The organism is Microbulbifer halophilus (assembly GCF_026183675.1).
GTDB classification, from domain to species: Bacteria; Pseudomonadota; Gammaproteobacteria; order Pseudomonadales; family Cellvibrionaceae; genus Microbulbifer; species Microbulbifer halophilus.
Genome location: NZ_JAPIVK010000035.1, coordinates 1 through 43,483 on the forward strand (window position 1 = coordinate 1; position 43,483 = coordinate 43,483).

Annotated in this window: 43 protein-coding genes; 18 read left to right on the forward strand and 25 right to left on the reverse strand. The window is 61.1% G+C overall.

The genetic code is table 11. The features are described from left to right. Window positions 1–301 precede the first annotated feature (301 nt). Window positions 302–1,435: a succinyl-diaminopimelate desuccinylase gene (dapE, locus tag OQE62_RS15875; protein ID WP_265723022.1), complete on the forward strand. Its 1,134-nt coding sequence runs from the start codon at window positions 302–304 to the stop codon at window positions 1,433–1,435. Window positions 1,436–1,529: 94 nt separating this feature from the next. Then, window positions 1,530–3,599 (forward strand): S9 family peptidase, encoded by a 2,070-nt coding sequence (locus tag OQE62_RS15880; RefSeq protein WP_265723023.1) that lies wholly within the window; start codon window positions 1,530–1,532, stop codon window positions 3,597–3,599. Window positions 3,600–3,660: 61 nt separating this feature from the next. Here OQE62_RS15880 and OQE62_RS15885 read toward each other — a convergent pair whose 3' ends face one another. The 3 genes from OQE62_RS15885 to OQE62_RS15895 all read right to left on the reverse strand — a co-directional run bounded on the left by OQE62_RS15885 (window position 3,661) and on the right by OQE62_RS15895 (window position 5,285). After that, complete coding sequence (locus OQE62_RS15885; protein ID WP_265723024.1) at window positions 3,661–4,041, reverse strand: hypothetical protein; 381 nt, start codon at window positions 4,039–4,041, stop codon at window positions 3,661–3,663. Beyond that, entirely contained in the window at window positions 4,041–4,592 is a 552-nt protein-coding gene (locus OQE62_RS15890; RefSeq protein WP_265723025.1) for a flavodoxin, read from the reverse strand. The genes OQE62_RS15885 and OQE62_RS15890 overlap by 1 nt, the downstream gene beginning before the upstream one ends. A gap of 207 nt (window positions 4,593–4,799) precedes the next feature. Then, entirely contained in the window at window positions 4,800–5,285 is a 486-nt protein-coding gene (locus OQE62_RS15895) for a Spy/CpxP family protein refolding chaperone (RefSeq protein WP_265723026.1), read from the reverse strand. A 188-nt stretch (window positions 5,286–5,473) separates the two neighbouring features. Between OQE62_RS15895 and OQE62_RS15900 the strand changes: the two genes are divergently transcribed. From OQE62_RS15900 to OQE62_RS15910, 3 genes are read left to right on the forward strand one after another with little or no spacing between them, the layout of a single operon-like run. After that, entirely contained in the window at window positions 5,474–6,184 is a 711-nt protein-coding gene (locus tag OQE62_RS15900) for a response regulator transcription factor (protein ID WP_265723027.1), read from the forward strand. Then, window positions 6,184–7,560 carry an ATP-binding protein gene (locus OQE62_RS15905; protein WP_265723028.1) on the forward strand — a complete coding sequence of 459 codons (1,377 nt, stop codon included), beginning with the start codon at window positions 6,184–6,186 and terminating at the stop codon, window positions 7,558–7,560. The genes OQE62_RS15900 and OQE62_RS15905 overlap by 1 nt, the downstream gene beginning before the upstream one ends. A 48-nt stretch (window positions 7,561–7,608) precedes the next feature. Continuing rightward, a complete protein-coding gene (locus OQE62_RS15910; protein WP_377535925.1) occupies window positions 7,609–7,941 on the forward strand; it encodes an SRPBCC family protein in 333 nt (110 codons plus the stop codon). Window positions 7,942–7,990: 49 nt separating this feature from the next. On the opposite strand, the gene rluB is transcribed toward OQE62_RS15910, so the two are convergent. From rluB to OQE62_RS15935, 5 genes are all read right to left on the reverse strand, one after another. Continuing rightward, the gene (gene rluB, locus OQE62_RS15915) at window positions 7,991–8,860 is read right to left on the reverse strand and encodes a 23S rRNA pseudouridine(2605) synthase RluB (RefSeq protein ID WP_265723029.1); all 870 of its coding nucleotides are present in this window, start codon (window positions 8,858–8,860) and stop codon (window positions 7,991–7,993) included. After that, window positions 8,857–10,050, reverse strand: a complete 1,194-nt coding sequence (gene scpB, locus OQE62_RS15920; protein ID WP_265723030.1) for an SMC-Scp complex subunit ScpB — start codon at window positions 10,048–10,050, stop codon at window positions 8,857–8,859. The genes rluB and scpB overlap by 4 nt, the downstream gene beginning before the upstream one ends. Before the next feature lie 53 nt (window positions 10,051–10,103). Then, entirely contained in the window at window positions 10,104–11,132 is a 1,029-nt protein-coding gene (locus OQE62_RS15925) for a segregation and condensation protein A (RefSeq protein WP_265723031.1), read from the reverse strand. A gap of 288 nt (window positions 11,133–11,420) precedes the next feature. Then, window positions 11,421–12,044 (reverse strand): L-threonylcarbamoyladenylate synthase, encoded by a 624-nt coding sequence (locus OQE62_RS15930; protein ID WP_265723032.1) that lies wholly within the window; start codon window positions 12,042–12,044, stop codon window positions 11,421–11,423. A 55-nt stretch (window positions 12,045–12,099) separates the two neighbouring features. Then, entirely contained in the window at window positions 12,100–12,978 is an 879-nt protein-coding gene (locus OQE62_RS15935) for a PHP domain-containing protein (RefSeq protein WP_265723033.1), read from the reverse strand. A gap of 240 nt (window positions 12,979–13,218) precedes the next feature. Between OQE62_RS15935 and OQE62_RS15940 the strand changes: the two genes are divergently transcribed. The 8 genes from OQE62_RS15940 (at window position 13,219) to OQE62_RS15975 (ending at window position 19,837) form a co-directional block, all read left to right on the forward strand. Then, window positions 13,219–13,986 carry a VC0807 family protein gene (locus OQE62_RS15940; RefSeq protein WP_265723034.1) on the forward strand — a complete coding sequence of 256 codons (768 nt, stop codon included), beginning with the start codon at window positions 13,219–13,221 and terminating at the stop codon, window positions 13,984–13,986. A gap of 37 nt (window positions 13,987–14,023) precedes the next feature. Then, entirely contained in the window at window positions 14,024–14,323 is a 300-nt protein-coding gene (locus tag OQE62_RS15945) for a YciI family protein (RefSeq protein WP_265723035.1), read from the forward strand. 49 nt (window positions 14,324–14,372) lie between these two features. Next, window positions 14,373–15,053: a TIGR04211 family SH3 domain-containing protein gene (locus tag OQE62_RS15950; RefSeq protein WP_265723036.1), complete on the forward strand. Its 681-nt coding sequence runs from the start codon at window positions 14,373–14,375 to the stop codon at window positions 15,051–15,053. Between the two features lie 382 nt (window positions 15,054–15,435). Further along, complete coding sequence (locus OQE62_RS15955; RefSeq protein WP_265723037.1) at window positions 15,436–16,020, forward strand: peptidylprolyl isomerase; 585 nt, start codon at window positions 15,436–15,438, stop codon at window positions 16,018–16,020. A 3-nt stretch (window positions 16,021–16,023) separates the two neighbouring features. Next, window positions 16,024–16,782, forward strand: coding sequence for a pyridoxine 5'-phosphate synthase (locus OQE62_RS15960; protein ID WP_265723038.1), 759 nt, complete (start codon window positions 16,024–16,026; stop codon window positions 16,780–16,782). A 44-nt stretch (window positions 16,783–16,826) separates the two neighbouring features. Next, window positions 16,827–17,696, forward strand: coding sequence for a Rossmann-like and DUF2520 domain-containing protein (locus OQE62_RS15965; protein ID WP_265723039.1), 870 nt, complete (start codon window positions 16,827–16,829; stop codon window positions 17,694–17,696). Window positions 17,697–17,854: 158 nt separating this feature from the next. After that, on the forward strand, window positions 17,855–18,628 hold the full coding sequence (locus tag OQE62_RS15970; protein WP_265723040.1) for a TrmH family RNA methyltransferase: 774 nt from the start codon (window positions 17,855–17,857) through the stop codon (window positions 18,626–18,628). 192 nt (window positions 18,629–18,820) lie between these two features. Then, window positions 18,821–19,837: an OmpA family protein gene (locus tag OQE62_RS15975; protein WP_265723041.1), complete on the forward strand. Its 1,017-nt coding sequence runs from the start codon at window positions 18,821–18,823 to the stop codon at window positions 19,835–19,837. Between the two features lie 497 nt (window positions 19,838–20,334). Here OQE62_RS15975 and OQE62_RS15980 read toward each other — a convergent pair whose 3' ends face one another. The 7 genes from OQE62_RS15980 to OQE62_RS16010 form a co-directional block, all read right to left on the reverse strand. Beyond that, on the reverse strand, window positions 20,335–20,463 hold the full coding sequence (locus OQE62_RS15980) for a hypothetical protein (protein ID WP_265723042.1): 129 nt from the start codon (window positions 20,461–20,463) through the stop codon (window positions 20,335–20,337). Between the two features lie 118 nt (window positions 20,464–20,581). Continuing rightward, entirely contained in the window at window positions 20,582–23,074 is a 2,493-nt protein-coding gene (locus OQE62_RS15985) for a MalT transcriptional regulator family protein (protein ID WP_265723043.1), read from the reverse strand. A gap of 402 nt (window positions 23,075–23,476) precedes the next feature. Beyond that, window positions 23,477–23,911 (reverse strand): IS200/IS605 family transposase, encoded by a 435-nt coding sequence (gene tnpA / locus OQE62_RS15990; protein ID WP_265723044.1) that lies wholly within the window; start codon window positions 23,909–23,911, stop codon window positions 23,477–23,479. 141 nt (window positions 23,912–24,052) lie between these two features. After that, the gene (locus OQE62_RS15995) at window positions 24,053–25,066 is read right to left on the reverse strand and encodes an ABC transporter ATP-binding protein (RefSeq protein WP_265723045.1); all 1,014 of its coding nucleotides are present in this window, start codon (window positions 25,064–25,066) and stop codon (window positions 24,053–24,055) included. Next, the gene (locus OQE62_RS16000; RefSeq protein ID WP_265723046.1) at window positions 25,066–26,601 is read right to left on the reverse strand and encodes an ABC transporter permease; all 1,536 of its coding nucleotides are present in this window, start codon (window positions 26,599–26,601) and stop codon (window positions 25,066–25,068) included. The genes OQE62_RS15995 and OQE62_RS16000 overlap by 1 nt, the downstream gene beginning before the upstream one ends. Further along, on the reverse strand, window positions 26,598–27,641 hold the full coding sequence (locus tag OQE62_RS16005; RefSeq protein WP_265723047.1) for an extracellular solute-binding protein: 1,044 nt from the start codon (window positions 27,639–27,641) through the stop codon (window positions 26,598–26,600). The genes OQE62_RS16000 and OQE62_RS16005 overlap by 4 nt, the downstream gene beginning before the upstream one ends. Window positions 27,642–27,658: 17 nt before the next feature. Next, window positions 27,659–28,462: a hypothetical protein gene (locus OQE62_RS16010; RefSeq protein WP_265723048.1), complete on the reverse strand. Its 804-nt coding sequence runs from the start codon at window positions 28,460–28,462 to the stop codon at window positions 27,659–27,661. A 440-nt stretch (window positions 28,463–28,902) separates the two neighbouring features. Between OQE62_RS16010 and OQE62_RS16015 the strand changes: the two genes are divergently transcribed. Then, the gene (locus OQE62_RS16015) at window positions 28,903–29,292 is read left to right on the forward strand and encodes a hypothetical protein (RefSeq protein ID WP_265723049.1); all 390 of its coding nucleotides are present in this window, start codon (window positions 28,903–28,905) and stop codon (window positions 29,290–29,292) included. A 181-nt stretch (window positions 29,293–29,473) separates the two neighbouring features. On the opposite strand, the gene OQE62_RS16020 is transcribed toward OQE62_RS16015, so the two are convergent. The 4 genes from OQE62_RS16020 to OQE62_RS16035 all read right to left on the reverse strand — a co-directional run bounded on the left by OQE62_RS16020 (window position 29,474) and on the right by OQE62_RS16035 (window position 33,157). Continuing rightward, window positions 29,474–31,570 carry an FUSC family protein gene (locus OQE62_RS16020; RefSeq protein WP_265723050.1) on the reverse strand — a complete coding sequence of 699 codons (2,097 nt, stop codon included), beginning with the start codon at window positions 31,568–31,570 and terminating at the stop codon, window positions 29,474–29,476. 9 nt (window positions 31,571–31,579) lie between these two features. Next, complete coding sequence (locus OQE62_RS16025; RefSeq protein ID WP_265723051.1) at window positions 31,580–32,431, reverse strand: efflux RND transporter periplasmic adaptor subunit; 852 nt, start codon at window positions 32,429–32,431, stop codon at window positions 31,580–31,582. 3 nt (window positions 32,432–32,434) lie between these two features. After that, a complete protein-coding gene (locus tag OQE62_RS16030) occupies window positions 32,435–32,641 on the reverse strand; it encodes a DUF1656 domain-containing protein (RefSeq protein WP_265723052.1) in 207 nt (68 codons plus the stop codon). Between the two features lie 282 nt (window positions 32,642–32,923). Continuing rightward, window positions 32,924–33,157 carry a hypothetical protein gene (locus OQE62_RS16035; RefSeq protein WP_265723053.1) on the reverse strand — a complete coding sequence of 78 codons (234 nt, stop codon included), beginning with the start codon at window positions 33,155–33,157 and terminating at the stop codon, window positions 32,924–32,926. A gap of 126 nt (window positions 33,158–33,283) precedes the next feature. Between OQE62_RS16035 and OQE62_RS16040 the strand changes: the two genes are divergently transcribed. Further along, window positions 33,284–33,508, forward strand: coding sequence for a helix-turn-helix domain-containing protein (locus tag OQE62_RS16040; protein ID WP_265723054.1), 225 nt, complete (start codon window positions 33,284–33,286; stop codon window positions 33,506–33,508). Window positions 33,509–33,571: 63 nt separating this feature from the next. Here OQE62_RS16040 and OQE62_RS16045 read toward each other — a convergent pair whose 3' ends face one another. Then, entirely contained in the window at window positions 33,572–34,558 is a 987-nt protein-coding gene (locus OQE62_RS16045) for an NADPH:quinone reductase (protein ID WP_265723055.1), read from the reverse strand. Window positions 34,559–34,693: 135 nt separating this feature from the next. Here OQE62_RS16045 and OQE62_RS16050 point away from each other — a divergent pair, with 135 nt between their 5' ends. Beyond that, entirely contained in the window at window positions 34,694–35,023 is a 330-nt protein-coding gene (locus OQE62_RS16050; RefSeq protein ID WP_265723056.1) for a winged helix-turn-helix transcriptional regulator, read from the forward strand. Between the two features lie 33 nt (window positions 35,024–35,056). Here OQE62_RS16050 and OQE62_RS16055 read toward each other — a convergent pair whose 3' ends face one another. Next, window positions 35,057–35,467, reverse strand: coding sequence for an NUDIX hydrolase (locus OQE62_RS16055; protein ID WP_265723057.1), 411 nt, complete (start codon window positions 35,465–35,467; stop codon window positions 35,057–35,059). Between the two features lie 613 nt (window positions 35,468–36,080). On the opposite strand from OQE62_RS16055, the gene OQE62_RS16060 reads away from it, so the two are divergent. Both OQE62_RS16060 and OQE62_RS16065 read left to right on the forward strand, forming a co-directional pair. Further along, a complete protein-coding gene (locus OQE62_RS16060) occupies window positions 36,081–36,413 on the forward strand; it encodes a helix-turn-helix transcriptional regulator (RefSeq protein WP_265723058.1) in 333 nt (110 codons plus the stop codon). Further along, on the forward strand, window positions 36,400–37,719 hold the full coding sequence (locus OQE62_RS16065; RefSeq protein WP_265723059.1) for a type II toxin-antitoxin system HipA family toxin: 1,320 nt from the start codon (window positions 36,400–36,402) through the stop codon (window positions 37,717–37,719). The genes OQE62_RS16060 and OQE62_RS16065 overlap by 14 nt, the downstream gene beginning before the upstream one ends. A 677-nt stretch (window positions 37,720–38,396) precedes the next feature. On the opposite strand, the gene OQE62_RS16070 is transcribed toward OQE62_RS16065, so the two are convergent. From OQE62_RS16070 to OQE62_RS16085, 4 genes are all read right to left on the reverse strand, one after another. Next, window positions 38,397–39,776 carry a hypothetical protein gene (locus OQE62_RS16070; RefSeq protein WP_265723060.1) on the reverse strand — a complete coding sequence of 460 codons (1,380 nt, stop codon included), beginning with the start codon at window positions 39,774–39,776 and terminating at the stop codon, window positions 38,397–38,399. After that, window positions 39,777–41,096: a UvrD-helicase domain-containing protein gene (locus OQE62_RS16075; RefSeq protein WP_377535620.1), complete on the reverse strand. Its 1,320-nt coding sequence runs from the start codon at window positions 41,094–41,096 to the stop codon at window positions 39,777–39,779. A 118-nt stretch (window positions 41,097–41,214) separates the two neighbouring features. After that, window positions 41,215–42,765 (reverse strand): ATP-dependent nuclease, encoded by a 1,551-nt coding sequence (locus OQE62_RS16080; protein ID WP_265723062.1) that lies wholly within the window; start codon window positions 42,763–42,765, stop codon window positions 41,215–41,217. 305 nt (window positions 42,766–43,070) lie between these two features. Further along, the gene (locus OQE62_RS16085) at window positions 43,071–43,403 is read right to left on the reverse strand and encodes a hypothetical protein (RefSeq protein ID WP_265723063.1); all 333 of its coding nucleotides are present in this window, start codon (window positions 43,401–43,403) and stop codon (window positions 43,071–43,073) included. Between the last annotated feature and the right edge of the window lie 80 nt (window positions 43,404–43,483).

Genomic DNA, 43,483 nt, shown 5'->3' on the forward strand with positions numbered 1-43,483 from the left:
TCGGGACTCGGGACTCGGGACTCGGGACTCGGGACTCGGGACTCTTCCAGTAGGGTGCGCCGTGCGCACCGTTGATCGGGCCGTAGGGAGGGGCGAAGTTCGGTTCGTAAGGAGGCCCCGGGACGGCCCTGCTGTCGGGGGTTATTTGCTCAACAGCCTCATCGGCAATCATTTCACAAACAACCCCCGACAGCAGGGCCTTCACATCCGGCCTCGGTATTCTTTTTGACATTGATCGGCCGGTGCGCACGGCGCACCCTACAGCCCGGCACCTACTACCCAATTTACGACGGACGAATTAATGACACCGACAATACAACTCGCCAGCGACCTGATCCGCCGCAAATCCGTCACCCCTGACGACGCCGGCTGTATGCCGCTGATGCTCGAGCGCCTGGAAAAAATCGGCTTCGAGACCACTCACCTGCGCCGCGGCGATACCGACAATTTCTGGGCGGAGCGCAAAGGCTCTGGCGAGGGCCCGCTGTTCGCCTTCGCCGGCCACACCGATGTGGTGCCTACCGGCCCGGAAGAAAACTGGCGGCACCCACCGTTTGAACCGGTGATCGAGGACGGTATCCTCTACGGCCGCGGCGCCGCGGACATGAAGGGCTCACTGGCGGCCATGGTGGTGGCCTGCGAGGAGTTTGTCGCGGCCCATCCCGACCACAGCGGCCGCATCGCCTTCCTGATCACCAGCGACGAAGAGGGCCCCGCCGCCGACGGCACCGTCAAGGTGGTCGAGTGGCTGGAGGAAAGGGGCGAGAAGATCGACTGCTGCCTGGTGGGTGAGCCCTCCAGCACCGACCGCGTCGGCGATGTCATCAAGAACGGCCGCCGCGGCTCCCTGGGCCTGGAACTGACCGTGTTCGGTGTGCAGGGCCATGTCGCCTACCCGCACCTGGCGGAAAACCCGGTGCACACACTGGCACCGGCACTGGCGGAACTCGCCGCCGAACAGTGGGATAACGGCAACGACTTTTTCCCGGCCACCAGCTTCCAGGTCTCCAATATCAACGGCGGCACCGGCGCCACCAATGTGATCCCCGGCGAAGTCAAAGTGATCTGCAACTGGCGCTTCTCCACCGAAACCACGGCGGAGGAGCTGGAGAGCCGCGCGCGGAAGATTCTGGATGGGCACGACCTCAACTACCGGGCGAATTTCAAGCTCTCCGGCCAGCCCTTCCTGACCGCCGGGGGCCCGCTGGTGGAGGCCACCCAGGCCGCCATCAAAACCGTGACCGGCGAAACCACGCAACTGTCCACCGCCGGCGGCACCTCCGACGGCCGCTTTATCGCCCCCACCGGCGCACAGGTGGTGGAACTGGGACCGGTCAACGCCACCATTCACAAGGTGGACGAGTGCGTAAAGGCAGACGACCTGGACCCGCTCAAGGATATGTACCGGGAGATACTGGAAGGGTTGCTGCGGTAACCCCACAGAACGGTCTTTCTGCCGCGCTCGCCTTCTACCAACTCGTCAAATTGTTTAGTCTGGCCGGGATAATGCCAATAAGAGACCGGCCGACATGTACCGATTGCTGAATTCCATTGCGTTTATGGCACTGGCGCTGCCCGCGCTGGCCGCCGCGGAGATTTCCGACTTCCAATACGAAGATGTCTTCAACCTGGAGTACGCCAGCGACCCCCATTTTGACGGGAGAGGTGAGACCGTCTTCTACGTCCGCAATTTTATGGACAAGATGGCAGACAGGAAGCGCTCCAACCTCTGGCGCATCGACACGGATGGCGACAACCACCGCCCGCTGACCTCCGGCAACTACTCCGACCACTCGCCCCGCCTGTCGCCGGACGGCGAAGTACTGGCCTTTATCAGCGACCGCAGCGGCAAACCGCAAATTCACTTGCTGTGGCTGGACAACGGCCGGTTTCTGCAGATATCCCACCTACCCGAATCACCGTCCAATATTCAGTGGTCCAGAGACGGCAGCAAGCTGGCCTTCACCATGTTCGTTCCGGAAAGCAAACCGCTGCCGGTCAAACTGCCCGAAAAGCCCGAAGGCGCAAAGTGGGCGGAAAGCCCCAGATTTATCGACCGCGCCACCTACCGTGCGGACGGCCGCGGTTATCTCAAGCAGGGCCACAACCAGGTTTTCGTTATCTCCCACGAGGGTGGCACGCCCCGCCAGCTCACCGCCGGTGAGTTCGACCACAACAGCCGGCTGGCCTGGAGCAAAGACGACGACGCCCTCTACTTCTCCGCAAACCGACATCCCGATCACGAGTTGGAGATGATGAATTCGGAGATTTACAAAGTCAGCCTGGTAGACGGCGAAATTGAACAGGTAACCGAACGTTTCGGACCGGATTCCAGTCCACGGGTTTCGCCCGATGGTGAACGCCTGGCCTACCTGGGTTTTGAGGACAGGAAGCTCGGCTATCACAATGCCGGCCTGCGCATTCTCGACCTGGAAAGCGGCCAAACCCGGGCGGTGGATACCGCCAAGGATCGCAGTGTCGGCGATTTTGCCTGGGCAGACAACAAGCGCATCGCCTATTCCTACGACGATTCCGGCTCCACCAAGATCGCCTTGAAGAGAATCGGCGGCGGCGAAAAAGTACTGGCCTCCGACGCCGGCGGCCTCTCCCTGGGGCGCCCCTATCCCGGCGCCGACTTCGCGCTCTCCGGGCGCGGCGAAATCGCCTATACGCGCACCCTCGGCCAACAGCCGGCGGAACTCGCCCTGTCGCGCAACGGCAATGTGCGCCAGATAACCGAACTGAACGGCGACCTGATGCCGCTTCGCAATATGGCACAGATCGAGGAGATTCGGTACGAATCCAGCCACGACGGCCGCGAAATCCAGGGTTGGGTGGCCTACCCACCCGGTTTTGATCCGCAGCAAAAATACCCGCTACTGCTGGAAATTCACGGCGGCCCCTTCGCCAACTACGGGCCCCGCTTCGCCGCGGAAATCCAGCTCTATGCCGCCGCCGGCTATGTGGTGCTCTACACCAACCCGCGCGGCTCCACCAGCTACGGCCAGGAGTTCGCCAACCTCATCCACCACAACTACCCCAGCCAGGACTACGACGACCTGATGTCCGGTGTCGACACGCTGGTCGACCAGGGTTATATCGACGAAGACCGACTCTATGTCACCGGCGGCAGTGGCGGTGGCACCCTCACCGCCTGGATAGTGGGCAAGACGGACCGCTTCCGCGCCGCAGTGGTGGCCAAGCCGGTGATCAACTGGGAGAGTTTCGTACTCACTGCCGACTACTCGCGCTTTTTCGTCGACTACTGGTTTGCGGGCATGCCCTGGGAAGAACCGGAAAACTACCGCCGCCGCTCCCCGCTCACCTACGCCGGGAATATCACCACTCCCACCATGCTCCTCACCGGGGAACAGGACTATCGCACCCCCATCTCGGAGACGGAACAGTTCTACCAGGCACTCAAACTCCGGCAGATAGACACCGCCATGGTGCGCATCCCCGGCGCCTCCCACGGCATAGCCGCCCGCCCCAGCCAGCTGATTGCCAAGGTGGCATCGGTTCTGTATTGGTTTGATCAGTACAAGCCCGCCGAGGAAGGCGCACAGGTGGCAATGGACGGCGAAAGTCCGGATACCTGAAAGATTCAGCCGGGGCCGGATGGAAGATCCGCCGGCCCCTGCCCACCCGGACCTTATCCCCTCAGTGCAGCCGCCCCTGCTCCCGCCGGCGGCTGTCCTGCTCATCCGGCTCGTAACCGTGGGCCAGCACAAAGTAGTAAATCACCTGCGCCTGGCCCTGCACTTCCGCCAGCAGATCGAAATTGAACTCGCCTTTCTCGCCGGACGAGACCTGTACCGAGGCGATATGTTCCGGCTCGATAAACAGTTCCGCCACCGGGCGCTTGCCCCGCATCACCTGGACCAGCAGGGTGCGCACATCCTCCTCGGTAAAGCGCCAGTGGTAGTCGTCTTCGTCGTAGACCAGCGAGTCGGAAGTACCGGCGCGCAGAATGCAATTGGCATGCTCGATCAGCCAGGGCCAGAATTCTGTGAACGTCAGGGTCGTATTCATCGGCGTCATCAATCGTCCAGTTGTCCGACGCCGTCTGCGCCGCCCTCGAGGCCGAATTCTTCGGCAATCTGCCGGCACCAGCGATTCAGGCGTCCGGCGGTCATCTCCTCCTGCTGGTCCTCGTCGATGGCCAGGCCGACGAACTTGCCCTCGCCGGGGATCTCGGCCTTGGAGGCCTCGAACTCGTAGCCCTCAGTGGACCAGTGGCCGACAATGGCGCCGCCGCGCGCGACGATCACGTCGTGCAGCATGCCCATGGCGTCGAGGAAGTAGTCGCCGTAGCCGAACTGATCACCCAGGCCGAACAGCGCCACGGTTTTACCGCTGAAATCGATCTCTTCCACATCCTCCCAGAATTCCTCCCAGTCGGACTGGATCTGGCCGAAATCCCAGGTGGGGATACCAAACATCAGCCGTTCGTAATCGGCGATTTCCAGTTGGGTCACATCGGCGATATCGTGAACATCCACCCGGTCCTCCCCCAGGCGCGCCTGGATACGCAGGGCCACCGCCTCGGTGTTGCCCTCGTCGCTGCCGTAAAACAAGCCGATTCTGCTCACATTCACTCCTATCTGGCCCGCCTGCAGGCCGTTGCATTCTCTATCGAGCGGCGGCGTATTCTCCCAGCAATGGGGGGATGCGGCAAGTTGAGGCGCCTGGCGCACCAATTGAAAAAGCCCCCGCAATGGGGGGGGCAAGGGGTTACGAACATCGGGGCCCTGGGGTAGAGGGGACCCGATCGATCGCACAGGAGGGTTGGGTGTTACTTAGCGATTGTCCCGGCGACGCTCGGCGCGTCTCTCGCGACGTTCTTCCCAGCGGGCCTTGCGCTCGGCCTTCATCTGTTCCAGCTTGGCCTTCTGCTCGTCGGTGAGGATGGCCTGGAACTGCCGATGCTGCTCGTGCATGGCCTGCATCCGGGTCACCTGCAGTTTACCCAGTTCCGCGCCCAGCTGGTCGAGGGTGGCCTGGTCGGCCCCGGACTCGATTGCCCCGCGCAACTGTTTATGGATCTCGCGGCGCTTCTCGCGCTGGGCCTTGTGCGCCTCGCGGTTGGCATCGCGGTCGGCTTTCAGCTGGGCTTTCTGACCCTCGGTCAGCCCCAGCTTCTCGGCCATGCGTTCAAACATCCTGTGCTTGGAGTGGTGCGGCCCGTGGTGGTGATCGCCGCCTCCGGATGCCAAACTCATTCCCGGCGCTGCCAGGGCGCCGGCCAGCACCAGGCTGCCGGCCACTGCTTTCCAATTGTTCATCGACGGTTCCTCTTGTTCGCTGTCGGTAAATGCATACTAGGGCTCCGCCGTGTAAATGAGGGATAACGGCGGTAAACAAGCGTTAAGAACGGTAAACAGGATTCCGCCCCGCCACATACGGCGCCACGTCTTTGCATATAATGGGCCCGCGTGCTGTCAGGCACTAACAACTCGAGGTCACAGACAATATGAGCCGTATCCTTCTGGTCGACGACGACAGCGAATTGACCGATCTTCTGCAGGAGTTCCTCACCGGCGAGGGATTCGACGTGACCGTCGCCAACGACGGCGGCAGCGGCCTGGAGCTCGCCCAGAGCCGGGACTTCGATGCGCTGGTGCTGGATGTGATGCTGCCGGTGCACAACGGTTTCGACCTGCTGCGCAAGCTGCGCAAGGAGGCCTCGCCGGGCAGCCGTTCGCTGCCGGTGCTGATGCTGACCGCCAAGGGCGATACCGTCGACCGCATCGTCGGCCTGGAGATGGGCGCCGACGACTACCTGCCCAAGCCCTGCAACCCCCGCGAACTGGCCGCACGCCTGCGCGCAGTGCTGCGCCGCGGCGGCCCCAGGTCGAGCGAAGAGGCGGACAGCGGTCTCACCAGCGGACCGCTGCGCCTGCTGCCGACGGAACACCAGGCCTACTGGGAGGACCAGCTGCTGTCGCTGACCGGCGCGGAATTTTCGGTACTCAAGGTGCTGGTGGAGCACGCCGGCGAGGTTGTGAGCAAGGAAGTACTCACCGAGAACGCCCTGGGGCGCAAGCTGATGCCCTACGACCGTTCCATCGATGTGCACGTCAGCAATCTGCGCAAGAAGCTCGGCGAACACGGCGACAGCCGCGATATGATCATCAATATCCGCGGCGCCGGCTATATGCTGACCCAGAGTGCCGGCAACTGATGCGCAGCCTCTTCTGGAAAATGTTTTTCGGCGCCTGGATCACCGCCATGGTGATGGTGGTGGCGGCAATCTATATCACCCACTTCGGGGAGTTCGGCGATCCGCTCCAGAAAGACCGCTGGGAGGGGCCGGCCCTGTTCCGCGAGGTGGTGCACAACCTGCGCCGCTCCCGCCGCCACGGGCCCGACCACTTCCGCCGCTGGCTGGAGAGCGCGCCGGACAAGGTCCGGGAGCGGGTATTCGCCATCGACCAGAACGGCCGGGAGCTACTGGGCCGGCCCCTGCCCAAGGACATGGCGCCGCTGTTCGAGAGCCTCAATTATCGCAACCGCGAGACCCGCGCGCTGGTCGACAAGAAGCCCACGGTGGGCTTTTTCCTGCCCCTGCGCAGCCCGGACAGCCTGCGCGTTACCATCGTCGTCGGGCAGAGCAAGGAGGGGCTGTTGCTGCGGTTCCTGTGGCGCAATTTCTGGCCCATGCTGCTGTTGTCGATGATCGCCTCCGGCGGCGTCTGCTACTGGCTGGCGCGCTACCTGAGCCGCCCGCTGGACCAGCTGCGCGCGGCCACCCGCCGCGTGGCCGCCGGCGAACTGGACTACCGCGTCGCGCCCGGGCTGCACAGCCGCAGCGACGAATTGGCCGACCTGGCGCGGGACTTCGACTCCATGACGGCCCAGCTGCAGGAATCCATGGCCGAGCAGGGTCGCCTGATCAAGGATGTCTCTCACGAACTGCGCTCGCCGCTGGCGCGCCTGCAGGTAGCGCTGGGGATCGCGCGCCAGAAAAATGTGCGGCTACTGGATACCGAGCTGGACAAGATCGGCAAGGCCGCTGACTACCTGGAAGACATTATCGCCGACGTGCTGTCGCTTCCGGTGGCCGGCGGGGACCAGCGGCCGCTGGACGATGTGGTGGAGATCCAGAGCCTGCTGGAGGCCCTGGCAGAAGACCTGAAAGGCGAAGCCGGGGGCAAATCCGTGCATTTCGACCTCCGTCCCGGCGCGGGAGAACTGCTGGTTGCCACGCGCGGCAGCTCGCTGACCGCGGCGCTGGAAAATATCCTGCGCAACGCGATCAAATACAGTCCGGAGGGCGGCGTCGTCACGGTGACCACAGAGCACTCGGGCGAACACTGTCTCATCGGGGTGATCGATTCCGGCAGCGGCGTGGCCGACGGGGAACTCGAGGCGATATTCCGTCCCTTCTACCGTACCGATACCGCCCGCACCCGGGAGAGTGGCGGCTTCGGCCTCGGCCTGGCCATCGCCCAGCGCACCATCCTCCGCCACGGCGGCGACATCAGCGCCCGCAACGCGCCCGGCGCGGGGCTGTGTATCGAGGTGCAATTGCCGCTGCTCGAGCTCAATGAACAGTGAGCGTATAGCGATGCATGCCGACAACAAGCTGTTCTTCTGCATGGATCACTGACCGGGGGAACTGCTATACGCTGGAGCAGTGAAAATCCCAATGTGGGCAGCGGCAGCCAGAAAATCATCGCCAGCAAGCCCCATTCCCTGGTGCGTACCGAGATGGACTTTGGCAAACAGGGTACCGCCGAGGCCGAATTCCGCCTGCGGCCACAAAATGGCGGCACGCAGGTCACGTGGCAGTTCAGGACCAGCATGGGCTCGGGGCCGGTAGCCCGCTGGATGGGACTGCTGGTCAAACGGATGGTGGGCGACTCCTGCCAGCAGGGGCTGGAAAAGCTGAAGAAGGTGGCGGAGTCGACGGAACAGGAATCAAATAACCAAAACTAAACATCGAAGATTGAACAACTGCAGTGTGCGCCCTGCGCACCCTGCGGCTTTACTTTCTGTTCCTCGATTTTTGATTCTTGCCTTTTGCCTGCGGCGGCTTGCGCAGTTTGCGGCGCTGGCGCTGCAGGCTCTGTTTCTCCGCCTGGGTCAGCGGGCGCTGGCCCAGTTTCGGCAGGCCGGCAGTGACGCAGAGTTCGTCGATATCCCGCGGTTCCATCTCGATCCACTGACCGACCCGCACGTTGGACGGAATGAACACATTGCCATAGCGCACCCGCTTCAGGCGGCTGACGCGCACGCCCTGGGACTCCCACAGTCGGCGCACTTCGCGGTTGCGCCCCTCCATCACCGCGCAGTAGTACCAGCGGTTGCTGCCCTCGCCGCCGCTCTCGACGATATCGGTAAAGCGGGCGACGCCGTCTTCCAGCAGGACGCCGGTAAGCAGGCGCCTTTTCATCTCGTCGTCCACCTTGCCCTGAATACGCACCAGATACTCGCGATCGATCACCGACGACGGGTGCATCAGTTTGTTGGCCAGTTCGCCACTGTTGGTAAACAACAGCAGGCCGCTGGTATTGAAATCCAGCCGGCCCACGGAGATCCAGCGCCCGGAGCGAAGCCTCGGCAGCCGGTCGTAGACGGTCGGGCGGCCTTCCGGGTCGTGGCGGGAACAGATCTCGCCCATCGGCTTGTTGTACAGGATGACGCGGCAGCGGCTGTCTTCCGCCGCCGGCAGCGGGCGGCCGTCCAGCGCCACCTGATCGCTATCGGTCGCCCGTTCGCCCAGTTCGGCCACCTGGCCGTTCACGGTGACCCGACCGGCCTCGATGGCACGTTCCATTTCCCGACGGGAGCCGAGCCCGGCGCGCGCCAGGACTTTCTGCAGTTTTTCGCCTGCGGGCGAAGTGCCTTCATTCATGAGGGGGCGTTTTCCGTTTGCTCTGTGTCGCGGGTTTCGCTGTCGTCTTCGGCGCTTTCCCGTGCATCCTGTTCATCGCCTGCCTCGCCACTATCGGCAGAGGCGAACAGGCTGCTCGGCGGCAGTTCCGCCGCAAGGCCACTGGCCGGTTCTTCCTCCGGCCCTTGCCCGGCGGCGGTCTCACCGATATCGGAAACCGCTTCGCGCCCGGCTTCCGTTTCGATATCGGGCGCCGGCTGTTCTTCACTTTCGAGGTCGGAATCGGCTTTGCCGTCCGTTTCCAGCGCCGGGTCATCCGGAATACCAGGCTCTTCCTCCGGCTCCTCCTCCGGCTCCTCCTCGGCGGCTGGTGGCGCGGCGTCGCCGCCTGGGATCTCGCCTTCCGGTTCGGCGCACTCCCCGCCGTCTTCACCGGCTACAGCCCGGGCGATTTCCTCCACAATCCCGGCGTCTTCCACCGGCTCCGCTTCGGTTTCGCCGGTCGGGGATGCCGATTCCGCGGAGGCCTCTTCTTCGCCGCTCCCGCCATCTTCCGCCTCTGCGGATGTATCGGAAGTCGCCTCCGGCTGCTCCCCGGCACCGTCGGTATTTTCGCCCTTGGCGGCCTCGGCACCGCTTTCACCGTCCTGACCCAGGTCCAGCGTTCGGTTCAGGCTCTCGATATCGCGAATCTCCGCCAGGGTCGGCAGGTCGTCCAGGGTGCGCAGGTTGAAGTAGTCGAGAAATTCCCTGGTGGTCGCGTAGAGGGACGGCTTGCCGGGCACATCGCGCTGGCCCACCACCTTGATCCAGCCGCGCTCGGACAGGGTCTTGACGATATGCGAGCTGACCGCGACGCCGCGGATCTCCTCGATATCGCCGCGGGTGATGGGCTGGCGGTAGGCGATGATCGCCAGTGTCTCGAGGATGGCGCGGGAGTATTTCTGCGGTTTTTCCTCCCACAGGCGGTTGATCCAGGGGGCCAGATCCTCGGGCACCTGGAAGCGCCAGCCGCTGGCCACCTGTTTCAACTCAAAACCGCGCTCGCTGCCGCTCCCGGCAATCTCTTCCAGCACCGCCCTGAGCTCGGCCTTTTCCGGGCGCTCGCCCTCGTCTATCAGGGACAGCAGCCGATCTTCGCTGAGGGGCTGCCCTGCGGCCAGCAGTGCGCCCTCTACGATACGGCGCAATAATTCCGGAGCAATGGTCATCTTTTCACTCTAATCCAATTCCCCCGACCGCTCCGCGGCGGCCCGGGGCCTGACTATTCGGTTTCCACCGCCGCTGCGGCGTCGTCCTCCACCGGAGGGGCGGGCATTTCTTCCCCGGGATCTTCCCCGGCGGCCCCGCCGTCGTCGACCGTCTCTTCGGCTTCCTGTCCGGCGGCGCGCACATGGATGGGACCGAAGGACTCGTTCTGTACCAGTTCCACCAGCGATTCCTTCATCAGCTCCATCACCGCGAGGAAGGTGACCACCACGCCCAGGCGCCCCTCCTCCACGGTAAACAGGCTCACGAAGGGCACGAACTGGCGGTGGCGCATCTTGTCGAGCACCTGGGTCATGCGCTCGCGGGTGGACAGTTTTTCCCGCTCCACCTGGTGGCTCTCGAACATATCGGCGCGCCGCAGCACTTCGGCCAGGGCCACCATGACTTCCTTGAGATCCACCTCCGGGTCGGGGCGGGTGAGGTCGCGGTCCGGACCCCGAGCGCTGGCCTGGTGGATATCGCGGCCGACCCGCGGTATCTCGTCGATATCCTCGGCCGCGGTCTTGAAGCGCTCGTACTCCTGCAGGCGGCGGATCAGCGCGGCGCGCGGATCCTCGCCCTCCTCTTCCTCCGCCGCCGGCGGGCGCGGCAGCAGCATGCGCGACTTGATCTCGGCCAGCATCGCGGCCATGACCAGGTATTCCGCCGCCAGCTCGAAGCGCATGGCCGTCATCATCTCCACATAGGCCATGTACTGGCGGGTGATGTCGGAGACATTGATTTCGAGGATATCCAGGTTCTGCCGCCGGATCAGGTACAACAGCAGGTCCAGCGGCCCCTCGAAGGCCTCGAGGATCACTTCCAGCGCGTCCGGCGGGATATAGAGGTCGGCGGGCAGCTCGGTGAAGGCCTCGCCCTGCACCATCGCGAAGGGCATCTCGCCCTGGCGCGCCGACGCCCCGCCGGTGTCGTCCCGGCGGTCGCCGCCCTCGCCCGGGGCATCATCGGTCTCTCCGCCCTCGGCGGCCCCGACTTCGGCGAGTACCTGCTCTTCCGCTTCGGCTAGTAATTCTTCGCTGGACACGCCACCTCGACCTCACTCTTCACCGGCCCGCTGTCACCCGATTCGGGCGGGGCAAACGCGCGATTATACACGGTGTGGCCGGCCCTGATATCCGCATTTAGTGGCGCGGAGGGGGCCGGTGCGGGGTGTACCTTTCTGGGACACGCCGTCAATACGTCCCTGTAGGCTTGTCCGCGAGGTCCCTCTCGCAGACAGTCCCAGAAAGGTACACCCCGCACCGGCCTGTGCCATTGGTAAGCGATTCCGACGCTTGAGTAACGCCACGCACCACAGCGGATGGACGGGCCATCAACCCATTATTTCGTCGATGGGGCCGCAACCCTGGCGGATCAGCTCCGGCTCGTCGCCGGTGAGGTCCACCACGGTAGTGGCTTCCAGGCCGCAGAAACCGCCGTCAATCACCAGTTCCACCTGGTGCTGGAGGGTGTCGCGGATATCGTAGGGGTCGGTCAGCGGCTGGTCGTCGCCGGGCATGATCAGGCTGCAGCTCATCAGCGGTTCGCCCAGCGCCTCGATCAGCGCCTGGACGATGGCGTTGTCCGGCACGCGCAGGCCGATGGTCTTGCGCTTCGGGTGCATCAACCGCCGCGGCACCTCGGAGGTGGCGGGCATGAGGAAGGTATAGGGGCCAGGCGTGTGTTTCTTGAGCAGGCGGAACATCTGGTTGTCCACCTTGGCGTAACTGGCCAGTTCCGACAGGTCCCGGCACATCAGGGTGAAGTTGTGCTTCTTGTCCAGCTGACGCAGGGCGCGGATACGCTCCACTGCCAGCTTCTCGCCCAGCCGGCAGCCGATGGCGTAGGCCGAATCGGTGGGAAATACGACCACACCACCGGCGGCGACGATATCCGCCGCCTGACTGATCAGCCGGCCCTGAGGGTTGTCCGGATGAATCTGGAAAAACTGCGCCACAAAAGCCCCCAATCAATGAAAGTAATACCTGGAATGCTCGTTATCCCGAGCCCCCTCAAGTCTGCCACAGTTTCCACACCGGCTCGACGTCCGGCGGCAGATGTACCGAGCCCAGTTCCCGCCAGGGCTGGTCCGGCTGGTGGAAGTCGCTGCCGAGGGAGGCGCGCAGGGGCGAGCCTCCATTCTCCGCGGCCGCGGATTCCATCAGTCGCCGCAGGTCGCGGGTCTGCACGGGGTTCTGGCGGCCACACAGCAACTCCGCGGCGCCGCCGCCCGCCCGACTGAATTCGTCCAGCAGCCGCTCCAGTCGGGTCCGGGTCAGCCCGTATTTGAGCGGATGTGCCAGTACCGCGTGACCGCCAGCGGCGCGGATGGTCGCCACTGTCTCCTCCAACGACGGCCAGTCAACCTTCACATCTCCGGCCTTGCCGGCGCCCAGGTAGCGCTTGAAGGCGCGGGCGCTATCCTCGACATGCCCCGCCTGCACCAGCCAACGGGCGAAATGCGGCCGCCCCAGCACGCTGTCCCCGGCCAGTGCCCGCGCGCCCTCCAGGGCACCGGTGAAACCGCGCTTTTCCAACTGCCCGGCGATCCTCTCGGCGCGCTCGCGGCGCAAGCGGTCGCGAAGTTCGATCCCCTCGCGCAGCGCCGGCGCGTCCGCGTCGACATTCAGGCCGACGATATGCACCGGGCGCCGGCCCCAGAGCGCCGAGAACTCGATTCCGGGCAGGATTTCGACACCCTCCTCGCCGCCCGCTGCGCGCGCCTCGGCGAGACCCGCGACGGTGTCGTGGTCAGTGAGCGCCAACAGGGTCACGCCCTGGGATTTAGCCCTCGACACCAGCGCTGCAGGACTTAAAATACCGTCGGAGGCAGTGCTGTGGCAGTGCAGGTCGATGCGACCGCTGTATGCTGCGGCATTCGGGATATTCAACAGAATTCTCTCGCTCGGGTAGTGACACCCATTTGAACATTTGCCGGTCGCCGCTGTCAGAGCTGCGCCGGTCACCTCAGGGATAAGGCTCCGACCAGGCATTCTCACAGAGGATCCCGGAGAAACCAGTTTCACCGCTGACTGCGGTACCGTCAGCCGGGAAGCTATGTTGTAAAGGGGGCTGGACTTCAGCCAGCGCCCCGCAACAGCTTTCAGCGGGCATTATCACCGGAACAGAGCATGACCGAAACCAACCCCACCACCTCGGCGACAGATCGACAGGCTGAACAGGCAAAAGCGCAGGACCGGACCGATGAGGCCCCCAAGCCCAAAAAGGAAAGCCTGCTCGCCAACCTGCTGCTCAATATCGTCATCCCCACGCTGATCCTGACAAAGCTGTCCGGCGACGACTGGCTGGGCACCAAATGGGCCATCGTGGTGGCACTGGCATTTCCACTGCTCTACGGCGCACGCGACCTGCAGCGGTCGGGCAAGGTGAATTTTTTCTCCGCGCTGGGCATCATCAGCATCCTGCTGACCGGTGGCATCAGCCTGCTGGAACTGGATGCCAAGTACATCGCCATCAAGGAGGCCGCCATTCCCGGCCTGCTGGGTATCGCCACCCTGGGCTCGCTCTACACCCGCTGGCCGCTGGTGCGCACGCTGATCTACAACGACAGGATTCTCGATACCGCCAGAATCGCCGAATCGCTCAACGGCCGCGGCAACAGCCGCGCCTTCGATCGTACCCTGCAACAGGCCTCCTGGATGATCGCCGGGTCTTTTTTCCTGTCGTCGGTACTGAACTACGTACTGGCCAGGATACTGCTGCAGAGCCCGCCGGGCACCGTCGCCTTCAACGAGGAGCTGGGCAGGATGACCGCCCTGAGCTACCCGGTAATTTTTGTTCCCTCGATGATCATCCTCGGGTTCACCCTCTTCTTCCTGTTCCGCCGGATCGGCAAGCTGACCGGCCTGAAGCTGGAAGAAATCGTGGTTCAGCAGTAGCGGCCGATAACTTCTTATAAAAGAGCACAATACGACCATGTGGTACGCAATCATCAGTGAAGACGTCAAAGACAGCCTGCCCCTGCGCAAAAGCGCGCGCCCCGAGCACCTGGCGCGCCTCAACCAGCTGAAAGACCAGGGCCGCCTGCTGATCGCCGGCCCCCATCCGGCGATCGACAGCGAGGATCCCGGCGAGGCCGGATTCACTGGCAGCCTGGTGGTCGCGGAATTTTCCTCACTGGAAGAGGCCAAAGCCTGGGCGGACGCCGACCCCTTTGTCGGCGCCGGCGTCTACGCCCGGGTGACCGTAAAGCCGTTCAAACACGTGCTTCCGTAACTTTTCGACAACAAGCAAACCGACCGCGATAAGAAAAGCTGTAATCAGAATGATGAAACAACTGACCGGACTGGCGGCAGCAGCGCTGCTCGCAATCGGCGCCCCCGCCGGCGCACTGAGTGGAGACACCCGCTACATCACCGACGAACTGCGCGTGCCGATGCGCTCGGGCAAGGGCAACCAGTTCCGCATCCTAGATGCCGGCCTGCCCAGTGGCACCAGGCTGGCCCTGCTGGAAGACGCAGCGGACGAAGGCTGGGCGCGGGTGCGCACACCGGAGGGCGAAGAGGGCTGGATACGCCGCCAGTACCTGGTGGACGAACCCGTGGCCCAAATCAAACTGGAAAAGGCCCGCGCCGACCTGGCCCGTTTCGAGCAAATGGACCTGGGCAGCGAAGTCCGCCGGCTGCAGAAGGTCAACGGCGAGCTGGAAAGCCAACTCGCCGCCGCCAACGAAAAATCGGCGCAACTGGCCGGCGAACTGGAGGAACTGAAGAAACTGTCCGCCGACGCCGTGTCACTGAACAAGCGCCACCAGAAACTACTGCACCAGCACGAACTGTTGAAGCAGGAACAGGCGATGGCCGAAGCGGAAATCCAGCGCCTGTCCAGCAGCGATACGCGGCGCTGGTATATGTACGGCGCCGCCTCCGTGGGGCTGGGTGCCATTCTCGCCATGATCGCCCCCTATGTGCGCCCGCGCCGCCGCCACTCGGAATGGGCGAACTGATGTTTCGGGACCCGGCGCACCCTACGGTTGGAAAAGAATTCCGAGGCCGGATGTGAAGGCCCTGCTGCCGGGGGCTGTTTGTGAAACGATTGCCGATGAGGCTGTTGAGCAAACAGCCACCGGCAGCAGGGCCGACCCAAAACCTGCTTATGGGCCGAGTTCCGGCAGCCTCCACAGGCCCGGCCAATGGTGCGAGGCTGCCATGGATGGCGGTCATGCAGACAACGCATGGAGCAGTTGTCTGCCACGGCGCACCCTACGGCACTGAATACTGAACGCTTTTCAGTGTGGAACAAAACACTCGCGGTAAAGTGTTATTGTATCTGCCGGGGAAGCCCTCCCTAACAGATACAACCGACGCCAATTTCCGGAGACATGGAAGATGCGCACTCTGATTACGGCACTGCTGGCCTTTTTTATCGCCCTGCCCGCGCTCGCGGATAACCCCCGGGTCGAACTGAAGACCGATCTCGGCACCCTTCGCGTCGAGCTCTACACGGACAGGGCCCCGGCCACAGTGGAAAACTTTCTCGCCTATGTGGACAGCGGCTTTTACGACGGGGTGATCTTTCACCGCGTCATTCCCGGCTTTATGGCCCAGACCGGCGGGCTCACCTTCGATTTCCAGAAGAAGGACACCCGCGAACCAGTGGTGAACGAATCCGACAACGGCCTCAGCAACGAGCGCGGCACCCTGGCCATGGCGCGGGTCTCCGACCCGGACAGCGCCACCTCGCAGTTCTTCATCAACCTGGTCGACAACGTCCGCCTGGACGCGAAAGAGGACAAACCCGGCTACACCGTCTTCGGCAAGGTGACCGCGGGGATGGACGTGGTGGAGAAAATCGCCGGGAAGCCGCGCGGGCGCTACGACGCCTTCCCGGACGCCCCCAATGTGCCGGTGCGCATCCTGAAGGTGAAACGCGTCGACGACAGCGCCGTCGCCGCCAGCGAGCAGGGAGAATAACCGGTGACAGCCCTCAGCGTGAACCTCAACAAAATCGCCCTGATCCGCAATTCCCGCGAGGGCAACACCCCGGACGTGGTCGCCCACGGCCGCATCTGCCTGGACGCCGGCGCGCAGGGCCTTACGGTGCATCCGCGCCCGGACCAGCGCCATATCCGCCCCGGGGATGTGCACGACCTGGCCGCCCTCTGCCGCGATCGGGACGGCATCGAATTCAATATCGAGGGCAACCCCTTCGCCGGACCGCTCGACGACTACCCCGGACTGATGCCACTGGTACTGGAAACGCGTCCGGACCAGTGTACCCTGGTGCCGGACAGCAACGACCAGCTCACCTCGGATCACGGCTTCGACCTGAAGCGCGACGGCGCGCGCCTGGAACCGATCATCACCCAACTTCGGGACGCCAATATCCGCGTCAGCCTGTTCATGGATCCCGACCTGGAGCAGATCGGCCTGGCGCCGGAAGTCGGCGCCGACCGTATCGAACTCTACACCGGCCCCTACGCAAAAGCGGTAACCAACCAGAGCGCCGATATCGAATCCATCTTCGCGGCCCACTGTGCGGCCGCCGAACACACACGGCAACTGGGGCTGGGCATCAACGCGGGCCACGACCTGAACCTGATCAACCTCCCCCGCTACCGCACCCTGCCCGGCCTACAGGAAGTCTCCATCGGCCACGCACTCACTGTCGACGCACTCAACATGGGGCTCGACAACGCGGTCAACGCCTACCTGAACTGCCTCCGCGGCAACTGATGCGCGCCACTCGTCTCGACAACGACTGCAGCCCCTGAGAGCCCATGCAAACGCTCAATATCATCGGCGCCGGCAAACTGGGCAAAACCCTGGGCCGGCTGTGGCGACAACGACAGGTGTTCGAGATCGGCGCTATCTGCAACCGCACTGCGGAAAGCACCCGCGATGCCGCTGCATTTATCGGCGCCGGTGACGCCGCCGAATCCATCGCCGCCATGCCGGACGCGGACTGCTGGCTGATCGCCACCGGCAACGGGCAGATAGCGGAGATCGCCGAAGCGCTCGGCCGCCGCCGGGGCGACTGCGGCCGGGCGGTGGTTTTTCACTGCAGCGGCGCACTCGGCTCCGCAATTCTCGAACCCTGCAGGCCCGCCGCCGCTGCCAGCGCCCACCCGGTACACAGCTTTGCCGACCCGGCACTGTCACTGGAGACGCTGCCCGGCAGCAGCGTCGCCCTCGAGGGAGACAGCCGCGCCGTGGAGTGGCTGCACAGCGCCTTCACCGCACTGGACTGCGTACCGCTGACCATCGCCCCCGAAAACAAAAGCCTCTACCACGCCGGCTCGGTATTCGCCTGCAACTACCTCACTGCGCTGATGGATCTCAGCCTGCGCACCTTCGACGCCGCCGGTATCGATCGCGAACAGGCGCTACGGCTGCTGCAACCGATCGTTTTACAGACGGCCCGCAACAACCTGCAACTGGGTCCCGAAAAGGCGCTGACCGGCCCCATTGCCCGCGGCGACGGGACAACCGTTTCCGCGCAGCTGGAAGCGCTGCAGGCAGCGGACCCGCAATTGGCGCAAAGCTATCGCCAACTGGGGCAGGCCTGTGTAGAGTTGGCCCGCCGCGGCGGGCTGGGCGAGGAAGCCAGCGAGCGGTTGACCGAACTATTGAGTGAACCGACGAAATAGGACAGGCGGAGGAGCGCAGCGACCTGCCTATCCTCTACATAACTCAAGTTTCGGGGTTTAGTTTCGGCAGCCGGGGCGGGGAGCATTCGCCTGCAAGCAGGCTCCTACGACAGCGCGGCGCCCATTTCTACAAAAAACTGACTCAGTACCCGTTATCCATGGTTGAAGACTCTCCCGAATACCTGCAAAAACGCGCCTTCTACGACAGCCTGCTGACCATCTACGGGCGCAAACCGGTACTCGAGGCACTGGAGGATCTCTCCCTGCCGGTCCACAAGCTCCACCTGGCCAGGAGCAATCGCCGCGACCACCTGATCGCGCGCATGGAGCAACTGGCCACCGAGCGCCAGGTCGAAATCGCCCACTGGGATCGCAAGGGGCTGTCGCGCATCTCCAAAAACGCCCGCCAGGACCAGGGCGTAGCCCTGGACCTGGCGCTGCCCCACTACGGCACCGCGGAGGCGTTTCTGCAGCAACTGCCGGAAAAACCCTGCGAGCTGCTGGCACTGGACGGTATCACCAACCCCCAGAACCTGGGGATGATCATCCGCTCCGCCTGTGCCGGCGGCATGGACGGCATCATCCTGCCGAAGAAAGGTTGCGCGCAGATGGATCCGCTGGTGATCAAGGCCAGCACCGGCACCGCATTCAAGATGCGACTACTGCGCTGTGAAAAACTGGCGCCGATCCTGGCAAAGTTCCGCGAACAGGGGGCGCGTATCTGTGGCCTCTCCTCCCACGCCCGCGACACCCTGGCCGGACTCGACGGCCGCCAGCCGACCGTGTTCGTGCTGGGCAATGAAACCCGCGGTGTCAGCGACGATGTCGCCGGCCAGTGCACGCAACTGTTGCGGATCCCCATGCAGAATGGCGTCGAGAGCCTCAACGTGGCAGTAACCGCGGCACTGATCGGCTTCAGGCGCCAGACCTGACACCAAATTCCCTCTCTCCGTCCCGGAGACCCACGATTCGTGCTTTTTCCCGCCAGATTCCCGGCGCCTATGGGAACAATTGCCCCCGATAGACTACATATCAAGTGGAAATAAAATACCTGCCCACAAACAGGCTTTGGGAATATCCATTGCGGCAGGCTCCGCAACGAATAACGATGCAAGGGACTGACCATGAAATATGCAATCTCTGTTCTGTTCATGTGCCTCATCGCCATCCCCGCGATGGCGGAGGGACCGGACGATATCTATGTGGATCTGATGCCGGTCTTCGGAAGGATGGACAGCGACCGCGGCGCAGACAACGATGCCTATGGCGCACGGGTCGTCTACGGCCGCGGCTGGCGCGGCCCCTGGTACGCCGAAGTGCAGGGATTCGGCCTGCGCCAGGACGGCAATCATTCCATCACCGGCAATCACCTGTACACCTCCGGCGTGGGTATGGACGCCGTCTATGCCTTCCGGGATCGCACCGGCTATACGCCCTTCCTGCTGGCCGGCGCCGGCGCGACGGTCAACAACGGCTATCCCGGGGGCTCGGATGTCAACGCCTTCCTGAATCTCGGCGCGGGGATCGCCAGCGCCGCGCTCAATGACAACGGCCTGAAAATACGTGCCGAAGTGCGCTACATGCGCGATTACTTTGAAGACGACATGAACGACTGGCAACTGGGGCTGGGCCTCAGTTTCCCACTGCAGCAACCCGCACCGCCCCCCGCGCCCAAGCCGGCCCCCGCACCGGCGCCGGAGCCGCCCAGGGACTCCGATGACGACGGCGTTATCGACGATCGGGACCGCTGCCCCGACACCCTGCCCGGCGCCGAGGTGGACAGTGAGGGTTGTGTACTCGCGGAAGAGACAATCACCCTGGAAAACGTCCATTTCGAACTCGATTCGGCAACCCTCACACCCGCCGCCAGGAATTCCCTGCAGAAGGTGGTCCGCGCCCTCCGCAGCCAGCCCGGCAGCGCGGTGGAAATTGCCGGGCACACCGACAACCAGGGCAACGACGCCTACAACCTGAAACTCTCCCAGCAGCGCGCCAATTCGGTCAGGACCTTCCTGATCCGCAACGGTGTCGATGCGGACAGACTCACCGCCAAGGGTTACGGCGAACAGCAACCGGTCGAGTCCAATGCCACCGAGAGCGGCCGCGCCATGAACCGGCGAGTGGAAATGCGCTTCCGCTAACAGGTGCCAATTCACCGCCGAACAGGAAGGCGACACAGCTATCAAAGCCCGGCAACCCTGCCGGGCTTTCTATTGGCTGGCACCCACCTCCTTACCAAGACGAGCCTGTCGTCAAACCGGGGCCTCGCAGTCCACAGAATCTGTGGATATCTCTGTGAACAATGCCCGGGAAAATCCCGCCAGCCCCCATGAATCCGTTGTAACCCATTTGTGAGGAAAATTTAATCAAAACTATAAGCTCATATAAATCAATGAGTTACAACAGCCAGTAAATCGGTCTTGACAATAAAATAAGCTAACTGGCGCGCATGAAAGGGCTTGATTTTGCTGTGGAAATCATTTCAGGCGAGTGGGACTGGCACGTCACGCCAAATTATAAATCCGGCCCCAACGGGCCGGCGGGCGCGTCCCGGATCCGGGTCCCGACACCGCTATGGAGATACCGGCGAAACTACCTGGGCCATCCCATTTACCTCCCGACAGCTACCGGGCTCCACTCAGCCCAACTTCATGGGAAACCGGCGCAGGCGCTTGCCCGTCGCGGCAAAGATGGCATTGGAGACGGCGGGCGCCGGCGACACGGCGATCACGGTCTCCTCCCCCATCACCATCACGCTGATGGGCACGCAGCACTTTGCCCATCCTGCGAGAGATTCCCGCCAACGGCGGCGCCAAGCGGCCCTGAAAAGGGAAGCAAGGGCGATGCCTGAGCAAGTCAAATGGGCCGATTCGAATGGCACCAAGTCAGGGGGTGACGATGGTGTCTATCTGTTGTTGCCACAGCTCGTACCGCTCCGGCGTGACGAAACGCTTCAGCTCCTGCCCGAGCGCCGCCAGTGCCGCGAGCACCTCCTCGCCCTCGTCCCGAAACAGCTGAATGGCTCCATTTTCCGGGTCCAGCGCCAGGGCGTCGGCCAGCGCCTGTTTGGCCAGATCCAGCTGGTTCACCGACAGATAGGCCTTGGCCAGCAGTACCTGCAGCTCCATGGCCCGCAATACCTGGCCATTTTCGATGGAATCTTCGATCAGCGCTTTCAACACCACCGCGGCCTTGACCACATCGCCCTCGGCCAGGGTCAGGCGCACTTCAGCGACCCCGGTCCACTCTTCGATATCCGACCGGGTCCAGTCCGGGAGCCGGGGCAGGGTTTCCCGATGGCGCCGCCAATCGTCGAAGGCGGTCCTGGCCCGCAACGGTTCGCCCAGCGCCAGCAGCAGCCGCACCCGCTCGTGCACGATACAGGCGTGCAGGCGCGTCCAGTCGCGCGACTCCGCCAGCGCCTGCATCTCGTCCAGATAGTCGAGGGCGCCCCGGGTGTCGCCGGCGCCGTGCAGCAGCCGCGCGCGCACGCACGACACAGCAATGACCATGTCGACGGGCGCATAGACCCGCAGCGCTTCAAGGCCGCACTGGAACAGGGTTTCGGCCCGCTGTAGTTCTCCCCGCTGGTAGCAGAGAAGCCCGCTCATCGACTCCAGCAGGACCACTCCCTCGGAGTTGGGCATCACGTGGCGCAGGATATTGCCCAGTTGCTGCTCCACATACCCGGTGCCCTCCTTGAGCCGGGCGCCGGCGAGATAGACGAGCGCGGCGAGGCAGGCGGCCCAAGCCTGGTTGTAGACCTGCTTCGGAACCGTGGGAACCGCCAGCACTCCCCGGACTATTTCCAGCACCTGCGCGTACTCCCGCCGGACGTAGTGCAACATACCCGGCAGCAGCCTGAAGCAGTCGCGGAGATATACGGGCTCTCGGGGACAGCGGGGCAGCCAGGTGTCCGTCAGTTGCGCCGCTTTTTCCAGTTGGTCGTCGTAGGCGTACAGGTTCGCCTCGATGCACTGGACCTCCACCCACTGTGCCGGCTCGAGGATATGCCTGCGGCTCTTGAGCTGTTCCAGCAGCCGCCGCGCCAGAGACAACCGGTTGCAGAACACCTGCAGCCAGGCCAGTTGGATCAGCGTCCCCTGGCTCTCCCGCAGCAGCGCCTCCGGCAGGCGCCGGACCAGGCTGAAGAACCGGGACACGTAACCCTGGACCAGGAGGCTGATCCCCTGCTCATCGAGCAGCTCCAGCGCACGGCCTTCATCGCCGGCGCTGATGGAATGCTGTATGGCCTCCGCCATCAATCCGTGTTCCTCAAACCAGGCGCCGGCCCGGCGGTGCAGCTCCACCAGTTCCTCCGCGCGCACGGACTCCAGTTGCCGCTGAAGGGCATTCCGGAACAGGGGATGCAACCGGTACCAGTCGCCGCTCTCGTCCAGGCTCTGCACCGGAAGGCGGGAATCCCGCAGCCGCGCCAACTCGAAACTGTGTTCCCGGTCGCCGGTGACAGCCAGGCACAGAGGCGCACAGAAGTGGTCGAGTATGGAGATATGGCGCAAAAAACCGGCCAGGGTTCCGGGCATCTGCGCCACCACCTCCTCGGCGAGAAAGTCGGCCACGGACCCGCCGTTAGCGGACAGGGCGCTGACAAGGCGGCCGCGGTCGGCGGAGCCCTGCATGGACAGGGCGGCCAGTTGCAACAGGGCCGCCCAGCCGCCGGTGCGCTCGCACAACAGCGTCATCTCCTCGCCGCTCACCTGCAAATGGTTGACGTCGCACAGCAGGGCCCGCGTTTCCTCCCTGTCGAAAACCAGGTCGTCGTTGTCGAGCAACAGCAGGTCGCCGCCCTCGCTGTATCGCGACAGGAGGACCGGCGGCATGTCGCGCGAGCCGATAAAAAGGTAGAGATGGCCGGGCAGGTACAGCAACAGGGCCTGCAGCGCCTCGTGCACCGCGGGGTTGTGGATGTGGTGGTAATCGTCGAGAAACAGCGCGTACTGCTGAGAGGGATCCAGAAATCCGAGCAGCCAGGTAATCAGGTACCGGCCGCTGAATTCGCCGCCCTCCGCCAGGCGGCGCTCAACCAGCTCCCCGGTGATCGCCGGGTTGAACTGATTGAAGGCCGCGCCCAGGCAGTCGAAGAAAAGGCCCTCTTCATTGTCCTCTTCATCCAGGGTCAGCCAGGTGGTGGCCAGCCCCCGGCCGCACAGCCGCTGCCGGCACTGCGCGAGAAAGGTGGACTTGCCGTACCCGGCCGGCGCGGCCACCAGGCACAGGTGCGCCGCGGGAAGCTGTTCGCCGCAGGCCCGCCGCAGCAGCCGCTCGCGCGGCACGCTGTCCTCCGCCAGGTGCGGAGGCGTCAGGCCCAGGGGGTTCATGGGCGTGGAACCGAATCTGTACTCGCTGCCAGCGGACATCAGGCACTCCATTTGACCTGTCATCCAGTATAGGCAAGGGGAAAATCATGACGCGAGAAGAGCGGCCCCGCCGGGGAGACTCCCAGGCAAAAGACTTGCGCGCCATCATAAAGTCCACGGTTTTTGCGGCATGGCCCTAGTGGGCCGTGCGTAAAGTTGTGTAACAAAGGAGCACAGCCAAAACGTCCAGATCAAGGCGAGAAAGCGCTGGAATAGTGGTTCTATTTCGAGCTTTCTCAACGCAGAGCTGGGCGTTTTGGCGCAGCGAACTGTTACAGAACTTTGCGCACGGCCCACTAACCGCCTATGCAGCTATGGCAGCTGTCAGGCTGTACAGGCCACAATAATCAGCAACCACCCGCAGAGCGGGTGGTATGGTGAAAGCCCCCAGAGGGGGCTATGTCACAGCCCCGCCAACCTCATCTGCTCCTGGCGGCACTCTTCACTTTCCTGATTCTTGATGTACTCTCGAATCATCTGTTCATCTAAGCCAACGGTGCTTACGCAGTATCCCCTAGCCCAGAAATGTCTACCGGTGAAATTTCTCTTCACCTGCAGGTGTTCACGAAATATTCGTATCGCCGACTTCCCCTTCAGAAGCCCTACCGTATTAGCCACGCTGAACTTCGGTGGAATCATCAACAGCATGTGGATGTGATCCCTCATCGCGTAACCCTCTACCAGCTCAACACCCGCCTGGCGGCAAAGATCACGGAATATCGAGCCGATCTCTCTGCGTAAAGTCCCAAATATCGCCTTTTTCCGGTATTTGGGGACAAATACGATGTGATACCTGCAATAATGTTTGACGTGAGCTTGGCTCTGCCAATCTCTCATATGGCCTCCTATTAGAACTTGCCGGTTCTTGGGAGGCCATATTCTCTACCCTGCACGCCTGAACGGCAGAGCCCTGTCGAGTCTCACCGCCAGAGGCGGTGGTTTACCTATGTGTTAATTATTAGAGGTGTCAAAGAAAGTTCACCCCTCCCGCGGAAACGCCGCCAGCGGATGCGTAGTGGTGATGGCCATATGTACGCGTTCGCCGGGTTCGGCCCGGACTTCGTGGCTGACCCGTACTTTCAGCTTCGCGCCGCCGTCGATATCGACGGCATAGAGTCGGGAACAGCCCTCGTAGCGCACCCAGTCGATCGCACCGTTGCCCGCTTCCAGCGGCGTCAGCGACAAGTCGTCCGGTCGCAGCAGCAGATCCACATCGCCGTTGGCACCGTCGACGGGAATACCCGGTGCCGGCCCCAGCGCCGTCGACACCTGATCCCCCTCCAGGCGGCCCGGCAGGAAGCTGGCCTCGCCGAGAAAGCGGGCCACGAAGCGGCTGGCCGGCTCGGCAAAACACATCTCCGGCGTATCCAGCTGTTCCAGCCTGCCGCGGTTGAGAATCCCCACACGGTCGCCCACCGACAGGGCCTCTTCCTGATCGTGGGTCACCCAGATGGCCGGTACGCCGGCGGCTTTCAGGGCGTAGCGGATTTCCCAGCGCAGGCTGTCCTTGAGGGCGGCATCCAGGTTCGAGAGGGGCTCGTCCAGCAGGATGAAGGCCGGCTCGTGGGCCAGGGTCCGGGCCAGCGCGACCCGCTGTTTCTGGCCGCCGGAGAGGCGCCCGGGTTTGGCGTGACGGAAATCGTCCAGTCCCAGCAGTTTCAGCCAGTGATCCGCCAGCGACGTATCCGTCAGGCGGAAACACACATTCTGCTCCACGGTGAGGTGCGGAAACAGCGCAAAGTCCTGGAACACCATGCCCACATTGCGCTTCTCCGGCGGCACCCTTCTGCCCGGTGTCGACTGCCAGGCACCCAGTTGAATCTCGCCTCCGGAAATCGGGATCAGGCCGGCCAGCGCCTGCAGGATGGTGGTTTTGCCACAACCGGTGGGGCCCACCAGCATCAGGACCTCGTCGTCCGCGAGCGCCAGGTCCAGGTTCTCCACCACGCGGGTGGAACCGTAATTCACGGACAGATTGCTAACCTTCAGCATCAACTTTGGGGATTCTCTGTAACATCGAATTCGGCCCGGCGTTCGCCGGACAACATCAGGGCCAGTCCCAGCGCCGACATCAGTACCAGCAGCAGGCCGGGAATGGCCGCGCGGCCAAAATACCCCGCTTCGTACACGCGCCACAAGTAGGTGGCCAGGGTTTCAAAGCCGGTGGGACCCAACAGCAGCGTCGCCGGCAATTCGCGCATGGCTTCCAGGAACACCAGTGCCCCACCGGCCACCATGCCGCGCAGCGTCAGCGGCAGAGTCACACGCCGGAAGGCCTCTCCCGGGCTGGCCCCGAGCAGGCGCGCCGCCTTCACCAGGCCGGGGTCCAGCCCCTCGGCCGTGGAGCGCACCGAGCCCACTGCCAGTGGCAGAAAGCGCAGCACATAGGCTAGCACCAGCAGGCCCAGCGTCTGGTAGAGAAACGGCAATTGCAGGCCCACATAGACCAGGGCCGTGCCCATCACGATACCGGGCACACCGAAGCCGAAATAGGTCACCCGCTCCATCAGTCGCCCCGCCCTGCCGGCAATGGCGGCGTGGGCCACCGGTACTGCCAGCACCACGGCGGCCAGTGCCGCCAGGAAGGAGGCGTGAACGGAATTCCAGGCATAGCGGAATTCAAAACCGCCGGTGCCCTCGCGCAGTAGCCAGATCCCGAACACCAGCAGCGGCAGGACAATCGCCAGCAGGGTCACCGGTGCCACTGCCAGCAGCATGGCCAGTCTCTGTCCGGCGCCGGGCCAGAGTGTCAGGTGACGGCCGGGCTTTTCGGCATTGCCGCGCACGCGGGATTCCAGGAACAGCACAAGGCCCACAATCACCAGCAGTTGCAGCGACAACATGGCCGCCTGGCTGAGACCGAAGGCGTTGTACTCCACAAAAATGACGCGGGTGAAGGTATCCAGGCGCATGATCGCCGGGGTACCGAAATCCGACAGCGTATACAGGGCCACCAGCAGGCCGCCGGCGGTGATACCGGTGATCGCGCGCGGCAACACCACCCGCCAGAGACTGGCGCCGAGTGTCATGCCCAGGGTACGGGCGGCATTCACCAGGCTGGCGTCCAGGCTCAACAGCGAGGCCCGGGTGGTCAGCATCACGAAGGGATAGGAATAGAGCGTCATCACCAGGGTGGCGCCGGCCAGCCCGTCCACGGACGGCGTCGGCAACCCCGACAGGTTCTCGATCTCGCCCCCGGGACCAAAGGCGGCGTAGAGGGTAAAGGCACCGATATAGCTGGGTATGGCCAGCGGCGCCGCCAGCAGGATCAGCCACAGCTTGCGCCAGGGCAGTTGCACGTAGGCGGTGATCACCGCCAGCGGCACACCGATCACTATCGAGCCCGCCACCGTCAACACCATCAACAGCAATGTATTGGTGAGTACCCGGAGGTTGTGGGCGTCAAACAGCTGCGCGCTGTCGGAAGCCAATCCGAACAGCACTCCCACCGGCACCAGCGCCAGCAGCGCAATGATCAGAGCCAGGGGGTAGGAGCCGGGCCAGCGGGCAAGGGGCCAGCGGCTCATAGCACTCCGACACTGCGCATCAGGTCGAGCGTCGGGCGGAGATCGGCCAGGCGGGTCAGGTCCACTTCCGGCGGCGAAATCCTGTCCAGCGGCGGCAGCCCCTGCGGCGCCGCCACGCCCTCGACCAGCGGAATCTCGTAGGCTTCCGAGGCCAGGTAGGATTGCACTTCGCGGCTCAGCAGGTAGCGAATGAAGTTGACCGGCAGATCCCCTTCGCTCAACGCCAGGATCCCGGAGGCGTTCACCAGGCAGCCGGCGTCATCGTTGCTGAACGCCAGGTCGACACTGGCATCGGGCTTGCCGGATTTCAGTCGCAGGGTGTAGTAGTGATTGGCAAAGCCCAGGTCCACTTCGCCCCGCTCGACTCCCATCACCACACCCAGCTCGCCGGCGTAGCTTTTGGCGCGCTCACTGACACCTCGCAACCAGTCGGCGGTGGCCTTGTCCCCTTCCACCAGGCGCATGGCGGTAACGAATGACTGGAACGAGGCGTAGGCCGGCGCCCAGCCGATGGAGAGGTCGCTATCCGCCAGTGCCATGACACTGTCGGGGATCTGTTCGGGCGTCAGCCGCTCGGTGTTGTACGGCAGGGTGCGGATACGCCCGGTAACCGGCGCCCACTGCGGGTACTGGAAACCGGTTTTGAGCTGCCCGGTGAGATCCGCCGGCAACGGCCGGGCGAGGCCCGCATCCGAGACCAGGCCGATTGCGCCCGAATCCACCGCCCAGAAGATATCCGCCCGGCGCACACCGGCCTCGGCTTCGGCGACGATGGTGTTGGCCAGGGCGGCAGTGGAGCCGCGCCGCACCTCCAGGTTCAACCCGGGATTGCGCTTGCGGATGGCCTCGAGGACGTTTTCGTAGAGACCGCCCTCACCGCGCCCCAGGTAGAGGGTGATATCGCCCTCGAGCGGCGGCAACTGCTCCACCGAGATGGCGCCGTCGGCACCGGCAGCCGCCAGGCTGCGGCCGACCGACAGCGGCAGGCCGCCGAGCGCGCCGGCCGCCGCCAGGGTCTGTATAAAAGTTCTGCGCTGCACTTGATGCCCCTACTGCCTCAGAAAACATCCTTGCGGTCTTTTTCGGCTTCCACCAGCAGGGTCTTGGCCCTGTCCAGCTTGGCCTGCATGGCTTTCACCACATTGCGCACATCGTCGACCGACGCATCGCCTTTCAGTGCCTGCGGCAGGGTCACGTTGAAGTCTTTCTCCAGATCTTCCACCAGCGCGGCGTCCTGCTCGATCAGGGCCCCTTCAACGCCTTCGAAACGCTGCAGGTAGGTATCGTGGACGATGGTGGTGGCGGCTTCCGGCAGCTTCTCGGCGTACTTGGCCACCACACGGTCCAGGCGATGCTTGATATCTTCCAGGGTTTCCGGGGCGGTGGTCGGTTCCGTTTCGGTGGTCTGCACCTCGGCCAGCAGGCCTTTCTCCTGATACTGGGCCGCCAGCTTCACGGCACCCAGCGCCTGCCACAGTGTCCGGTCCAGCTCGGCCTGCTCTTCACGCACCTGCTCTAGCGGTGCGCCGTTATCAATGGCCTGCTTGACCCCGTAAATCCCCTGCCAGATATTGGCGTAGGTGGGTACGTGGTTGGTTTCAATGGCCAGATGGAAGTCCACCTCTTCCCAGTACTCCGCCAGCGCGTCTGAATCCGTCGCCTTCTGGCCCTGTTCCTCATAGGTATCGACAACACCGTCAAATTTGGTGACCAGCCACTCCACTTCTTCCGAATACTGGTCCAGGTGCCCCTTCAGATCGTTGACGTGGTCGCCGACGGCACCGTGGGCCAAAACCTGCCCCGCCGCCAGCAGGGCAAACAGGCCGAATACCAGCTTCCGCATTTGTGGTAAAGATTGCATAGGAACTCCCCTCCGTGAATTGGCCAGAAATGATACTCATTATCAAAGACAAGATAAAGCGCCATCCGGCAAAACGCATCGATAATGCGACAATTTGCGCCGCGGTTCCATCTGCCCAACAGACACGGCTTCGGGCGGGCCATCCTCCTTGCAACGGGATCTGATCGCCCCAACCGTCGGTCCCGCAGGCCAGGATCAGTGCACACCCCGGGCGATTCTGGATTGCAGAGCCCCCCTTTACAATGCTCTCATGGCGTCTCGATAAAAATAGCGATCAAACCGCGACGGGCTTGCCCATTCATAACCTTGGAACTCGAGATTGGAACAGGTGTTGTCCTGAGCATCCCAGAAAACCGATTACAGATCCGCCATTGCCGAGACAGGTGCGGAGCCGGTTGACAGTTTATCGCCCGCAAACACACTGAAACAGGAGCGCCTTCATGTTCATGCGACTACTCCAGCAACCACTCATCGCGGCAACCGCTTTCCTCATTGCCAGCACCGCCTTCGCTGAGTGCGATAAGCCCCAACCGCCGGAAATCCCCGATGGCAACAAGGCCAGTAAAGAAGCCATGGTGCAGGGTCAACAGGCCGTCAAGCAGTACATGGAGGAGGGCGACCAGTATCTCAAATGCCTGGAGCAGGAAAACCAGGCGGCAATGGCGGCAGCGAAGGAATCCGGCGTCGAGCCGGAAAGCGAGGAAGCCAAGCAACTACAGGCCAAGGTCGAAGCGCGGTTGGAAGAGCACAATACCGCCGTTGATTCCATGCACGAAATCGGCGATCAATTCAATCAGGAAGTGAGAAATTTCAAGGCTGCCAACCAGTAAAGGCAGGAGTCAGGATGCTACCCCCGGCCACGGACAGGGCCGACAGTTCCACCCCACTGGCGCCACCGAAGATTCCGCGCCCTTTCTCAACCTTGTGCGGGCGCGCGTCGTGAAGGATGGAACAATCCACAAGTGGCTCCCTCGCCCCGGCTGCTCAATTTTGAAGCCACCACGCCTTTTTCTACTGCGGATCCGCAGTCTTTCCCGCCCAACCGGCAAACCGCCCCGGAGAGTTATCCGCAATCTCGCGCGCCGTCCGCTCCAGCGTCAGCGTCAGGCGTTCAAGCAACCCCTCGATGATCACCGTCTGCCGGCCGGGTTCCCCAGCGTCGTGAATCGCCTCCAGGAGCCGCCCGCTGACTTCCCGAAAACGGGGATACAGTTCGCCGCGGGAACTTTTGAGGTAGGTTTCCGATAGCACTTCCTGCCACTCCCCCAGCCACCGATCGACGGCCGGCGAGCGATGATTCCGGATCAGCCGGCGCAACCGGACAGATACGTGTCCCAGGTTGAGGCCGGTGAACCCCAGGTCGGTCATATGCCTGGTACCGGAGCCACCGGCCAAATCGTAGTTGGCCAGCCGCAGCAGCCGCTCCCCCATCCGGCCATTGAACCAATCCTCCGGCTGTTCGCGACTCCCCAGATCCTTGAGATCGCGGGCAGTCGAGTGAATCAGGCGCCGCTGCAGCAGTTGGCTGTCAGGAGGTGAAAGCAGCCTGAACACCCAGAACAGGATACCGATGCCGACGAACAGCCCCAGCGCCGTGCTGGCCGCCGCAGCCGCATCAAGGATGATGTTGTTGCCAGGCTGCGTGATGATGGTAAACGAAACGGAAAAGCCCAGCCCGTAAGGAAGGGTCGGCTGGCTGGCGAGCATCAGCAGGCCGACAAAATACGGCCCCGCCAGAACCAGTACCAGGACCTCGAAATCACCGCTGCCCCGGGACAGCAGCCCCAGCCCGAAGATCAGTGCCACCGGGATGGCGACCACCACCCCGACCAGCAGGCGCGGCAGTATCGACGACAGCGCCAGCATCGAGAAGCGCGCGAACATGACCGAGAAGACCACCGGCAGAATCATCAACATGGTGGCCGCGGGACTGGCCGTCTGGATCCAGACGAAGGCCCCGATCGCAAAGACCGCCGCCGTACGGAAACCGTTGACCGCACCGATCAGCGGATCGCGATGGGTTTTCAGGCTCGGCGCATTGAGCAGGGTCCGGTCCCGGTGCTGCAAGGCGTTATAAGCCCGCAGAACAACCACCAGGTCCGCCACCATTTCCACCGCCGTCTGGCTCAGTCGGGATACAATGGCCGACTCACCTTCCCAGTCGGCACACAGCGCCGCCAATTCCCGGCGCAACCCCTGTGCCAGTCGATAGGACTCCCCATAACCGTCCGCCTCCGCAATCCCGCGGAGCCGCCGGCGCAGTATTGCCAACAGTCCGGCGAATGCCGGCGAAACCTGCTCCGCGTGTTCGCGACGGAAACGGCCGAGAATCTGTACCACCGCTAGCAACGACAGAATACGGTTGCACAACAGGCTCGCCGCCCGCCCCCTGCCCGGCCCCTCGGGCCCCTCGTAAACAGCGGCACTGGAATCGTCACTGACGACCACCAGGGTTTCCAGGATCGAATCCGTGCACTCCCGGCGCTGTGCGCGGGAGCTGCCGGGATCCAGTTCCAGTGCCAGATACTCCAGGGTCCGATTGATGGCGGTGCGGGCGTGAAAGCGCAGGTTGTCCTTTACTGTCACCGGCCACACCAGTTGGCTGACCAGCATGGCACAGACCGCCCCGATACTGATCTCACTGATCCGCGCGCGAGCGACGGCAAAGATGGCCTCGCTGTCCACCGTACTCGCATCGACCATTACCACGATAACCACCAGACCGGCAGTCATCCCCGCCATGGCAAATGCGTAGATATAGTTGATGTTGTGAACCATGGAAGCGGCGGCGGAGTTGAAGCCGATCCACACCGTCAGGCACCCCAGCGCCAGTAGCGGATAATCGGACAGGAACGCCAGGATCAGGATCCCGACAGCGCCACCGGCGACCGAACCGAAGATCTGGCACAGCGCCTTTTCGATCACCAGGCCGCTTTCCGGGCGTATCTGCAGGAACATTGCGGATATCAGTGCCCAGTAGGGGCGTTCCAACTGCAGGTACATGGCGACATACAACGCCAGGGCCATGGCGAGAACGCCCTTGCAGGCGAAAATGACCGAGCGCCGGTCGGGCATCAGCAACTGGGCGAGTACGGGAGGCAGCGTCATGGCCAGCCCCTACTCTTGGTCGAGGTAAATCGACACGGTCATGCCCGCGCTGATATTCACATCGTCGGGCAGCGGGTCCAGCGCTATATCCACCGGTATACGCTGTGCCAGCCGCACCCAGTTGAAAACCTGCTGGACCTCCGGCAACAACTGGCTGTTGCCGTTGGTGTTGCTGTCGGCAATGCCCCCGGCGATGCTGACCACCCTGCCGGTCAACCTGCGGTCGCTCCCCATCAGCCGGATACGGGCTGTCTGCCCCACGTGCACGAGCTGCAATTTGGTCTCCTCGAAATAACCGGTGACATAAAAGGAACCGGTCTCGATCAGGGACAGGACCGGGGAACCGCGCGTGACGTAGTTGCCCTCGCGCAATGTCAGGTTGCTGACGATGCCGCTCTTGGGCGCTACCACCTGCGCGCGCTGCAGATCGACACGGGCCGCCTCCAACTGCGCCCGGGCCAGGTCGTAATCGGCCTTCGCGGCCTCCGCCCGGATACGATAGACATCGATATCCTCCTCGCTGGCGGCCTCGCGCCCGGACAGGCGCCGATCCTGGCGTTTGGCCAGCTCCCAGGCCACCCGCTTCTGCTCTACCCGTGCTTCGGCTTCAGCGACTTCCGGCCTGAAACGGGCATCATCAATGGCAAACAGCAGGTCACCCTTTTCCACCCGCTGGTGGTTCTCGACCGCCAGCCGGGTCACCCAGCCGGACACACCCGGCGCAATGATGATGACGTCGGCGCGAACCCGGCCGTCGCGCGTCCACGGCGAATACAGGTAGTAATTCCAGACCCAGGTACCGGCTGCGATGGCCGCGGCCACAACCGCCAGGGTGATCCCGATACGCAACAGCTTTTCCATGGGTCAGATCCAGCTCCCGAACAGATATACCGCCAGCGCCAGGTAACAGACGAAAAGCCCGACATCGAACCAGGCCTCCCTCCAGATCAGTCGCCGCAGATCCAGTTGGTCCATTACCAGGCCCGAGATGAACGTCAGTACAAGGGCGATGGAGACGAATACCACCATCGGGCTGAACAGCATTCCGCCAAATCCCAGTTCATGCAGCATGGATGCTTCGCTCTCCCACAAAACACAGCCGGCGGCCGCAAAAGGGCACCGGCAATCCATGAAAGACTAGCAACTGTGTTGCGGGGAGAGGTTCGGGGAGACGCAGTCAATGGGAGATCCCGAACGGGGGCCGGGAAAGGAAATAAATGCAGTCGGTGGCCGTGAGCGCACACTATCGAAGAGGCCAATGCGGACTTTCTCGCCTCGACCACAGCCATTTCGGTCGGCGCCTATTTCGTCCCCGATTGGGATCGGGAAAACTTAAGTCAAATTGAACTAGTATTACGAATTGCTGAACAGCTGCCTCAAAAGCTCTCGGATAGCAAGGGCGTGCTCTTCAATAACAAGAGAATAGTGATTGCGAATTGCCGGGTTCGGTTGGTAATCGCCATTATCCAAGGCGGTTTGTACCGCCACCAAGGCTACCAGTTTGTCCACTTGGAGATAGAGGTCCTCCTCCAACCTGACCCGCAATGACGGCTCCTCAAACAGGCTGTCAGTCAACTGACGATGCATCCCCCTCCCCTCCTTTGATCAAATCCAAAACACTGGGGCTTCCTCCCGACCCGGATATCGCCAACAGGTCTATAGCCAGCAGAAAATTACCCACATGCGGGTTAGCTTCTATCTTATAACCCACATATGGTTAGCAATCAACTCAAATTTCGCACAGTCCTCGCCCGCCAGCTCCGAGCCAAGCGGGATGCCATGGGACTGGGCCAGCAAGAGTTTGCCAAAAAGCTGGCTATCAGCCAGTCCACACTCGCCCGTATTGAAAGTGGCCAGCAGAATGTGACGATCGATATGCTGGAGCTTATTTGTAATCGTTTAAAATGTAAGATATTCGAGCTATTGCCAGATCAATAGAGCTGGTGCTCAACGGTCAGCATATTTCCATTACCCAGGGGCAACCTGACTTCTACCACCTTCTTAACCATTTGATATAAGCACCTTCCCCAAGACCTTGCCGGATTCCAGCGCTTCGTGTGCCTCTGCAATATGATCGAGCCCCAGGTTCAGTCCAATTCTCGGCTTGTATACACCTGCCGCGAGGCACTGGTTGATATCCGTAATCGCCGTTTTCTTGGCCTCGTCGGACACGTGATAGATATAGACAAAACGCAGGACAACTCCCTGCATCATCGCTTTCAACATCGGCAGTGAAAGCTCGTCCCCGGCACCATCAACCGCGTATGCACTGACGACACCACCCTGCGCCAGACACCTCAAGTCTGTATCCAGATTGGATTTCACATTGACATCGACGATGCGTTCGACCCCGGCACCGTCCGTTGCATCTAGAATGACATCAGCGACATTTTCCTCAAACCGGTCAATGATCAAGTCTGCACCATTAGCACTGGCGACCTCCGCCTGCATTTCTCCAGCCACCGTCGTTGCCACCCAGGCACCCGCCCACTTGGCCAGCAGGATGGTCGCTGTTCCCACTACACCGGCGCCGCCGTGCACCAACACCCGGCGACCACTCAGTTCACCATCGGCGAACAAACAGCGGTGCGCAGTCAGGGCTGGAATCCCCAAGGTAGCGCCAATATCAAAGGGGACATTTTCGGGCAACGGCACCGCTTGCAGGGACGGGACCACGACATATTCAGCTGCCGTACCATTGGCCCCGCCATATTGCGCCTCGTAGATCCATACACGCTCTCCGATCCGCTCCGCGGATACCTGCTCACCTACCGCATCGATGACACCAGCCCCATCCTGATGGGGAATAATTCGAGGAAAGGCCATGGATGAAGAGAATCCTGTGCGCGCCTTGATATCCGTTGGATTCAGGCCTGAAACATAAACCCGGACCCGAACTTCCCCGGGCCCGGGCTCGGACACCGGTATTTCCCCCAAGACCAACACATCTCGCGCCTCTCCCTGACGTTCGTAATAAACCGCTTTCATAAAAGCCTCCAGGCTGTTTCACGATTGGCCCATCTCGGCCAATCTTTACCCGCTCAGGATCAAAGAAAGGGATACTTTTGACAAGTAGGCACAAGAATGATATCTAAGGATATTAACTATACTATAGGCCAAGCAATGAGTGCGCCACGCAAGCAATATATCTGTGCCGTCGAGGCCACCGTCGATGTCATGGGCGGCAAGTGGAAACCGCTGATCATTCACTATCTGCTTGGAGGAACCAAAAGGTTTGGCGAACTGCGAAAACTGATAGGCGGCGTCACCCAGCGCTCCCTGACGCTACAGCTGCGCCAACTTGAAGCCGATGGCATCGTCAACCGGGAAGTCTTTCCGGAAGTGCCTCCCCGGGTCGAATACTCCCTGACCGCTTTCGGAACAACGCTCGCCCCGATACTCGAAGCGATGAAACAATGGGGAGAAAATCACATCGCCAACCAGCCGCGCTAGCACGGCCGTGCGTGATACGAGATTTCCCTGATATCAGGGAACGCAGCCATGCCTTACCTGATCAGCAAGTATGGAGCGCCATGTTCGAATGGATTTCACATAGCCTGCGGGCAGATTCTCAGGTAGCTCGTCAATCGCGAACGTTGCGATTCTCTGGTGTTCATGACTGACCAGTGGCTTGAATTTCCCTGACAGATGACAACCATAGGTAGCAATGAACACATGTCTGGCCGGGATCACTTCGAACAGATAAGTGTCGATAATAACCTTTACATCAACATCCACACTGCACTCTTCCCTGAATTCCCTTGCCAGGCAGTATTCAGGATCCTCTCCAACCTCTATACGCCCACCCGGCAGCTCCCATTCATGACGGGAATTAAGTGCCAGTACCACCTCCTCCGATGGCAACAGCAACACCCCCTTAATCGATACAGGAAACATACACCACCTTTAAGTAACCAGATGGAAAATGGCTATCCAGAGCAAATGCAAGGACACACGGATTCAACTTCGGGCAGCCAGGTACTTTATGCAATCCTCTGGCTACGTAATAGACGGCTGAGCGGACCTAGTGGGCCGTGCGAAAAGTTCTGTAACAGTTCGCTGCGCCAAAACGCCCAACTCTGCGTTGAGAAAGCTCGAAATAGAACCACTATCCCGGCGCTTTCTCGCCTTGATCTGGACGCTTTGGCTGTGCTCCTTTGTTACACAACTTTACGCACGGCCCACTAGCGGATCTCCGTATGAACGACCCGGATGCGCAGAGAACTGCCGTTCCCCAGTCACAGACCGAGGGAAACACAGAGGGGTATGGTCGACCCATAGGCCACCACCTAATCCTACTTTGCAGATAAGTTTGAGAGTACGCCCTCTCAACTCAACCTCAACCTCAACCTCAACCTCAACCATGAGCATTTAAAGAGCCATATAACGGCCTTGTGGATCATAAATTACTCATGAACTTGGTATCTTGCCCAAGTTGGCCCATAATGAGCATTTAAAAGCCCACAAACCCCCTTGTGGGTCTTAAATTACTCAAATCAACGGGATGGCGATGAAACGGGCACGCAGCTACTCTCGCGTCACAAAGCAGGCGCTCTCGATCCTCGGCAAGCTAATCAAGGCCGGCCGTTTGGAGCGCAAACTTACGGCTACCGAACTGTCTGAACGCGCAGGCATCACCCGCAAGACCCTCCGCAATATCGAAAACGGCGAAGCCGGTTCTGAGATCGGCATCGTCTTCGAGGTTGCCGCACTTGTCGGCGTCCGTCTGTTCGATTTCGACGACCGGACACTTGCGATGCACAACGCCCGCCTCGAAGAAAAACTGACGCTGCTGCCTAAGAGCGTTCGCCATGGTAGGCAGGAGGTCGATGATGACTTCTAAGTTTACGCAGCACAAAGAGGCCTATGTCTGGATTTGGCTGCCGGGAGAAACGCAACCCGTCGTTGCCGGTCGCATCACACAGAACGGGGATACCTACGACTTCAACTATGGTGCCAGCTATCTGCGCCGCGATGGCGCAATCCCGATCTACGACCCCGAACTTCCGCTCCGCCGCGGCCTGATCGAACCGGCCGCCGGCCTGTCAATGGCCAGTTGCATTCGTGACGGCTCGCCCGACGCTTGGGGCCGCAGGGTTATCATCAACCATCTGGTGGGTGCCAAGGCCGCCGAGACCGAAGCCAGCGACATCACCGAGCTCACCTATTTACTTGAGTCGGGATCGGACCGGATCGGTGCACTCGATTTTCAGCATTCCGCCACGGAATACGTTCCCCGCCTCAAGGCAGAAGCGTCCTATGAGGAATTGCTGGAAGCGGCCGAACGGATCGAGAAAGGCGTCCCGCTGACGCCAGCTCTCGACCAGGCTTTGAACCACGGCACGTCGATCGGCGGCGCCCGTCCGAAAGCCCTGGTCGACAACGGCGATCACAAAATGATCGCCAAGTTCTCGTCGAGCACGGACATTTACAGCGTCGTGAAGGCGGAATTTATCGCCATGAAGCTCGCGGCTGTGTGTGACCTCAATGTTGCCCCTGTCTCGATGATCGCGGCTGCCGGCAAGGACGTGCTGCTCATCGAACGCTTTGATCGCATCAAATCAGAGGCTGGCTGGCAGCACAGAGCGATGGTTTCAGCTCTGACGATGCTCGGTCTTGACGAAATGATGGCGCGCTATGCTTCTTATGAGGACCTTGCCGAGATCATCCGTCACCGCTTCACCGAGCCAAAGGAAACGCTGCGAGAACTCTACGGACGGATCGTTTTCAATATCCTGTGCGGCAACACGGACGACCATGCCCGCAACCATGCCGCCTTCTGGGACGGCGAGATGCTCACCTTGACCCCCGCCTATGACATCTGCCCGCAGGGGAGAACCGGCAACGAGGCGACACAGGCAATGCTGATCAAGGGTGAAAACCGTATGAGCACGCTGCATAGCTGCCTCGCGGCCGCTCCTGATTTCCTGCTCAATGACCAGGAAGCCGAGGTCATCATTGAGGACCAATTCGCAACGATTGCCAGTGAATGGAACAGGCTCTGCGAGGAGGCCAAGTTGACCGAGACCGACCGAAAGCTCTTTGCCGGCCGGCAGTTTTTGAACAGCTATTGCGTCGAAGGCCTTGGGGCCGAATATAGCGAGCTACGTGAAGGGTTTGAGGCCGCTCGCGCGCAGCTGCTCGGCTAAAAAGGCGGCACGGCGAATTTTGGAGACCCAAATTCACTATGCCACTACAGCCACTACATACCAACATTAATGTCATGAAAAAAAAGTGCTTGGAGCAGCCACAAAGTGCCTGACAATACCAGACAGAAAAACCAAAAAAAGCCCGTAATTACACGGGCTTAGGCAGGATTTTGTGCTATTGACTGCCAGTCAGTGCCAGACAGGGAATTATTCCCACTCAATCATCAACAAGGGGTCTAACCCATTGAAGGTAAAGGATTTAAAAATGGCTGACAGTGAGCTTTACCGTCGCGTTTACCGTCAGAATCGCCAGCTCTTTGTTCCCGCGGGTGACGCAGCGATTTTTCCGGCGGCGGTGTTTCTCACACCATCATCAACCAGGTGACATATTAGCAGAGTTGCAAATGAGCGCGCGACCGCTTAAATCCCAGTTGAATCAAATAGTTTCATCCGTCGTTACGTGAGAGACAATTACCGTCGCAAAAATCCACGCTCGATTGGGTCGCCATCTCTTCAAATCATCCAACAACAAGGATCATTTGGTGTATACCGCGGCAACTTGTAGTGGGCTTGGATGGTGTTTCCGGCAGCACCCCCTACTGTCCAAAACCCACCTCCTTCATTCGCCTTATCCAGACATGGAAGCTTATGGGATGTGCTGATGTCGTAGCTATATATCAAAACTCATCGTCGGAAGGGTCGTAGTCCGACAAGTCATCCGCAATACGCGAGAACCTCTCGCCCTCTTCTCTATAAGACTGTATAGCGCCGACAACTGCTCTGTCACCCTTGACGACAGCGTCAACCAGGTCCTTGAGATAAGCTGTCGTTTTCGCAGTGGCGCCGAGGTAGCCGGCACGGATAAGGTCGAGAAATGGTCCCTGCCGCAAATAGCGCCCTGCAAGGCTCTCAAAGCTCACGCGGATAGCCCCACGCGGCCCTTTACATGACGGGTCAGCCCGCAGCCGTTCGAAGTGATCGATCGGCAAAACGATCCCAGCATTACCAAGTGCGCCGTCGCGCTTAACGAATTTGAGATAGAAGACCTGCGGGTTCAGACGATACTCGTAAGCGCCGGCCGGGTGTTCCTGGCTGAACTTACGCATCCGTTCTATCTCGGAGTCAAGATTTGCATCCGGTCGGTAAATCCAGTCGGTTTCATCGTCCTTGCGCCTATCGGGCTCAAGCATCTTGTATTGGACCGTGACGATATTCTGTCGCGTCGTGTTGACATAGATGAGATCGACACCGAAGACCTTTTCTAACGGCCGGCGATTGGCTGTAAAGATTTCAAGCCGTTCATGTCCCCGCTCGAATATGGCCTGGCCTGTGATATCGCTGCCAGTCAGTTCGTAGTCAGGAAAGGTGCGTGCGTCATGTTCGACGACGGAATCTTCCATAATATTGACACGAGCCAGCGCCGTATCCTGCCCTCGGACGAGTTCAACGGAATTCGCTTGATCATCGGGAGAAAGGCCGAACGCCCGCAGGGCCGTGTGCACGGCGTCTTCCTGCATTGCATCCATGCCGCGATAGTATTTAGGCGCAAACAATGACGCGACGGCTGCGCGCATTGCACCGTGATTCGACTCAATGGCTGCCAGTTGTTCGAGAAGGTGAACGCTAAGCTTGGGCGACAATGCGATTACGGACTCGCGGGTAGCCAGTCGCTTACGGAGATTACGCCCATGCGCTTTGTCAGTCACAAGCTTGATGATATCCGACTTCGACGAAGGCTTAATATGCGAGGCACGCTTGACCTTGATCCGCGATTCCAACGTCGTGACAGCGCTGCGTGAGCTGGCCAGCCCGAAGTAAATCTCGCCGCTGTCGTCGCCCCTCCCAATCACCAGACATGCCGTCGGTACGCGAACCTTCTCAAACAAATCATGCGACCGGGCGATTGTGAATTCATTGGCGCCGCGCCGTGACTCACGCAGGCGCGACCACTCCTCATCATCGAACTGAAAGACCACCAGAGGTTTCTTCTGGACGAGGCTTTTTAGATTATCGAGCCACCCATCCGCCTGCTTCTTGTCTTTCTTCGTTGAGTTCATTCACCCTCCCGGGTTCAGCACCGGGCTGGTCGAGACAATCGTCAGAGACCGAGCTCCACGAGTGAGCGCAACATACAACTCTTTCTTTGAAAGGGATGTTGCGTCAAGAACAATGGCATGATCGAATTCCAGCCCTTTAACCAGCAGTGTCGTGCCGATCAATCGGCGCCGTCCGACTGGACGGCCCTTGTGGCGAAACTCGCCGTGATATTTTTCGGCGGCTTCAGCCAGGGACAGCTCCGGATGCAATACAGCTTTGTTAAGTACACCCAAAACCCGGTAGAATAGATCGGCGCGAACGACATTAACACCGGGGGCTTGCTTCATCGCCAGTAGAAAGCCGATTATGGCGGAACTGTCGAGCGAGGCAAGACAGGCATTGGCCCAACGAGCCGCTTCGGGGTTGCGGGTGTTAGCACGGACATTCATGTGTTCACCGCGACGGGTCGCGGCCGGCAAATTCCGCGTAACGGCAGTCATGCACTGTTTGGCGAAGGCAATAACCTCTTTCAAGCGCGCCGCGTCGGTCCGCGCCCGCTCCAGCTTTCGAATAAACGAAAACAAGGCTTTACCTTCCACCTCCTCGATAGACGAGAAACGGCCTCCAAGGCTCTGCGACAACTTGTGGCACTTTGCCTTGTACTCCTGACTGCCCCGATGAATGGCAATCACGGTATGACCCCGTTCGCACTGAAAAAAACGGCATATGTTACCCTGCGACCGGATAAGCGCTTGCGGATCAGCATTGGCTGGTTTGAACGTAACAGCAGCCGGGCGGCCTGCATTCAGATCGATAGGCTGGCCCTGCTCGATACGTGTACGGACATTTTGCAGCCATGAGCCGAGATCACCGGCGCCTGCCTGAATCCAGCGATGCGGCACATCGAGCATGCCAAGACACTCAAAGTTCCCTTCAACGTCACGCGCCCAATCCACTGGATTTTGGCCTTCAAAGTCGAAGATGCCCTGCAAGGGGTCACCCAACACCCGGCTCGGTAGGTCTCGCGCCAGCTTGAGAACGATTCCGTGCTGCGCAATCGAACAGTCCTGATACTCATCAACATAGAGCCCATCATAGGATGCGCGCACAATTCTGCGGATAAATTCATGATCGATCAGGCCAGAACAGGATTCATACAGTGCGTTCCACCGCGCGTTGTTGGCGGGGCGCTCCTCGTTCCAGCCCGATGTACCTGAATACGAAAGCGAAAGTCGTAGAATCCAGCTTGCGATCGTGTCTATACGGTAAAGCCTATCACTGACACCAAGGATACGCATCTTGCGCCGTAGGGCGTTCACGCCCGCATAGGTGTGGGTCAAGATCAGTTGCCGTCCAGTGCTACGGGCCGTAGATTCAGCGATCAAGTGTGTCTTACCATATCCAGCGGGGGCAACAACATAGCCAGCCCCTTGATGCGCGGCGAGAATGGCAGACAGCTCACACATTGTCGATCCATCCCCGCAAGCTGCTGAGCTGCCGGATCAAGTCACTGTCACGGATGGTCTCGTCAGACAAATGGCCGGAAACAGCAGCCGCCCACTCGCGCCCCCAGCTTTGTCGCTTAAACCAGTCGCTGGCCTTGGCCGCCTTTCCGAGCGCGGTGCGCAATTCCGGACCGTCGGTCCATGCTACGAAGTCACGATCAAAACCTTCACCATGCTGGGTCTGCACCTGGTCAAGAAGGCGCGTATCGTCATTCCAGATAGTTCGCGCGGCTTCAAAAGATGCCGTGACAGCCGCCCACGGAAGATCCGCGAACACACGTTCCTCTATGGATAACGCGCCGTCCCATTTAACTACTGTGATGCCGATACCGCACAACGCCCCTGAATCGTCATTGGAGAATTGGTCATCCGCATCGGAGTCAACCACCACGGCTACATCGTAGCCCAGCGATTTCAGGTTCTCGGCAACCTCTCGAACCTTGCCGGCGCCACTCGCATCAAACAACGCAATCCCGCGATAGGCGAAAGACTCCTTGTCTTCAGTGGAAGTCCAGTGATCGTCCAGGCCACGAAGGAACCCCACCTCTGTAGCACCTTCACAAACGACAATCTTGGGTGCGAGAAATGCCTCCGCGCCGGAACGGATTTTACCCTGAATGGAATCCGCGATGGCCGGCGTATTCGCGGCCACTACATCGATCCGGCCACCGTCGCAATGGACGATATGCAGGTCATCAACGGTCAGTTCACGCAACACGACAGGCGAGTGAGTCGTCAGGAAATATTGCCCCGTCTCGTCATCCTTCAAATGCTCCAATAACCGGGCAATGCGATGCGGCTCAAGGCCGACTTCGACTTCGTCAAACAGGGTGACATGCGGTGAACGCAGTGCCTGTTTTTGCAGACCGGTCGTCAGCATACGTTTGGACCCGAGGCCGAGCTGACGCAAGGGCATTTCGCCATCATGCAGTGCAAGGCCCGCCATCCGCACGTTGATAGCATCGGTATCAAGGTGCGCCTTGTAGGACTCGGCTACATTGACACCCAGTGTACGGGCGGTCGTCTCAGCGGTGTCTGCTACAGCGTCAAAGCCGGTCAAATCCTCCGCCCGACGGGCCTCCAGGGCTGACTTGGCCGCCCGAGCCGCGCCTGCCAGCGATGAGGTAATGTTCTCCGTTTCGGTGAGCTGACTGAGTATCGAGCCACGCGACCAGGTAAGGTGTCGGTCGGAAACGGCGCCGATCAGGCTGACTGCCACCTTCGCCCGGTCGGTTGCCTTGAACGGTATACCTTCGTCCTCATCGTTCTTGATGACCGACCAGGACGGTTCCAGATCATCAGACACAGTGAGGCGGATGCGTAGCGCGTCTTCCAGGCCATCGCCCGGGTCATCGGTGCGGGTTCGTGTCTCGGTGTTCCAGCCGCACAGCGCATGACCATATTTTTCGAGGTCACGGAAAACGTCGGGCAGATCACCCAGGATGACTTCTATCATGATTGCGTTTGCCGGACTGCAAAGGTGGAAATCGGCGTCGTCAAACATGAGATTCCATTGCGGATGAAAAACGCGGCGCAGCGCTTCAAGGATCGTTGACTTTGTCGAATCACCCCGACCAATCAGACAGATTATTTTCGTATCGGGAACCGCCCAATCTAACTCCCGAATGCCACGGAAATTTCTTATTGAGACGTACCTTATCCGCATCATTCCCCCTTACACGGTATTCTTCGTTATATCCATTTAGTCATTTGCCCGCACAGGATGTCACGCTACCTCTACAGATATCGAAGCGGATATAAAGCAACAATTGACTATTGAACTATGATTGTCGCAGTCATCCCCTTCGCCTAATTAGATTGAGCCGTTTCCCCCTCCAACGACAGAGATTGCCAATAAAAAGGAAGAAACGGCGTACGAAAATGACGCGCAGCTAGAATCGGAAGAAAGGTCAATCCCTGCTTGCAGGCTGATATCTCCTCCGGTTTCAACGTTTTTTCCTGGACAAGTTTCATTCTATCTCTCATCTCTTCAATCGATACATCCAGACTCAAAGGGGCCTCAACAATTCCAGAGTCATACGAGACATTCTGCGTATACAATAAACCGTCCGTATCTTGATCCGGATACCAAATCTGCAACGTACAATCAGGAAAATCCGACTTCACAATTTTACGTATCAACTCGTAGCTCTCCTCTAAATTGAGAGCTGCACTCCACCCCACTCTGTCAGCCTAGTTGTCCAGTTGGCGATTTTGCCTAA

Excerpts from the sequence above, each read along its gene's own strand:
- rluB (WP_265723029.1), bottom strand. The coding sequence starts at position 8,860 with ATGAATGAAGGCACTTCGCCCGCAGGCGAAAAACTGCAGAAAGTCCTG.
- OQE62_RS16020 (WP_265723050.1), bottom strand. The coding sequence starts at position 31,570 with ATGACGCTGCCTCCCGTACTCGCCCAGTTGCTGATGCCCGACCGGCGC.
- OQE62_RS16060 (WP_265723058.1), top strand. The coding sequence starts at position 36,081 with ATGAAACGGGCACGCAGCTACTCTCGCGTCACAAAGCAGGCGCTCTCG.
- OQE62_RS16025 (WP_265723051.1), bottom strand. The coding sequence starts at position 32,431 with ATGGAAAAGCTGTTGCGTATCGGGATCACCCTGGCGGTTGTGGCCGCG.
- OQE62_RS15895 (WP_265723026.1), bottom strand. The coding sequence starts at position 5,285 with ATGAACAATTGGAAAGCAGTGGCCGGCAGCCTGGTGCTGGCCGGCGCC.
- OQE62_RS15940 (WP_265723034.1), top strand. The coding sequence starts at position 13,219 with ATGACCGAAACCAACCCCACCACCTCGGCGACAGATCGACAGGCTGAA.
- OQE62_RS15950 (WP_265723036.1), top strand. The coding sequence starts at position 14,373 with ATGATGAAACAACTGACCGGACTGGCGGCAGCAGCGCTGCTCGCAATC.
- dapE (WP_265723022.1), top strand. The coding sequence starts at position 302 with ATGACACCGACAATACAACTCGCCAGCGACCTGATCCGCCGCAAATCC.
- OQE62_RS15905 (WP_265723028.1), top strand. The coding sequence starts at position 6,184 with ATGCGCAGCCTCTTCTGGAAAATGTTTTTCGGCGCCTGGATCACCGCC.
- OQE62_RS15965 (WP_265723039.1), top strand. The coding sequence starts at position 16,827 with ATGCAAACGCTCAATATCATCGGCGCCGGCAAACTGGGCAAAACCCTG.
- OQE62_RS15985 (WP_265723043.1), bottom strand. The coding sequence starts at position 23,074 with ATGTCCGCTGGCAGCGAGTACAGATTCGGTTCCACGCCCATGAACCCC.
- OQE62_RS16035 (WP_265723053.1), bottom strand. The coding sequence starts at position 33,157 with ATGCATCGTCAGTTGACTGACAGCCTGTTTGAGGAGCCGTCATTGCGG.
- OQE62_RS16015 (WP_265723049.1), top strand. The coding sequence starts at position 28,903 with ATGTTCATGCGACTACTCCAGCAACCACTCATCGCGGCAACCGCTTTC.
- OQE62_RS15970 (WP_265723040.1), top strand. The coding sequence starts at position 17,855 with ATGGTTGAAGACTCTCCCGAATACCTGCAAAAACGCGCCTTCTACGAC.
- OQE62_RS16000 (WP_265723046.1), bottom strand. The coding sequence starts at position 26,601 with ATGAGCCGCTGGCCCCTTGCCCGCTGGCCCGGCTCCTACCCCCTGGCT.
- OQE62_RS15880 (WP_265723023.1), top strand. The coding sequence starts at position 1,530 with ATGTACCGATTGCTGAATTCCATTGCGTTTATGGCACTGGCGCTGCCC.
- tnpA (WP_265723044.1), bottom strand. The coding sequence starts at position 23,911 with ATGAGAGATTGGCAGAGCCAAGCTCACGTCAAACATTATTGCAGGTAT.
- OQE62_RS15900 (WP_265723027.1), top strand. The coding sequence starts at position 5,474 with ATGAGCCGTATCCTTCTGGTCGACGACGACAGCGAATTGACCGATCTT.
- OQE62_RS16030 (WP_265723052.1), bottom strand. The coding sequence starts at position 32,641 with ATGCTGCATGAACTGGGATTTGGCGGAATGCTGTTCAGCCCGATGGTG.
- OQE62_RS16070 (WP_265723060.1), bottom strand. The coding sequence starts at position 39,776 with ATGAACTCAACGAAGAAAGACAAGAAGCAGGCGGATGGGTGGCTCGAT.
- OQE62_RS16080 (WP_265723062.1), bottom strand. The coding sequence starts at position 42,765 with ATGTTTGACGACGCCGATTTCCACCTTTGCAGTCCGGCAAACGCAATC.
- OQE62_RS16045 (WP_265723055.1), bottom strand. The coding sequence starts at position 34,558 with ATGAAAGCGGTTTATTACGAACGTCAGGGAGAGGCGCGAGATGTGTTG.
- OQE62_RS15955 (WP_265723037.1), top strand. The coding sequence starts at position 15,436 with ATGCGCACTCTGATTACGGCACTGCTGGCCTTTTTTATCGCCCTGCCC.
- scpB (WP_265723030.1), bottom strand. The coding sequence starts at position 10,050 with ATGACCATTGCTCCGGAATTATTGCGCCGTATCGTAGAGGGCGCACTG.
- OQE62_RS16050 (WP_265723056.1), top strand. The coding sequence starts at position 34,694 with ATGAGTGCGCCACGCAAGCAATATATCTGTGCCGTCGAGGCCACCGTC.
- OQE62_RS16055 (WP_265723057.1), bottom strand. The coding sequence starts at position 35,467 with ATGTTTCCTGTATCGATTAAGGGGGTGTTGCTGTTGCCATCGGAGGAG.
- OQE62_RS15995 (WP_265723045.1), bottom strand. The coding sequence starts at position 25,066 with ATGCTGAAGGTTAGCAATCTGTCCGTGAATTACGGTTCCACCCGCGTG.
- OQE62_RS16010 (WP_265723048.1), bottom strand. The coding sequence starts at position 28,462 with ATGCAATCTTTACCACAAATGCGGAAGCTGGTATTCGGCCTGTTTGCC.
- OQE62_RS15945 (WP_265723035.1), top strand. The coding sequence starts at position 14,024 with ATGTGGTACGCAATCATCAGTGAAGACGTCAAAGACAGCCTGCCCCTG.
- OQE62_RS15885 (WP_265723024.1), bottom strand. The coding sequence starts at position 4,041 with ATGACGCCGATGAATACGACCCTGACGTTCACAGAATTCTGGCCCTGG.
- OQE62_RS16040 (WP_265723054.1), top strand. The coding sequence starts at position 33,284 with ATGGTTAGCAATCAACTCAAATTTCGCACAGTCCTCGCCCGCCAGCTC.
- OQE62_RS16065 (WP_265723059.1), top strand. The coding sequence starts at position 36,400 with ATGATGACTTCTAAGTTTACGCAGCACAAAGAGGCCTATGTCTGGATT.
- OQE62_RS15975 (WP_265723041.1), top strand. The coding sequence starts at position 18,821 with ATGAAATATGCAATCTCTGTTCTGTTCATGTGCCTCATCGCCATCCCC.